The 57,530-nt window shown below is 68.8% G+C and carries 47 protein-coding genes and 1 tRNA gene; 40 read left to right on the plus strand and 8 right to left on the minus strand.

Translation table 11 applies throughout. The annotated features are described in order from the left end of the window. The first annotated feature begins 524 nt into the window (after positions 1-524). From hemW to KBI44_08650, 3 genes are all read left to right on the plus strand, one after another. Positions 525-1,919, plus strand: coding sequence for a radical SAM family heme chaperone HemW (hemW, locus tag KBI44_08640; GenBank protein MBP9144537.1), 1,395 nt, complete (start codon positions 525-527; stop codon positions 1,917-1,919). A 10-nt stretch (positions 1,920-1,929) separates the two neighbouring features. Further along, a complete protein-coding gene (locus tag KBI44_08645; protein MBP9144538.1) occupies positions 1,930-2,904 on the plus strand; it encodes a pyridoxal-phosphate dependent enzyme in 975 nt (324 codons plus the stop codon). Positions 2,905-3,133: 229 nt separating this feature from the next. Further along, positions 3,134-3,703 carry a DUF2059 domain-containing protein gene (locus KBI44_08650; GenBank protein ID MBP9144539.1) on the plus strand — a complete coding sequence of 190 codons (570 nt, stop codon included), beginning with the start codon at positions 3,134-3,136 and terminating at the stop codon, positions 3,701-3,703. A 12-nt stretch (positions 3,704-3,715) separates the two neighbouring features. Here the strand turns inward: KBI44_08650 and KBI44_08655 are convergent, their stop codons facing one another. Continuing rightward, positions 3,716-4,111: a Rid family detoxifying hydrolase gene (locus KBI44_08655; protein ID MBP9144540.1), complete on the minus strand. Its 396-nt coding sequence runs from the start codon at positions 4,109-4,111 to the stop codon at positions 3,716-3,718. Beyond that, a complete protein-coding gene (gene hpt, locus KBI44_08660; GenBank protein ID MBP9144541.1) occupies positions 4,108-4,653 on the minus strand; it encodes a hypoxanthine phosphoribosyltransferase in 546 nt (181 codons plus the stop codon). Before hpt ends, KBI44_08655 begins: the two co-directional genes overlap by 4 nt. Before the next feature lie 33 nt (positions 4,654-4,686). Here hpt and KBI44_08665 point away from each other — a divergent pair, with 33 nt between their 5' ends. Next, a complete protein-coding gene (locus KBI44_08665; protein MBP9144542.1) occupies positions 4,687-6,228 on the plus strand; it encodes a hypothetical protein in 1,542 nt (513 codons plus the stop codon). A gap of 71 nt (positions 6,229-6,299) precedes the next feature. On the opposite strand, the gene KBI44_08670 is transcribed toward KBI44_08665, so the two are convergent. Further along, positions 6,300-7,130 (minus strand): purine-nucleoside phosphorylase, encoded by an 831-nt coding sequence (locus tag KBI44_08670; GenBank protein ID MBP9144543.1) that lies wholly within the window; start codon positions 7,128-7,130, stop codon positions 6,300-6,302. Positions 7,131-7,187: 57 nt separating this feature from the next. On the opposite strand from KBI44_08670, the gene lysS reads away from it, so the two are divergent. The 18 genes from lysS (at position 7,188) to KBI44_08760 (ending at position 24,928) form a co-directional block, all read left to right on the plus strand. Further along, the gene (gene lysS, locus KBI44_08675; GenBank protein MBP9144544.1) at positions 7,188-8,789 is read left to right on the plus strand and encodes a lysine--tRNA ligase; all 1,602 of its coding nucleotides are present in this window, start codon (positions 7,188-7,190) and stop codon (positions 8,787-8,789) included. Then, positions 8,786-9,976 (plus strand): ABC transporter permease, encoded by a 1,191-nt coding sequence (locus KBI44_08680; GenBank protein MBP9144545.1) that lies wholly within the window; start codon positions 8,786-8,788, stop codon positions 9,974-9,976. The genes lysS and KBI44_08680 overlap by 4 nt, the downstream gene beginning before the upstream one ends. A gap of 10 nt (positions 9,977-9,986) precedes the next feature. After that, a complete protein-coding gene (locus tag KBI44_08685; protein MBP9144546.1) occupies positions 9,987-10,670 on the plus strand; it encodes an ABC transporter ATP-binding protein in 684 nt (227 codons plus the stop codon). A gap of 39 nt (positions 10,671-10,709) precedes the next feature. Continuing rightward, positions 10,710-13,136, plus strand: coding sequence for an ATP-dependent Clp protease ATP-binding subunit (locus KBI44_08690; GenBank protein MBP9144547.1), 2,427 nt, complete (start codon positions 10,710-10,712; stop codon positions 13,134-13,136). 76 nt (positions 13,137-13,212) lie between these two features. Continuing rightward, positions 13,213-15,540, plus strand: a complete 2,328-nt coding sequence (gene bamA / locus KBI44_08695) for an outer membrane protein assembly factor BamA (protein MBP9144548.1) — start codon at positions 13,213-13,215, stop codon at positions 15,538-15,540. 18 nt (positions 15,541-15,558) lie between these two features. Next, on the plus strand, positions 15,559-16,122 hold the full coding sequence (locus KBI44_08700) for an OmpH family outer membrane protein (GenBank protein MBP9144549.1): 564 nt from the start codon (positions 15,559-15,561) through the stop codon (positions 16,120-16,122). A 3-nt stretch (positions 16,123-16,125) separates the two neighbouring features. Next, positions 16,126-17,199: a UDP-3-O-(3-hydroxymyristoyl)glucosamine N-acyltransferase gene (lpxD, locus tag KBI44_08705; GenBank protein MBP9144550.1), complete on the plus strand. Its 1,074-nt coding sequence runs from the start codon at positions 16,126-16,128 to the stop codon at positions 17,197-17,199. After that, positions 17,183-17,641, plus strand: coding sequence for a 3-hydroxyacyl-ACP dehydratase FabZ (fabZ, locus tag KBI44_08710; protein MBP9144551.1), 459 nt, complete (start codon positions 17,183-17,185; stop codon positions 17,639-17,641). The genes lpxD and fabZ overlap by 17 nt, the downstream gene beginning before the upstream one ends. After that, positions 17,638-18,456: an acyl-ACP--UDP-N-acetylglucosamine O-acyltransferase gene (lpxA, locus tag KBI44_08715; protein MBP9144552.1), complete on the plus strand. Its 819-nt coding sequence runs from the start codon at positions 17,638-17,640 to the stop codon at positions 18,454-18,456. The genes fabZ and lpxA overlap by 4 nt, the downstream gene beginning before the upstream one ends. After that, positions 18,446-19,453, plus strand: coding sequence for a Gfo/Idh/MocA family oxidoreductase (locus KBI44_08720; protein ID MBP9144553.1), 1,008 nt, complete (start codon positions 18,446-18,448; stop codon positions 19,451-19,453). Before lpxA ends, KBI44_08720 begins: the two co-directional genes overlap by 11 nt. A gap of 88 nt (positions 19,454-19,541) precedes the next feature. Then, a complete protein-coding gene (mtnP, locus tag KBI44_08725; protein MBP9144554.1) occupies positions 19,542-20,435 on the plus strand; it encodes an S-methyl-5'-thioadenosine phosphorylase in 894 nt (297 codons plus the stop codon). Positions 20,436-20,466: 31 nt separating this feature from the next. Continuing rightward, complete coding sequence (surE, locus tag KBI44_08730) at positions 20,467-21,243, plus strand: 5'/3'-nucleotidase SurE (GenBank protein MBP9144555.1); 777 nt, start codon at positions 20,467-20,469, stop codon at positions 21,241-21,243. Further along, positions 21,233-21,901 (plus strand): protein-L-isoaspartate(D-aspartate) O-methyltransferase, encoded by a 669-nt coding sequence (locus tag KBI44_08735; protein MBP9144556.1) that lies wholly within the window; start codon positions 21,233-21,235, stop codon positions 21,899-21,901. The genes surE and KBI44_08735 overlap by 11 nt, the downstream gene beginning before the upstream one ends. Beyond that, on the plus strand, positions 21,898-22,176 hold the full coding sequence (locus tag KBI44_08740) for an acylphosphatase (GenBank protein MBP9144557.1): 279 nt from the start codon (positions 21,898-21,900) through the stop codon (positions 22,174-22,176). Before KBI44_08735 ends, KBI44_08740 begins: the two co-directional genes overlap by 4 nt. Next, a complete protein-coding gene (locus KBI44_08745; GenBank protein MBP9144558.1) occupies positions 22,130-22,699 on the plus strand; it encodes an adenine phosphoribosyltransferase in 570 nt (189 codons plus the stop codon). The genes KBI44_08740 and KBI44_08745 overlap by 47 nt, the downstream gene beginning before the upstream one ends. 26 nt (positions 22,700-22,725) lie before the next feature. Then, positions 22,726-22,802, plus strand: a tRNA-Arg gene (locus KBI44_08750). A 149-nt stretch (positions 22,803-22,951) separates the two neighbouring features. Beyond that, positions 22,952-23,590 carry a tetratricopeptide repeat protein gene (locus KBI44_08755; protein MBP9144559.1) on the plus strand — a complete coding sequence of 213 codons (639 nt, stop codon included), beginning with the start codon at positions 22,952-22,954 and terminating at the stop codon, positions 23,588-23,590. A 15-nt stretch (positions 23,591-23,605) separates the two neighbouring features. After that, positions 23,606-24,928 carry a thymidine phosphorylase gene (locus KBI44_08760; GenBank protein MBP9144560.1) on the plus strand — a complete coding sequence of 441 codons (1,323 nt, stop codon included), beginning with the start codon at positions 23,606-23,608 and terminating at the stop codon, positions 24,926-24,928. Between the two features lie 84 nt (positions 24,929-25,012). Here KBI44_08760 and KBI44_08765 read toward each other — a convergent pair whose 3' ends face one another. Next, positions 25,013-26,137 carry a hypothetical protein gene (locus KBI44_08765; GenBank protein ID MBP9144561.1) on the minus strand — a complete coding sequence of 375 codons (1,125 nt, stop codon included), beginning with the start codon at positions 26,135-26,137 and terminating at the stop codon, positions 25,013-25,015. Positions 26,138-26,220: 83 nt separating this feature from the next. Between KBI44_08765 and KBI44_08770 the strand changes: the two genes are divergently transcribed. From KBI44_08770 to KBI44_08805, 8 genes are all read left to right on the plus strand, one after another. Beyond that, a complete protein-coding gene (locus KBI44_08770; protein MBP9144562.1) occupies positions 26,221-27,513 on the plus strand; it encodes a competence/damage-inducible protein A in 1,293 nt (430 codons plus the stop codon). Next, the gene (gene plsY, locus KBI44_08775) at positions 27,510-28,130 is read left to right on the plus strand and encodes a glycerol-3-phosphate 1-O-acyltransferase PlsY (protein MBP9144563.1); all 621 of its coding nucleotides are present in this window, start codon (positions 27,510-27,512) and stop codon (positions 28,128-28,130) included. Before KBI44_08770 ends, plsY begins: the two co-directional genes overlap by 4 nt. A gap of 6 nt (positions 28,131-28,136) precedes the next feature. Then, complete coding sequence (locus KBI44_08780) at positions 28,137-29,150, plus strand: NAD(P)-dependent glycerol-3-phosphate dehydrogenase (protein MBP9144564.1); 1,014 nt, start codon at positions 28,137-28,139, stop codon at positions 29,148-29,150. A gap of 83 nt (positions 29,151-29,233) precedes the next feature. Beyond that, positions 29,234-30,775 (plus strand): glutamine-hydrolyzing GMP synthase, encoded by a 1,542-nt coding sequence (guaA, locus tag KBI44_08785; protein MBP9144565.1) that lies wholly within the window; start codon positions 29,234-29,236, stop codon positions 30,773-30,775. 129 nt (positions 30,776-30,904) lie between these two features. Further along, positions 30,905-31,342, plus strand: a complete 438-nt coding sequence (locus tag KBI44_08790; GenBank protein MBP9144566.1) for a YciI family protein — start codon at positions 30,905-30,907, stop codon at positions 31,340-31,342. A gap of 118 nt (positions 31,343-31,460) precedes the next feature. Continuing rightward, positions 31,461-32,759, plus strand: coding sequence for an RNA polymerase sigma factor (locus tag KBI44_08795; GenBank protein ID MBP9144567.1), 1,299 nt, complete (start codon positions 31,461-31,463; stop codon positions 32,757-32,759). 338 nt (positions 32,760-33,097) lie between these two features. After that, positions 33,098-34,084, plus strand: coding sequence for a helix-turn-helix domain-containing protein (locus KBI44_08800; protein MBP9144568.1), 987 nt, complete (start codon positions 33,098-33,100; stop codon positions 34,082-34,084). 4 nt (positions 34,085-34,088) lie between these two features. Beyond that, entirely contained in the window at positions 34,089-35,360 is a 1,272-nt protein-coding gene (locus tag KBI44_08805; protein MBP9144569.1) for a HipA domain-containing protein, read from the plus strand. On the opposite strand, the gene KBI44_08810 is transcribed toward KBI44_08805, so the two are convergent. Both KBI44_08810 and KBI44_08815 read right to left on the minus strand, forming a co-directional pair. Beyond that, complete coding sequence (locus KBI44_08810; GenBank protein MBP9144570.1) at positions 35,357-36,142, minus strand: carbon-nitrogen hydrolase family protein; 786 nt, start codon at positions 36,140-36,142, stop codon at positions 35,357-35,359. The genes KBI44_08805 and KBI44_08810 overlap by 4 nt on opposite strands. A gap of 10 nt (positions 36,143-36,152) precedes the next feature. Then, positions 36,153-38,273 carry a M13 family metallopeptidase gene (locus KBI44_08815; protein MBP9144571.1) on the minus strand — a complete coding sequence of 707 codons (2,121 nt, stop codon included), beginning with the start codon at positions 38,271-38,273 and terminating at the stop codon, positions 36,153-36,155. A gap of 48 nt (positions 38,274-38,321) precedes the next feature. Here KBI44_08815 and KBI44_08820 point away from each other — a divergent pair, with 48 nt between their 5' ends. The 3 genes from KBI44_08820 to KBI44_08830 all read left to right on the plus strand — a co-directional run bounded on the left by KBI44_08820 (position 38,322) and on the right by KBI44_08830 (position 42,581). After that, complete coding sequence (locus KBI44_08820; GenBank protein MBP9144572.1) at positions 38,322-39,425, plus strand: helix-turn-helix domain-containing protein; 1,104 nt, start codon at positions 38,322-38,324, stop codon at positions 39,423-39,425. 79 nt (positions 39,426-39,504) lie between these two features. Continuing rightward, entirely contained in the window at positions 39,505-41,016 is a 1,512-nt protein-coding gene (hutH, locus tag KBI44_08825) for a histidine ammonia-lyase (protein MBP9144573.1), read from the plus strand. Positions 41,017-41,030: 14 nt separating this feature from the next. After that, positions 41,031-42,581, plus strand: coding sequence for a hypothetical protein (locus KBI44_08830; GenBank protein ID MBP9144574.1), 1,551 nt, complete (start codon positions 41,031-41,033; stop codon positions 42,579-42,581). On the opposite strand, the gene KBI44_08835 is transcribed toward KBI44_08830, so the two are convergent. After that, on the minus strand, positions 42,568-43,689 hold the full coding sequence (locus KBI44_08835; GenBank protein MBP9144575.1) for an agmatine deiminase family protein: 1,122 nt from the start codon (positions 43,687-43,689) through the stop codon (positions 42,568-42,570). The two genes, KBI44_08830 and KBI44_08835, sit on opposite strands and share 14 nt — an antisense overlap. A gap of 82 nt (positions 43,690-43,771) precedes the next feature. Here KBI44_08835 and arfB point away from each other — a divergent pair, with 82 nt between their 5' ends. The 7 genes from arfB to KBI44_08870 all read left to right on the plus strand — a co-directional run bounded on the left by arfB (position 43,772) and on the right by KBI44_08870 (position 56,184). Next, a complete protein-coding gene (gene arfB / locus KBI44_08840; GenBank protein ID MBP9144576.1) occupies positions 43,772-44,263 on the plus strand; it encodes an aminoacyl-tRNA hydrolase in 492 nt (163 codons plus the stop codon). A gap of 40 nt (positions 44,264-44,303) precedes the next feature. Continuing rightward, complete coding sequence (hutU, locus tag KBI44_08845) at positions 44,304-46,007, plus strand: urocanate hydratase (protein MBP9144577.1); 1,704 nt, start codon at positions 44,304-44,306, stop codon at positions 46,005-46,007. A gap of 39 nt (positions 46,008-46,046) precedes the next feature. After that, positions 46,047-50,348 (plus strand): hypothetical protein, encoded by a 4,302-nt coding sequence (locus tag KBI44_08850; protein MBP9144578.1) that lies wholly within the window; start codon positions 46,047-46,049, stop codon positions 50,346-50,348. After that, positions 50,345-51,829: a hypothetical protein gene (locus KBI44_08855; GenBank protein MBP9144579.1), complete on the plus strand. Its 1,485-nt coding sequence runs from the start codon at positions 50,345-50,347 to the stop codon at positions 51,827-51,829. The genes KBI44_08850 and KBI44_08855 overlap by 4 nt, the downstream gene beginning before the upstream one ends. Further along, the gene (locus tag KBI44_08860; protein ID MBP9144580.1) at positions 51,826-52,569 is read left to right on the plus strand and encodes a hypothetical protein; all 744 of its coding nucleotides are present in this window, start codon (positions 51,826-51,828) and stop codon (positions 52,567-52,569) included. The genes KBI44_08855 and KBI44_08860 overlap by 4 nt, the downstream gene beginning before the upstream one ends. A gap of 361 nt (positions 52,570-52,930) precedes the next feature. Beyond that, the gene (locus KBI44_08865) at positions 52,931-55,321 is read left to right on the plus strand and encodes a zinc-dependent metalloprotease (protein ID MBP9144581.1); all 2,391 of its coding nucleotides are present in this window, start codon (positions 52,931-52,933) and stop codon (positions 55,319-55,321) included. Between the two features lie 143 nt (positions 55,322-55,464). Beyond that, the gene (locus tag KBI44_08870; GenBank protein MBP9144582.1) at positions 55,465-56,184 is read left to right on the plus strand and encodes a glutaminyl-peptide cyclotransferase; all 720 of its coding nucleotides are present in this window, start codon (positions 55,465-55,467) and stop codon (positions 56,182-56,184) included. Positions 56,185-56,188: 4 nt separating this feature from the next. Here KBI44_08870 and KBI44_08875 read toward each other — a convergent pair whose 3' ends face one another. Then, positions 56,189-57,511: a M20/M25/M40 family metallo-hydrolase gene (locus tag KBI44_08875; GenBank protein MBP9144583.1), complete on the minus strand. Its 1,323-nt coding sequence runs from the start codon at positions 57,509-57,511 to the stop codon at positions 56,189-56,191. Positions 57,512-57,530: the final 19 nt, after the last annotated feature.

Here is a 57,530-nt window from a genome sequence, read left to right on the forward strand (position 1 = left end):
CGCAAGGACCGGACAAGGGAAAGAAGCAATCTGGTGCTGGACCTGATCGCGGCCCGGGTGCCGGTTCTGGATCAGTTCTCCGTTCTGGACGCAGATAGCGAGGCGCCCGGTGCGACCGTGGTCGCCGACCTGCTCAGCGCTCTCCTGGAGGGGAATCCAGCGCTCATCGACGAGTTGCCCGAGCAGGCCTGGATCGTCGTGCCGCTCCTGCCCGCGCTTTCGAGCACGCCCGAGAGCTGGGCCGCACTGCTCCAGCGTGCGGCGGCACGCCGACCTTCGGCGGTCCTGGGAGTCGCCCCCGAGCTCACGCCGCTCGACCGCCGGAGACTCGTGGAACGCCTCGGCGAAGAGCAGTTCGAAGCGATTCACCATACGCAGGTGGAGGAGGGCGCCGGACGGCGGCTGGAGCGCGCCTTCGCCGGCGCGGTCGCGCGTGCGGGCCTGCCGGCGTTCGTGCAGCGCCCCCCGGCGGAGCTTCCACCCCGGCTGGCGCGCAACCGGGTGCTGGCGACGGTGCTCGCAGAATGCGGCGAGCTCTGGCTGCGCGTCGGCAGGAGCGAAGCCGAAGGGTCGGCTCTCCTTGCCGCCGCGCGGCATTTCGAGAGCGCGGCGGTGGCCGGACTCGATCTCGCTGCACTCTCCCGCGAGGGCAATCTCGCGCACCTCGGCTTCCTCTCGCCGCTGGCGCTCCAGGTCATCGCCAGCGTCGCCGGGCAGTCGGGGCTCCTCGCCTCGCCGCCGCTCCTCGCCGAGTTGCGGGGGGAGTACACTGCCGGCGAGGTCCCGGGCTGAGCGCGGGAAGCGGCCCTGCCGCCGATACCGCCGGCCTGGGGATCTACCTTCACGTTCCCTTCTGCCGCACGAAGTGCCGCTACTGCGACTTCTACCGCGTCGGCGAGAATCGCCTCAAGATCGACCTCTTCCTCGCCGCCCTGCACCGGGAGATCGACGGTTGGACGGCGCTGCACGGACGGAGGGTCGAGACGATCTTCCTCGGTGGCGGCACACCGTCGCTGCTCTCGGGGCCGGAGATCGGGGCCGTCCTGCGGCATCTCGACGGCGTCTTCGCGGTCGAAGCCGGCGCCGAGGTGACGGCCGAAGCGAACCCCTCCGACCTCGACCCGCCGGCGCTCGCGGCGCTGCGCGCCGCCGGAGTCAATCGCCTGTCGATCGGGGTGCAGTCATTCTCGGATCGCGAGCTCGCTCTCGTCGGACGCCGGCACGACGCGGCGCGCGCCGAACAGGTGGTGCGGGAGGCGCGCCAGGCCGGCTTCGAGAACCTGTCGATCGACCTGATGCTGGCGATTCCTGGGCAAACCGAGGCCGGCTTCCGGCGCTCTCTCGACAAGGCGATCGCGCTCGAGACCGATCACCTGAGCCTCTATCTGCTCGAGGTGCACGAGAGCTCGGAGATGGACTTCCTGCGCCGCGAGCGGCCGCGCCTCTTTCCCGGCGAAGAGGCCGAGCGCCGGCGTTATCTGGCGATGCACGACCGCCTGGTCGCCGCCGGCTACGAGCACTACGAGATCTCCAATTTCGCTCGCCCCGGCAGGCAAGGGCGTCACAACCTGCGCTATTGGCACCTCGAGCCGTGGCTCGGCCTGGGGCCCGCGGCCCACTCCTTCGTCGACGGCCGGCGCTTCCAGCATCCGGCCGACCTCGGAGCCTGGCTCGCTGATCCGCTCGGCACCGCCCCCCTGGAGCACGATCTCGCGCAAGAGCGCGCGATGCTCGGTCTGCGCCTCGACGAGGGCATCGGCATCGATACGTTGCGTGCTGCGTCGGGTGCGACCGACGCCGAGCTCGCTGCGCGTCTGCGGCGCCTGGACCGTTTCGTCGTCGAGGCCGGCGGCAAAGTCCGGCTGACCACCGAAGGCCGCGTAGTCTCGAATCCTGTCCTTACCGAGCTTTTTTTCTAGGGAGACTGAGATGCCGCCGGAGCTCGAAGCCGTGCGCCCCATCGAGATGGCCGAGATCCTGGCGGCGCGCGAACGCATCGCCGGGACCGTCGTGCGCACGCCGCTGGTCCGGTTGGAGATGGGGCCGGGCTATCCCGACATCCGCCTGAAGCTCGAGAATCTGCAACCGATCAACGCCTACAAGCTGCGCGGCGCCACCAACGCCGTGGCGCTGCTTTCGCCGGCTGAGCGCGACCGCGGCGTCTGGACGATCAGCGCCGGCAATGCCGGCCAGGGAGTCGCCTATTCCGCGCGGAAGGCCGGCGTACCTTGCACGGTGGTGGTGATCGAAACGGCGCCGGCTTCCAAGATAGAACGCATGCGCGCGCTCGGCGCGACGCTCATCCCGGTCCCCTACGAGGCCGCCTGGCAGGCTCTCGAGGATCGCGCCTTTCCCGGCATCGAGGCGACGTTCGTGCATCCGTTCGATGATCACGATTTCATCGCCGGTCACGCCACGATCGGCCTCGAGATCCTCGAGGACGCCCCCGACACCGCGGCGGTCATCGCCAGCGTCGGCGGCGGCGGACTCCTTACAGGGGTCGGGAGCGCGATCAAGGAGCTCTCGCCCCGAGTCGCGATCTGGGCCGCCGAGCCCGAGACCGCCGCCCCGCTGGCGCTCTCTCTGGAGAAGGGCTCGCCGCAGCGCTTCGAGAACTGGAAGGCGTCGTTCGTGGACGGCGCCGGCGGCCAGAGTGTCTTTCCGCGCATGTGGGAGCGGATGCGGCCGGTGGTCGACGGCTCGATCGTCGTGACGCTCGAGGAGACGCGCCGCGCCATGCGTCTCCTGGCCGAGAAGTCCCGGGTCATCGCCGAAGGAGCGGGCGCGCTCGCCGTCGCGGCCGCTCTGACCGGCAAGGCCGGTCCGGGCCCGATCGTCGCCATCGTCTCCGGCGGCAATATCGACCTCGCGAAGTTCTGCGAGCTCATCTCGCCCTCGGCGTAGCCGTTGCGTCGTAGAGCTCCCAGAAAATGAAAAAGCTCCAGTAAAGGTAAGGTGCCCGATGGAACTTCCAGAGCGAGTGCGCGGCTTTGGGCTGACCCTGGGACGAGAGGGCGGCAATCGCCTCTCATGGCTTCCCGTTCTGACTTCGCTGGCCGGTCTGGCCATGCCTTTCGCGCTGGTGGCCGAAAGCGCGCTGAGTCCTGCGACAGCGTCGCCGGAGTCGCGGACGATGACCCCTTTCCTGGAAGCTTCTTCTTCCGGCTCGCCGATCGCGGGAGCCGAAGGGACTCCACCCGCGCCTGCGCCCTCGCAGGCACCGGGGCAGCTCTTGGCGCGGCCATCGGCGGCGGAGCTCAAGGTGCGGGAGCTCTTGCGGCTCACCGGCTCGGTCAACGTCGGCTTTCAGATGGTGGACAAGATCCTCGAGACCTTCAAGCGGGCGATGCCGCAGGTGCCGGCGGAGGTCTGGAACGGGTTTCGCGAGGAGTGCGATCCACGCGAGCTCGAGGCTGCGATCGTGCCGCTCTATCTGGCGAGCTTCACCGCCGAAGAGCTCGACCTGATGCTCGCCTTCTACCGCTCGCCGGTCGGCGAGAAGCTGCTGCGCAAACAGCCCGAGATCTTTCGCGCCAGCAGCGAAGCGGGCCGGCAGTGGGCGGCGGAGGTCACCTATCGCCTGCGCGACCGGCTGACCGAGAAGGGCTATCCACCGCCTGGAGCTCCTGCAGCAGGAGCTCCAGCGCCTGGAACTCCGGCGGGGCCCGTGACTCCACCTGCGCCGGGCGCACCGCCCCGGTAGGGGCCCGCAGGGTCAGCCGGGGAGGCGGGCGATGAGGTCGATCTCGACCCGTCCCTGCATCGGCAGAGCGGCCGCCTGTACCGTCGAGCGCGCCGGCCGGTGATCACCGAAGACCCGGGCGTAGATCTTGTTCAGCGCCGGGAAGTCGGCCATGTCGGCGAGATAGACGGTCGCCTTGACCACCCCGGAGAAGCCTGTCCCGGCACTCTCCAGCACATGGCGGAGGTTCGAGAAGACCTGCTCCGCCTGAGCCTCGAACCCGCCCGAGGCGAGGGCGCCGGTCGCCGGATCGATGCCGGTCTGGCCCGAGGTGTAGAGGAAGCCTGCGACGGAGACCGCCTGGCTGTAGGGGCCGATCGCGGCCGGGGCGGCGTCGGTGTGGTAGCGCTGGATCTTCGAATCGCTCATTTCTCGGCCATCTCCACCACCCCGATATAGGGCAGATTGCGGTAGCGCTCATTGAAGTCGAGGCCGTAGCCGACCACGAACTCTTTTCCGATGCGGAATCCGGAGTAGTCGATCGGCACCTCGACCTCCCGCGACTCGTGTTTGTCGAGCAGGGCGCAGAGCTTGACGCTGCGCGCGCCGCGGAACCGGAAGAGGTCGAGGATCGTGCGCAGCGTCCAGCCGGTGTCGATGATGTCTTCGACCAGGATGACGTCCTTGCCCCGGATCGACAGGTCGATGTCGCGCTTGATGCGGACCTCGCCGGCGGTCGTTCCGGTGCCGTAGCTCGTGGTCTGAAAGAAGTCGATCCGCAGCGGTGTCTGCAGGCGCTTCACGAGGTCGGTGAAGAAGAAGACCGACCCCTTGAGGACGCCGATCGCCACCAGGTCCTGGCTACCCTCGAAGTCGGCGTCGATCTGGCGCGCCAACTCGTGCACCCGGGTGGCGATGGTCTGCTCGTCGAGAAGCACCCGGATCTTGTGGCTATGCTTCTGGCTCTCCATGCTTTAGAATCCTCGTTCAATCGCCGGACTACTGTGACGACCCACGACATCGCTGTACTGCATCGACGCTATGTCGACCTGGCTAGCCGCTTCAAGTCGGCTTGGACGTTTCACCAATTCCTCCAGGGTATCCAGAAGTTCTTCGCCGAGGTCGAGATCGGGCGTTACCCGTCCGACTTCCAGGAGATCCACGGGATCCTCAAGTCGATCGCCGACAATCTGAACAGCGGCGAGAGCGACAAGCTCTCCCGCCAGCTCGACCAGGTCGAGCGCCAGCTCGGCCAGATGACCGGCATTCTCTCCGCCACCGATTCCCGGGTCTCCGCTTCGCTGCTGCGCCAGTTCTTCGATCGCGTCAAGAATTTCGACGAACAGATCCTAGCCCAGATGGTGCGCTTCTATCTCGCCACTTCTTCCGAAGGCAGCCTGGGCGGGGAACGTCAGGACAAGCTGGATTTTCTGGTGTCCAAACTCTCGGAAGAGGTCGATCGCGTGACCGGGCTCTCCATCCTGCGCGACCGCACCCGGCTGCGCGAGCTGTTCGAGGGCTTCTGGGCGGCACTCCCGGAGGTGGAGATCGATCCGGCGATGCTCGCTTCGCGCCGCGCGCAAGTGGAAGAGTTCCGCCGTGAGCTGGCCGGGCTCGCCAGCTTCGAAGCACTCACCGGCAGCGGCTTCATCCAGCGCTACCGCGAGCTCAAGCACGAGATGGGTCGCTACCTCTTCCAGCCGGAGCTGATGATCGCCGTCGTCGAGACGAATCTGGCGGTCAAGAACAAGGTGCGCCAGTACTACCGCTCCGAAGAGCAGCGGGTCCTCGACGAGTCGAACCGGATTCTCGAGCTCGAGAACGAGGTCGGGAGCGACGCGCCGCTGGCGGCGGAGATCTCGGACCTCCGCCAGTCGATGGAGCAGCTCGAGCGCAGTCAGCAACGCGACAACGTCAAACTGGGGGATCTCGACCTCCTGCGCCGCCAGGTCGGCGAGCTGGCGCCCCGTCTCGCGGCGCGCCGGGATCTGCGCACGAAAGGCGATTCCGGAGCTTCCGGGCAGTTCGCGCGGGAGATCCTCTCCGCGAGCCGGGAAGCGGGAACGGCGCCTGCCGGTGGCCCGGTTCCGAGCCATCTGCAGGAGATCGTCGACGCTCTCGAATCGACCGACGAGAAGGCCGACCCGAAGGCCGTGGCGCTGTCGCGCGACATTTACCATCTCCGCCTCGAGCCCCGGGAGGTCACCGCCTATCGCCAGGTCTACCTGACGCCGGGCGGCGACTCCGAAGTCGAACGCTTCCTGCTCGAGGCGGCGGCGCTGCGCCTGCGCATCAACCAGGAGGCCGCCGAGATCGCCGAGCTCCTCGACGAGACGGCGGTCACCAAAGACGCCCCGGTCTTCGAGCGCGCGCGTCTGACGACGCGGGTCGCCGACACCCTGGTGCAGCGCTTCAGCAGTGTCATCGACGCCGCCGTCCAGGATGGGAATTTCACCGAGGCGCAGCAGCTCCAGCTCCTGCGCATGCGGCTGATCCGCGACTACTCGGGTCTCTGGCTACTGGTCAACCGGCCGTCCTCGACCTGAGACCGCCCCCCGCGGCCGGACGAGGCGGAGGGGCGCGGGTCGGCTTTGGGCCGGCACTCGAGACTCCGGGCTCAGTCGAGCGCGGGATCGCCGAGCAGCGCCGCGAGCAGGCTCTTGACCCGTGAAGCGGCCGCTCGACCGGCTTCGAGCACCTCCTCGTGGTGGAGCGGCGCGTCGGTGACTCCCGCGCCGGGGTTGGCCACCAGCGACAGGACGAGGCACTTCATCCCGAGGTGCCGGGCGGCGACGATCTCGTGGACGGTCGACATCCCGACGAGATCGGCGCCCAGGATGCGCAGCATTCGAACCTCCGCCGGGGTCTCGTAGCTCGGTCCGTTGAGGCCGGCGTAGACCCCCTCCTGGAGCTCGAAGCCGAGGTCCCTTGCCCGCCTCCCGGCGAGCTCGCGCAGCCCTGGGTCGAAGGCGTCGAGCATGTCGGGAAAGCGCGCCCCCCAGGCCGCGGGTGGGTCCCCCGACAGCGGGTTGCCGCCGGTGAGATTCAGCTGGTCGGAAACCGCTGCGAGTGTCCCTGCGGGCCATTCCGGGCGGACGCCCCCGGCGGCGTTGGTCATGACGAGCGTCTTCGTGCCGAGGAGCGCCGCGAAGCGGATCGGGAAGACGACGTCGGCCGGCGTATAGCCCTGGTAGCCGTGGATGCGCCCGCGGAAGTAGAGGACACGGCGGCCGCCCGGCAACTCGAGAAGCTCCACCTCGTGCCGGTGCCCGGGGACCGAAAGTACCGGGAACGGCAGCCAATCGGCGAGCGGTTCGGGGCCGGCGATCGGCACTCCAAGGTCGACGGAAAGCCCGGAGCCGGCGACCAGGGCGACGTCGGGCACCGGGCGTCCGAGCTCCCGCCAGCGGGCGACGGCCTGCACGAGTTCCTCCTGCCAGTGGCGCATGGCGGAGAATCCTAGCAGCAGGATTCGGCTGTGGCTTTCGGGTATTCTTCGCCTCCGATGTCGGAGCTCGACGAACAGATCGCCAATCGCAGAAGGAAGCGCGCCGAACTGGCAGCGCGGGGAGTCGACGCCTTCCCGGCGCGGTGCGACTTCGACCTCGAACCCGCCGCCGTGCAGGCGCAGTTCGGTGCCACCAGCGCCGAAGATCTCGCGTCGGGCAAGCAACGGTTGCGTGTCCCGGGCCGCGTCCGGGCCATCCGCGAGCAGGGCAAGCTCGTTTTCGTCGACCTTCACGACGGCACCGCGAAGCTCCAGCTCTTCATCCGCAGGAACCTGCTCGACGCGGCCTCGGTCGAGCTGCTGGATGCCCTCGACCTCGGGGACTATCTGCTCGCCGAGGGCGAGCTGCTGCGGACCCGGGTGGGGGAGCTGTCCATCGCCCCCGAACGCCTGACCCTGCTCGCGAAGGCCCTGCGCCCGCTGCCGGAGAAGTGGCACGGTCTGGCCGACACCGAGATCCGCTACCGCCAGCGCTACCTCGACCTGGTGGCGAATCCCGAGTCGCGGCGCGTGTTCGAGATCCGGGCCGGCATCGTCAGCGGTTTGAGGGCCTACTTCGACCGCCACGGCTTCCTCGAGGTCGAGACGCCGATGATGCAGGCAGTACCGGGGGGTGCCTCGGCGCGCCCCTTCGTGACCCATCACAACGCGCTCGACATCGACCTCTACCTGCGCATCGCGCCCGAGCTCTACCTCAAGCGCCTCCTGGTCGGCGGTATGCACCGGGTTTACGAGATCAATCGCAACTTCCGCAACGAGGGGCTGTCGACCCAGCACAATCCCGAGTTCACGATGCTCGAGTTCTACTGGGCCTACAGCAATTACGAGCACCTCATGGACGTCACCGAGGAGCTGCTGGTCGAGCTTGCTGAGCGAATTCTGGGAACGAAGAAGCTTCTCTACAAAGGAAAAGAGCTGGATTTGACGCCGCCTTGGCCCAGGCTGAGCATGGGGGCCGCTCTGCAGCGCTTCGCGGGTGTGTCCGCAGAGCAGACTTCGACTGCCGCCGGTTTGATCGCGGCATTTCGCGAGCGCGGGATCGAAGTGCCGAAGACGGCGCTCGGTGCCGGCGGGGCCAACTATGGCCTTCTCCTGAGTGCGCTGTTCGAGGAGCTCTGCGAGGAGCACCTCGAGCAGCCGGTCTTCATCATCGACCATCCGGTCGAGATCTCGCCGTTGTCGAAGCAGAAGCCGTCGGACCCGCGTTTCACCGAGCGCTTCGAGCTCTACCTCGGTGGCATGGAGATCGCGAACGCCTTCTCGGAGTTGAACGATCCGGACGTTCAGGCGGAGCGCTTCCGCCAGCAGCTCACGGCGCGCGAGGCCGGCGATGGCGAGGCCCACCGCTTCGACGCCGATTATGTGCGGGCGCTCGAGCACGCCATGCCACCGGCCGGCGGCGAAGGCATCGGCATCGACCGCCTGACCATGATCTTCGCCGACCGCGCCTCGATCCGCGACGTCATTCTTTTTCCGCTGCTGCGCCCGGAGCGCGCCGACACCGCGACCGAAGCGACCACCGACGAGGCCTCGGGCAAGGCTGCAGGCGGAGTCGCGGCACCAGCCGCCGCGGCCGGAGACGCGGTCGAAACGAAGTGAGCGCCGGCAATCTGCCGTTCTCTCTCGCGCTCGCCCTGCGCTATCTCCGCAGCACCCGCAAGGACGCCTTCGTCAGCTTTCTGTCGCTCGTGGCGGCGGCAGGCATCGGCCTCGGCGTCGCCGCGCTCGTGCTGGCGCTCGCGGCGCTCACCGGCATGCAGGAGGCGCTGACGAGCGAGATCCTGGCGCGCACGCCGGCGCTCGAGGTCCAGCTCCCGGCTCGCCTGGGACCGGCGGCGGTGGCCCTCCTGGCTGAGAGCCTCCGGAGCGACTCCGAGGTGACGGCGGTGCAGCAGGCGCTCTCCGGCAAGGGCTGGATCGTCGTTTCCGGCCGGGCCATGCCGGTCGAGGTGACCGGCTTCGAGGGCGAGGTACCGGCGCAGTTTCCAGGCGCCTCCGGCGAACCGCCGGGTCTCTACCTCGGCGACCGGGAGGCGGCGCGGCTGGGTATCGCCCCGGCGACCATCGTCACGATCGCCTCGCCGCGCCCGACCCTGACGCCTTTCGGGCCGCAACCGCGAGCCGTGAATCTGCGCCTCGCGGGACTCTTCCACTCCGGGAAGTCCGAGCAGCGGGCGCGGGCGGCGCTGCCGATCGAACGCGCCGTGCAGCTGTTCGGGGCGGACCGGCCGCGGCGCCTGCTCGTGACGCTCACCAGTCTCGATGCGGCGGCAGGAGTCGCCACGCGGCTCTCGTCCCGGGTTCCCGAGGGCTCACGCATTTCGACCTGGCAGGAGCTCAACCGCCCGCTCTTCTTCGCTCTGCGCCTGGAGAAGAGCGTGATGTTCGTCGCCGTCTCGTTGATCGTGGTCGTCGCCGCGCTCGCCCTGATCGCGGATCTCTCCCTGATCGCCGCCAACAAGCGGCGCGAGATCGGCCTGCTCATCGCCATGGGAGGGAGCGCCGGCACACTGCGCGCCGCGTTCTGCTGGCTGGGGGCGATGCTCGGCGGCATCGGCACCCTCGCCGGCGCGGCGGTCGGCTCGGCGGCGGCGGTGATCCTCGACCGGGCGCGGCTCATTCGCATGCCGGGAGACGTCTACTTCCTCGACTATCTGCCGTTCGCGGTGCCGGTCCGGGACCTCGCGGTCATCGTCGCCGTGACCCTGCTCTGGGCCCTCGCCTGCTCCTGGTACGGCGCTTCGCGCGTCGCGCAGCTCGATCCGATGGCGGCGTTGCGGTCATGAAAGGCGGATCATGACGATCGCGATATCGATGCGTGGTGTCGACAAGAGCTATCGCGACGCGGCCCGGACGGTGGAGGTGCTGCGCGCCATCGACCTCGCGGTGGAGGGCGGGGACCGGCTGGCCATCGTCGGGCCGTCGGGCTCCGGCAAGTCGACGCTCCTCCACCTCCTGGGCGGGCTCGACCGGCCGGACGCCGGAGAGATCGTGGTCGGAGAGCGATCCCTCGCCAACCTCGGCGCAGCCGAGCTCGCGGCCTTCCGCAACCGCACGATCGGCTTCGTCTTCCAGTTCCAGCAACTGCTGGCGGATTTCACGGCGCTCGAGAACGTCATGATTCCGGGACGGATCGCCGGCATCCCCGCGGCCGAGCTCGCCGTGCGCGCCCGCCGCCTCCTCGCGCAGGTGGGGATGGTGGAACGCGAGGAGCATTTTCCGTCGCAGCTCTCGGGTGGTGAGCAGCAGCGGGTGGCGCTGTGTCGCGCCCTGCTTCTCGACCCGCCGCTGCTGCTCGCCGACGAGCCCACGGGGAGCCTCGACCCGGAATCCGGCGCGGCGGTGGTCGAGCTCCTGGAGACTCTCCAGAGCGGCCGGGGGATGACCGCGATCGTGGTCACCCACAATCCGGTGCTGGCTCGGCGATGTGATAGAATTTTGCGGCTGGAAGGGGGAGCGCTGCACTCCGAAAGTGTTTGATTTGCAAGCACTTCGGGGATTTTCCTCAAGGAGTCGAGAGTGTTCGAGAAGTTCAACGAGAAGGCGCGTCGGGCGCTGTTTTTCGCCCGCTACGAGGCTTCCAAGCTCGGCAGCCGGGTCATCGAGTCCGAGCATGTGCTGCTCGGAATTCTGCGCGAGGGCGAAGAGACGGTCACCGAGCTCTTCCGCCGGTTCCATGCCCGTCCGGAAGACGTCCGGCGCGAGATCGAAGGAGAGCGCGTTTTCGTCGAGCGCATCTCGTCCACGGCGGAGCTGCCGCTTTCCGAGGAGTCCAAGAAGATCCTCGCCTACGCCGCCCACGAAGCCGAGTCGATGCTGCACGCGGCGGTGGGTTCGGAGCATCTTCTGGTCGGCATCCTGCGCGTCGAGGGCTCCGTCGCGGCGCGCATCCTGACGCAGCAGAGTTTCGACGTCTACACCCTGCGGGAAGAGGTTCTGGCGATCGCCAAGGAGCGCGAGGCGTCGCTCCAGAAGAAAGAGCTGCCGTTCCTCTCGGAGTACAGCCGCGATCTCACCGCGCTCGCCACCCAGGGCAGCTTCGACCCGCTGATCGGCCGCGAACGCGAAGTCGAGCGCATCGTGCAGATCCTGTCGCGGCGCACCAAGAACAATCCGATTCTGCTGGGCGAGCCCGGAGTCGGGAAGACCGCGATCGTCGAAGGGCTGGCGCTGCGCATCGTCGAAGGGCGCGTGCCGATCTTCCTGGCGCAGAAGCGCGTGCTGGCGCTCGACCTGTCGCTGATCGTCGCCGGCACCAAGTATCGCGGGCAGTTCGAGGAGCGCCTCAAGGGCATCCTCAAGGAGCTCAAGGAGTCGAAGGACATCATCGTCTTCGTCGACGAGATCCACTCCCTGATCGGCGCCGGCTCGGCCGAAGGCTCGCTCGACGCCGCCAACATCCTCAAGCCGGCGCTGTCGCGCGGCGAGGTGAGCTGCATCGGCGCCACGACGATCAAGGAGTACCGGAAGTTCATCGAGAAGGACCGCTCGCTCCTGCGGCGGTTCCAGTCGGTGCAGGTCTCGCCGCCGAACCAGGAGGAGACGCTGCAGATCCTCGATGGCGTGAAGGATCGCTACGAGTCGTTCCACAAGGTGCGGTACTCGAGCGACGCGCTGCGCCGGGCGATCTACCAGACCTCGCGCTACATCACCGACCGCTTCCAGCCCGACAAGGCGATCGACGTCATCGACGAAGCCGGGGCGAAGGTCAAGCTGCGCAAGGTCAAGGACACCCAGAACCTCCGGCGTCTGGAGCAGGAGATCCGGCAGGTGGTCCGCGACATGAAGAGCGCGATCTCGGAGAAGAACTTCGAATCGGCGGTGTTCCTGCGCGAGCGTGAGATCGAGCTGCGCGAGGACCTCGAGCGGATGGGGGCGGCCTCCGACGAGGACGCCGAGCTCGAAGTGACCACCCGGGATATCGAGGAGGTCATCGCCGCCTGGACCGGGATCCCCGTCTCGAGCCTTCAGGAGGACGAGGCGGAGCGGCTCCTGCACATGGAGGAGACGCTGCGCAAGCACGTCGTGGGGCAGGAGATGGCGATCTCGGGCATCTCCCGCGCCATCCGCCGCTCGCGCCTCGGCGTTGCCAACCCGCAGCGGCCCATGGGGTCGTTCATCTTTCTCGGACCTTCGGGAGTGGGCAAGACCGAGGTCGCGCGCCGGCTCGCCGAGTTCCTCTTCGGCTCGCAGCACGCCCTGGTGCGTTTCGACATGAGCGAGTACATGGAGAAGCATGCCGTCTCCAAGCTCATCGGATCCCCCCCGGGCTATATCGGCCACGAGGAGGGCGGGCAGCTCACGGAACGAGTCCGCCGGCAGCCGTACTCCCTCGTCCTGTTCGACGAGATCGAGAAGGCCCACCCGGATGTCGCCAACCTCCTGCTGCAGATCCTCGACGATGGCACCCTGACCGACGCCTACGGCAACCAGGTGGACTTCAAGAACACTCTCCTGCTCATGACCTCGAACATCGGGTCGAAGCTGGTTCTGCGGGGCGGCCGGATGGGCTTCGGCAGCCAGGACGCGGAAGAGGCCTTTCGCCGGGTGGAGGACGAGATCCTCTCCGAGCTCCGCCGGTCTTTCAGCCCGGAGTTCATCAACCGGGTGGACGAGGTGATCGTCTTCCACCCGCTGGGGGAGAGCGAGCTCCGGGCCATCGTCGACCTGCTCCTCGACGACGTCAACGTGACGCTGGCGCAGCGCAATCTCCGTGTCGAAGTGTCGCCGGCGGGGAAGGAATGGCTGCTGCGCAGGGCCGGAATTGACGCCTCGACGGGGGCGCGACCCCTAAGGCGGACGATTCAGCGTCATGTGCAGGATACAATCTCCGAGTTGCTGATCCGTTCGAGCAAGCAGGACTTCGAAGTGATCGAGGCCGATGTGGAGGGTTCCGGGCTCACGGTGCGGGCGCGACCGCGAGAGCTGGAACCCAGCAGGACCTGAAAAAACTCCCGGTTCCTGGCTGGCCGCGACCGCGGCCGCCGAGCATGGTACCCGTCTTGCAGCGCGCGGAGATTCTATGAGGCATGTTCAGCGTTGGCTGCTGGTCGTAATCTTCCTGCTCGCTGCAGGTGCGCGCGCAGAGACCATCCGCGAAGTCGAGTTCCGGGGGCTGCACCTGCTCGCGGAGGAGACCGTCAAGTACTACCTCGGCCTGACCGACGGGCAGGAGCTCGACGAGGGCGCCCTGAATCGCGCCATCGAGGAGCTGTGGCGGCGCAACCTGATCGACGACCTGAAGATCGAGAAGGTCGAGGCGGCGGGCGGCGTCAAGCTGATCGTCACCGTGACCGAGCGCCCGATCCTCCGGTCGCTGGACTTCAAGGGCCTGAAGCGCCTCTCCCGGACCGACATCACCGAACGCATCACGAAGGAGTCGATCTCGGTCCGCGAGGGCTCGCCGATCTCGCTCGGCGAGATCAAGCGGCTTCAGACGACGATCGAGGAGATGTACCGGGAGAAGGGCTTCCGCTTCGCCCAGGCCGACTTTCTCCTCGAGGAGGTCGCCCCGACCGAGCGCCGGGTGGTGTTCACGATCGACGAAGCCGAGAAGGTCCGGATCGGCGACATCAAGTTCGCCGACAACACGGTCTACGGTGACTGGCGTCTGAAGTGGGCGATGAGCAAGACGAAGGAGTCGAATCTCCTTTGGCGGATGCTCAAGAAGGACATCTACAACCCGGCCACCATCGCCGAGGACCTCGTGAAGGTCAAAGATCTCTACCGCGGCGCCGGCTACAAGAACGCCCGGCTCGACGAGCCGATCCTCAGCGTGCGGGAGAAGGGGAGCGGCAAGCGCAGCCTCGGAATCGGGATCCCGGTCGTCGAGGGCGCGCGCTTCAAGCTCGGCGAGGTCAAGATCGAAGGCAACCAGGTTTTCAACCAGCAGTTTCTGGCGGCGCAGTTCTCGCGCCCGCGCGGCGGCTGGCTGCGGTCGTCGATGATCGACAAGGGTCTCGAATCGGTCGAGGATGCCTACAAGAACTACGGACACATCTTCGCCAACTTCGACACCCAGCTGGTCGAGCGCGGAGACGACGTCGCCGACATCGAGATCAAGATCACCGAAGGCGACCAGTATCGCGTCGGGCGGATGGAGTTCGAAGGCAATACCCGCACGCGCGACAAGGTCCTGCGTCGGGAGTTCCGGATCCAGGAGGGCACCCTGCTGAACATGGGCGCCATCAAGGGGAGCCTGTTCAAGGTCAACCAGCTCGGCTATTTCAAGCTCAACGAGGACGATCCGATCGTCTTCGAGAACTTCGACACCGAGAAGAAGACGGTGGACGTGAAGGTGAAGGGCGTCGAGAGCGATCGCACCGAGCTCCAGGTAGGCGCAGGCTGGAGTGAAACCTACGGCTTCTTCGGACAGCTCTCCGTGCGGACCCAGAACTTCCTCGGCCGAGGCGAGACGGTGGGCCTCTCCTTCCAGTCCGGCCGCTACCAGGACGAGTACGGCCTCTCGTACTACATTCCATGGTGGCTCGACCGCCCCCAGAGCATCGGCCTGCAGTTGTTCAAGAGCGACCTCAACTACTCGCAGTACGCCAGTCAGCAGTCGGAGCGCCGCAGTGAAGGCGCGGTCCTCACCTACGGGCGCAACTTCGGTCTGTTCGGCAGTGGCAGCGTCAGCTACACGATCTCGCAATCCCAGGACAGGCTGTTCTACACCGGGCCGCTGGATGCCATCGTCGAGCTGAGCTACGACATCGCGAATTCGTCGATTCAGCCGGTCTACACCTTCGACAGCCGCGACAGCCGGCTCGAGACGACGCGCGGTTGGAACCTCGTCGGCTCGCTCGAATACGCCGGCGGCTTCCTCGGCGGCGACAACTACTTCTGGCGTCCCGAAGTCCACCTCTCCCGCTTCCAGCCGCTCACGTTCTCGCCGGTCAAGACCCTGCTGGCGCTCAACCTGGAGGCCGGACAGGTCATCCCGTTCGACGGCCGCGAGGTCGTCCCGCTCGAGCGCTATTTCATCGGCGGCGAGAACAGTGTCCGCGGGTTCCAGTTCCGGTCGATCTACGTGCGTGACGAGAACACGAACCTGCCGGTGCTCCAGGATGGGTACTTCAAGGGCGGCGACAAGTTCCTGCAGATGAACCTCGAGCTCCAGGTTCTGGTCGGCGGGCCGTTCCGGGTCATCGCCTTCGTCGACGGCGGCAACGTCTACGACGACGACCAGAGCCTCGACCCCTCCAATATCCGTACCTCGGCAGGTGGCGAGCTGCGCATCTTCGTGCCGATCTTCGGCGCTCCCCTGCGATTCATTTATGCTTCGAACCTGGACCCTCTGCCCGATGACCGGTTCGAGAGCTTCCAATTCAGCATCGGCGCAACTTTCTGATTCATAAGGAGTGAGTTCATGTCTGCGAGTCTCTGGAGGGAAGCGAAGGCAGTGTCCGGGCGGATCGCGGTGGCGTTGTCCGTCCTCGCCCTGGTGCCGGCGTCGGCGGCGCTCGCCCAGGCCGGCAAGGTGGCGGTCATCGACGTGCAGCGCCTGGTGACCGATTCGGTCGCCGGCAAGGAGGCGCTCGCGCGCCTGAAGAAGCTGCAGGACGACAAGATCGCCGAGGGCAAAGCGAAGAACGAAGAGGTCGACAATCTCCGCAAGCGTCTCAATGAGGGACGCCTCTCGCTCGCCGACGACAAGATCTCGGAGCTCGAGAAGCAGCTCGAGGAGAAGGTCACGGGCCTCCGCCGGTTCCAGGAGGATGCCGAGCGCGACTTCAACAAGAGCCGCGAGACCACCTTCGGCGAGATCGAGCGCCGCGTGTTCCCGGTCATCGAACAGATCGGCAAGGAGGGCGGCTACGCTTTCATCTTCAACAAGTTCCAGAGTGGCCTGCTGTACGCCGACGAGGCTGCGGACATCACCAACCAGGTCATCCAGCGCTTCGACGGTGCAGCGACGCCGAAGGGGAACTAGAGCTTGAATTTTTCGCTCGGAGAACTGGCCGAGCGGGTGGGCGGAGAGGTGCAGGGCTCGCCGGCCCGGCAGCTGGACGGAGTGCGGACGCTCTCCGAGGCGGGCCCGACGCACCTTTCCTTTCTGACCAGTCCGAGCTACCTCGAACAGGCGGTCGCGAGCGCGGCCGGGGCGGTGCTGGTGGGGCGCAAGACCCTGCTCCCGGGCCGCGACCTCCTGCGATGCGCGGAGCCGCAGCTCGCCCTGGCGGCGATCCTGCGGCTCTTTCACCCCGTCGCCGCCGTCACTCCCGGTGTCCATTCGACCGCTGTCGTGGGGGCGGAGTGCCAGGTCGCGGCCTCCGCTGCCATCGCGCCCTATGTCGTGCTGGGCCGCGGGGTGACGGTGGGTGAGGGCTCCGTGCTCCATCCCCACGTGGTGGTGGGGGAGGGGTGCCGGATCGGTGCCCGAGTCGTTCTGCATCCCCACGTCGTGCTCTATCCCGGCGTCCACCTGGCGGACGGCGTCGAGATTCACGCCGGGACGGTTCTGGGTAGCGACGGCTTCGGCTATGCGAGCGTGCGCGGGGTGCATCACAAGATTCCGCAGGTCGGACGGGTCGAGATCGGCGCCGACGTCGAGATCGGCGCCCTGACCGCGATCGACCGTGCCTTGCTCGGCGCGACCTCGATCGGCGCTGGAACCAAGATCGACAACCTCGTTCAGGTCGGACACAATGTGGTGGTGGGGGACCGATCGATCCTCTGCGGCCAGGTGGGAATCGCCGGCAGTGCCCGGATCGGCTCCGGGGTGGTCATGGGCGGCCGGGCCGGATCGGCCGGCCATCTCACGATCGGCGACGGCGCCCAGCTGGCGGCGGCGGCGGTCGTGCTGCAGTCGGTGGACGCCGGTACCGCGGTCGCCGGCGCGCCGGCGATTCCGATCGCCGTCTGGCGGCGCCAGCAGGCGATCTTCCGCCGGCTGCCGGAGATCTGGAAAAGGTTGCGGGCACTCGAACAGAAGACGGGGACCAAGGATGGCGGAGACGACAGGGACACCGGGAATGCCGGCAGCGCCGCAGATGCCCGAGAAGCCTAACTGGGACGTACGCTGGATCATGTCGGTCCTGCCGCATCGTTATCCGATGCTGCTGATCGATCGCGTGCTCGAGATGGAGCCGCGTCAGCGCATCGTCGCGATCAAGAACTTCACCATCAACGAGGAGTTCTTCGCGGGTCATTTCCCGCAGCATCCAGTGGTGCCGGGCGTGCTCCTGGTCGAGGCCATGGCGCAGGCGGGGGGCATCCTGCTCATGCACGACGATCCGGAGCGCGAGAAGAAGCTCCTGCTGTTCATGTCGATCGAGCGCGCCCGTTTCCGGCGCCCGGTCGTCCCCGGTGACCGGGTGCACTTCGAGGCCACGGTGCTGCGGCTCAAGGCGAACCACTGCAAGCTCCAGGCTCGCGCGCTGGTCGACGGCGTCGTACATGCCGAGGCGGAACTGCTCTCGACCACGGTCGACCGGGATTCGATCCGATGAGCGGCCTGCATCCGCTGGCGGTCATCGACGGCAGCGCCCGGATCGGCGACGGGGTCACCGTCGGTCCGTTCGCGGTGATCGGTCCCGACGTCACGATCGGCGATCGCACCGAGATCGGCGCGCACGTCCAGATCCACGGTCCGACGGTCATCGGCGTGGAGAATCGCGTCTATCCCAGCGTCTGCCTGGGTATGGATCCGCAGGACCTCAAGTTCTCCGGCGAGACGGTGCGGCTGCAGGTGGGCGATCGCAACACCATCCGCGAATTCACCACTTTTCACCGTGGCACCGGCAAGGGCGGCGGCCTCACGACCGTCGGTAACGACAATCTGTTCATGGTCTACAGCCACGTCGCCCACGACTGCCATGTCGGCAGCCGGACGATCTTCGCCAATTGCGCGACTCTCGCCGGGCACGTCGAAGTCGGCGACGACTCGGTCGTCGGCGCCTTCTCGGCGGTGCAGCAGTTCGGCCGCGTGGGGCATCACGCCTACGTCGGCGGCTATACGCGGCTGCTGGTCGACGCGCTGCCCTACGTCAAGACGGTGGGGCTGCGCCCGGCGGTCTTCGGCGTCAACCGCATCGGTCTGCGTCGTAAGGGGCTCGACGACGAGCGCATCCGCACGATCGAGAAGGCGATGCGCATCTTTCTGCGCTCCGGACTCAACACGACGCAGGCCCTCGAGCGCCTGGAGGCGGAGTTCCCTGGCGCGCCGGACGTCGAGTACCTGATCCGGTTCGTGCGCAGCGCCAAACGGGGCGTGGTCAAGGCACTGCCGACCCACCGGGGCGCGGGAGATGCCGGTGGCGACTGAGCCGCAGGCCGCCCCGGCGCAGGGGAATCTCCGGCATCTCCGGCATCTCCGGATGGGCGTCTTCGGGATCGGCTCTCTCGGCCGGCATCACACCCGGATCCTCTCGGCCTTCGAGGGGGTAACCCTCGAAGGGATCTTCGATACCCGGCCTGATGTGGCAGCGGCGGTCGCCGCCGAGCACGGCGCCAGGGTCGCCTCGAGCTTCGACGATCTGGCCGGCAGGATCGACGCCGCCGTGCTCGCGGCTCCGACGACGCTGCACGGCGAGCTCGGGCTGGCGCTCCTCGAGCGCGGTGTTCACCTCCTGGTCGAGAAGCCGATCGCTTCGAGCCTCGCGGAGGCCGACGCCCTGATCGCCGCGGCGGAGGCCCGGGACCTCGTCCTCGCCGTGGGCCACGTGGAGTTCCACAATCCGGCCGTGCAGGCGCTGCTCGATGCCGGCTCCGGCCCTCGTTTCATCGAGATCGAGCGCCTCGGCACCTTCTCGCCACGCAGCCTCGACGTCGACGTCATCCTCGACTTGATGATCCACGACCTGCAGATACTTCAGGCCATGGACTCTTCGCCGGTCGTCGAAGTCCGTGCCACCGGCATTCCCGTGCTCTCCGAGCGCATCGACATCGCCAATGCCCGACTCGCCTTCGCGTCCGGCCTGGTGGCGAACGTCACCGCTTCGCGGGTCTCCGGCGAGCGCGTCCGCAAGCTCCGCGCCTTCTTCCCCGACCGCTACCTTTCGCTCGACTACCAGGCCCAGGAGATCAAGGGCTATCGCCTCGACCTCTCCGCGGGCGGGCGCGCCATCCTGCCGGCGAATCCGCCGGTCGAGAAGGCGGAGCCGCTGCTTTGCGAGCTGGCGGCGTTCGTCGCCTCCTGCAAGGGGCACCGCGTCCGCCAGGTGGACGGCCGCGCCGGCCGGCGCGCGCTCGCCACCGCCCTCGAAGTCGTGGCCGCCGCCGTGCCGGCGGCCGCTACCGCCGTCGGGGCCGGGGCGGCGTGAGGGCTGTGCTAGTCTCGCGGCTCCGTAATTCCGGCTGACGGCCGACCGTATTCCCAAGCTCCAGACAGGCAGATTTCGGAGGAAGCAGATGAGTGATGTTCGGATCGGTGTGATCGGCGGCAGCGGCCTCTACGAGATGGCGGGCCTCGAGGTGGAGGAGGAGCGCAGGATCGAGACCCCCTGGGGGGCGCCCTCGGACGCCTTCATCCTGGGCAATCTCGATGGCCGCAAGGTCGTCTTCCTGGCCCGGCACGGCCGCGGTCATCGCCTGCTCCCGACAGAGCTCAACTTCCGCGCCAACGTCTACGGCTTCAAGACCCTCGGAGTCGAGTTCCTGATCTCGGTCTCGGCGGTCGGCTCGCTCAAGGAGGAATACGTTCCGGGACACATCGTCGTTCCGGACCAGTTCTACGATCGCACCCGGCACCGCCCCGATACCTTTTTCGGCAACGGCATCGTCGCCCACGTCTCGATTGCCGATCCCGTCTCGAAAACGCTCGCGGCGGTTCTCGCCGACTCCGCCGAGGCCGAGGGTGCGACGATTCATCGCGGCGGCTGCTACGTCAACATGGAAGGCCCCACGTTCTCGACCCGCGCCGAGTCGCACGCCTATCGCCAGATGGGCTTCGACATCATCGGCATGACCAACCTCCAGGAGGCGAAGCTCTCGCGCGAAGCCGAGATCGCCTACGCCTCGCTGTCGATGGTCACGGACTACGACTGCTGGCGCGAGGAGGAAGAGCACGTGACCGGCGAGGGCGTGATGGAGGTCCTGCGCAAGAACGTCGCTTTGGCCCAGCGCGTCGTGCGGCGGGCGATCGGCGCGCTCGGTCCGGAAGTGGCGAACGATTGCGCCGATGCCCTCGCGATGTCGCTCATCACCGACCCCGGCCTGGTGCCGGCCGACACGCTGCAGGCGCTCGAGCCGCTGCTCGGCAAGTACCTCGACCGCACGGGCGGAAAGCTCGCCTGGCGGCGCTGAGCTCCGTCCCGCGGGCAGGAACGAGCGTGCGATGACCCGCATCCTGATCACCAACGACGACGGCGTCTACTCCGAGGGCCTGCGCCTGCTGGCGCGAGCTCTGGCGCCGCTCGGCGAGGTGACGGTGGTGGCGCCGGACCGCGAGCAGAGCGCGACCGGACACAGCCTGACGCTCACCCGGCCGCTGCGCCTGCAGAAGCTCGAGGAGAACTGGTATTCGGTCGACGGCACGCCCACCGACTGCGTCAACCTCGCGGTGCTCTGGCTGCTCAAGGAGCGGAGACCGGACATTCTCGTCTCGGGCATCAACTTCGGCCTCAATCTGGGCGACGACGTCACTTACTCGGGAACGGTGAGCGCGACCTTCGAGGGGACGCTCCTGGGCATTCCGTCGGTGGCGTTCAGCCAGGAGGTGGCCGAAGGCTACTCGTTCGAACGCGCCGCCGCATTCGCGGGACGCTTCATCGCCGAGCTGCTCTCGGCGACGCTCCGGCCGGACCTGCTGCTGAACGTGAACCTCCCGGCGGGCGAGCTGCAGGGTCTCTCATTCACCCGCCTCGGACGGCGCGTTTACAAGCAGGTCGTGGTGGAGAAGGAGGATCCGCGGGGACGCAAATACTACTGGATCGCTGGAACTCCGGAGTGGCAGTCGGACAGCGGCACCGACCACGAAGCGGTGGCCAGCGGACGGGTTTCGGTGACGCCGCTGCATCTCGACCTTACGGACTACCGCGGCCTCGAAGGCCACGCCGACCTGCGCGGCCGTCTCGGCCGCATCGTGAGCGCCGACGCCGGCAATGTTCGCTGATACCTTCTCCCGGGAGCAGATGGTGCGCGAGCTCATCGAGGCTCGGGGTGTGCGCGATCCGAAGGTTCTCGCCGCGATGCGCGAAGTCCCCCGCCACCTGTTCGTGCGCACCCATCTGCGCAGCCAGGCCTACGGCGATCATGCCCTGCCGATCGGCGACGCGCAGACGATCTCGCAGCCCTACATCGTGGCACGGATGAGCGAGCTGCTCGAGGTGGAGCCGACCCACAAGGTGCTCGAGATCGGCACCGGGACGGGCTACCAGACGGCGATCCTCGCCCGCCTGGCGCGCTGGGTCTACAGTCTGGAGCGGATCCCCGAGCTCGCCCACCAGGCGATTCGCCGGATGCGCCAGCTCGAAATCCTGAACGTGAAGATCCAGGCGTTCGACGGCACCGTCGGCTGGAGCGAAGTCGCGCCCTTCGACCGCATTCTGGTGACCGCGGGCGCGCCGACCGTGCCCAAACCGCTGCTCGATCAGCTGGCTCCGAAAGGCAAGCTCCTGGTCCCCGAGGGCGCTCGCAGCGGCCAGCAGCTGGTGCTCTACGAACGCCTCGCCCGCGGCATGCGGCGCCGCGAGCTCGAGCCGGTGGCCTTCGTGCCCCTGGTCGGCCGCTTCGGTTGGCGGGACCCCGGCGCGGGCCCCGATTCCAGATGAAGACGATGAGCTATCGCGTTACCGGGCGGGTGCAGGGTGTCGGTTTCCGCGCCTATGTGGTCCGCCTGGCGCGCGAGTGCGGCGTCGTCGGCTGGGTGCGCAATGACCCCGACGGCACGCTCGCGGCCGAGGCGACGGGGACGGATGCGGCCCTGCTGTCGTTCGCGGCCGGCTTGCGGATGGGCCCGCCCGGCGCGTGGGTGGAAACGCTGGACGCTTTCGTGCTGAATGAAGTCGCCAGGTCCCCGAGAACTGATTTCGCAGTGGAGGATTGAACCGGTGGAAGATCTCAAGCGCTACATCCGCGAAGTCCCGGATTTCCCCAAGCCGGGGATCAACTTCTTCGACATCACCACGTTGCTCAAGGACCCGCTCGCCCTGCGGATGACGACCGATCGGTTCACCTGGATCTTCGCCCGCCGGCCGCCGGTCGACAAGGTCATCGGCATCGAGGCGCGCGGCTACATGTTCGCGCCGTCGCTCGCCTACAATCTCAATGCCGGTTTCGTGCCGGTGAGGAAGCCCGGGAAGCTGCCGGCGAAGACCGTTTCGCAGACCTACGACCTCGAGTACGGCACGGACCGCCTCGAGATGCACGCCGACGCCATCTCGCCGGGCGAGCGCGTTCTGATCGTCGACGACGTGATTGCCACCGGCGGCACCGCGCGGGCGGCGGCGAAGCTGGTCGAGAGCCAGGGCGGCAAGGTCGTCGGCTTCGGCTTCGTCATCGAGCTCACCTTCCTTCCCGGCCGCGCCGGCCTGAAAGAATACGAAGTCGAGTCGCTGATCCAGTACTAGCGGCACGCATATATAATGCGCGCTGCGCGGCTGTAGCTCAGATGGATAGAGCAGGAGCATCCTAAGCTCAAGGTCGGGGGTTCGACTCCTCCCAGCCGCACCAGGTTTCGCCTGCGGCGGACCTTGCAGCACTTCACTCGGACAGAGAAAGGCCTGCGGCTCATGGACTCGGTGACTCGGGAAGACCTGAAGCGGAACGAACTGGGCGAAGCGATCGGGGCGGGCATTCATTACGCCGAGGATCACAAACGGATGATCCTGATGGCCGTCGGCGGCGTCGCGGCGGCGATCGTCATCGCGGCTTCGGTCGTGCTCTGGATCTCTTCCCGCAAGAGCGGGTCGAACGAACTGCTGGCCGAGGCCCTGCGGGTGGACGGCGCCGCCGTCGTCGCGACCGGCGCGAACCCGGCGGACCCCGCGCGCCCGACGTTCGCCTCCGAGTCGGCTCGCCGCGCGCGGGCGAAGGAGCTCTTCACCGAGCTCGACAGCCGCTACGGCGGCAGCAAGACCGGTCGCGTCGCCAAGCTCTACCTGGCCCAGATCGCGGTCGCGGAGAACGACAAGGAGAAGGCGAAGCAGCTCTGGCAGGCATTCCTCGACGCCGAGCCGGCCGGGGCGCTTCAGGCGACGGCACGGGTCAATCTCTACAAGCTCGAGCGCGAGCAGGGACGCGGCGCGCAACTGGCCGAAGAGCTCAAGAAGATGCTCGAGCAGGCCGACAAGCCGCTGCCGACCGATGTCATCCTTTTCGAGCTGGGACTCACCTACGAGGCCCTCGGTCAGGGCGACGACGCCCGGGCTGCCTACCGCCGGATCGTCGACGAGTACCCGCAGTCCCCCTACATCGCCGACGCCCAGCGGGAGGCCGGAACGGCTCCCGCCGGGACTTAAAGGTCCGGGCCGCCGCTGAGCGCCTACGACGTCCTGTCGCGGCTGCGCGCCGGGGAATCGCTGCGAAGCGGCGACCTCGGCGAGGTCGCGCGGGCCGCGGCGGACGGCAGCTGGAGCGACGCGCAGCTCGCAGCGTTCCTGATGGGAGTGGCCATCCGTGGCCTCGATCTCGACCGCACCCGCGAGCTGACTGCCGGCATGCTCGACTCGGGCGAGCGCTGGCGACTCGCGGAGGAACGGCCGAATCTGCTCGACAAGCACTCGACCGGCGGTGTCGGCGACAAGGCGAGCCTGCTGCTCGCGCCGCTCCTCGCCGCGGCGGGTGCGCCCGTGATCATGCTCACCGGCCGCGGGCTCGGCCACACCGGGGGCACAGCGGACAAGCTCGAAGCGATCCCCGGCTTCCGCCAGGAGCTCTCCCGCGGGCGGGCGCTCGAGCTCCTCGATCGCTGCGGAATCGCCCTGGGCATCGCGACCGCCGGCATCGCCCCCGCAGATCGCAAGCTCTACGCCCTGCGGGACCGCACGGCCACCGTCGACTCGCTCCCCTTGATCGTCGCCTCCATCCTGTCCAAGAAGCTCGCCACCGGAGCTGCGGCGATCGTCTTCGATGTCAAGGTGGGCGACGCAGCATTCCTGCCGCGCGTCGAACAGGCGCGGGAGCTGGCGCGCCTCCTGGCCGGGATCTCCTCGGAGCTCGGCATGCAGGCCGAAGCGCTGCTCACCGACATGAACCAGCCGCTCGGAGACTGGGCGGGTCACGCCTGCGAGGTGCGCGAGGTGCTCGACTGCCTCGAAGGCCGGGGGCCGGCCGAGACCGTCGACCTCACCCTCGCGCTGGCGCTCGCCCTCGGCCGGCAGATTCGGGCCGACTGGAGCGAAGCGAGCCTGCGCGGTCTGATCGCCTCGGGTGCGGCGCGGGAACGTTTCGTGCGCTGGGCGGTAGCGCAGGGTGCGGCGGAGAGCTGGTTCGAGCACGCCAGGCTCCCGCTCGCGCCGGAAGAGGTCGTGATCCGGGCCCCGCGCAGCGGCTGCGTCGCCACGGTACGGACGCGGCAGCTCGGACTTCTGCTCGCCGAGGCCGGGGGGGCCCGGCGCTCGATCGGCGCGGAGATCGACCTCGGGATCGCGCTGCACTATCGCACCCGGCTGGGGCGGCAGGTGGAGGCTGGCGAAGAGCTGGCGCGCGTCTACCTGCGCCAGCCCGACCCGGTTCTGGCAGAACGCTTCGCCCGCTGCTTCGAGATCGGCGAAACCGTCCCGGCGCCACGGCTGATCGTCGAACGCGTCGACTCCGCCGGGAGTGCAGGCGAGCCGTTGCCGCCGCCCTCGCAGTAGCCCGGCCGCATCCTGCTGGCTTCTGCCCGAGCGGAGGCGCCTCTCGCGGCTCCCCGAGGGGCCGCCCGTTCCGATCCGATCCGGTCAGTGGAGCTCGACGTCGCTCGCGCCCGCCGCCCAAAGCAGCCGGACCCCGCCCGACGGCAGGGTCTCGAGGGCAGGGCGGGCGCGAGGGACGTTCGTGACACTGCCGCGACGCAGGACACGCCCCGAAGCATCGAGCTCGAGGACGCTCCAGGCGGGCGGCTGGGCGCCCGAGAAGGTGAGCCAGCTCGTCGCTCCAGCGACCGCCCGGGCGGCTGCCGGCGTCAGGAAGGGCTCCGTCGAACCGGCCGGTCCGGCCCAGCTGGGCGGGCTCCAATCCCGGCCGTCGAAGCGCGAAATCACCACCCGGTAGTCGTGGCCGTCGTAACGGCTCCAGGTCGCCAGGGCGCCGCCCGGGACAGCGATGACCGAGGGCGTGATGTCCGGCACCGTATTGTCGTCGGCGAGTGGCCGTGCCGCGCTCCACCGGCCCTCCACGAAATGCGCCGCGACGATCTCGTCGTCGCTCCCGTCGAAGCGGCTCCAGACGAGCAGCTTGGAGCCGTCGCCGAGCGTGGCAGCGGCCAGCGCGAGCTGGCTGCCGGGGGCCTCCCGGGCGACGACCATCGGCTCGCCCCAGCGCAGGGTCTCCCAGGCGGCATACTGCACGACGTAGCTCTGCCGGTCGGGCCCCTCGAGCCAGACGAGCCCCTCGAGGTCGCCGTTCGGCGAGGCGAGCGGCACGGCGTTCTCGCGCAGATGATTCGGGGAGGGAGCCGGCACCGGCAGAGGGTGCAGCCCCTGGCTGTCGATCTGCGCCAGGAAGAGGTCGCTCTGCTTCGAAGCGCCTCGGATACCCGGGCGCATGGGCCCTCGGGCGCTGACGAATGCGCCCTGGCGCAGGGCGAAGAGCTCCTCGATCTCGACGCCGGCAGGCAACTCGATCGCGCGTTCGCTGGTCCCGACAGCGACCCGGTACGTGCGGCCTCCGCCCTCGCTGCCCCCCGCAGTCGCAGGCCCGGCCACCGCCCGGAGCGCGACGCCGCCGGCGCCCCAGAATCCGATTTCGTGGTTGTCGCCACCGGCGACCGCAGCGACCAGGGCCAGCGCAGCGACCGGAGCCAGCGCGGCCGTTGCGACGACGGCAGAGAGGAGGGGGCTGCGGGGGCAGGTTCGGGTGGGCATGGCGAATCGGGATCGTAGGTGCCGCATCGGAAAGAGTCAAATCGTGCTGGAACCGGGCGCCCCCGGTGCGACCGGTTGCTATCATGACGGGAATGCGCGCGACAGTACTCGCTGTGGGCTCCGAGCTGCTCTCGACCGAGCGGCTAGACACCAACTCGCTCCGCCTGGCCGCGTTGCTCGAGCGCCAGGGCGTCGAGCTGATGAAGAAGTCCGTGGTCGGCGACCTCGAGTCCGAGATCGTGCGCGAGCTCTGCGCCCTGTGGGAAACGAGCGACCTCGTGCTGGTGAGCGGTGGCCTGGGTCCGACCGCAGACGACCTGACCCGCGAAGCGGCCGCCGCCGCGCTCGGCGTCGCCCTCGCGCCGGATGCCGGCGTGCTCGCCCAGATCGAAGCGCGTTTCGCGGCAATGGGGCGCCGGCTGTCGCCGAACAATCACAAACAGGCGGAGGTCCTCGTCGGAGCGGCCGTGCTCGAGAATCCGAACGGAACCGCTCCCGGGCAGCTCTTCGAGCGCGATGGCAAGGCGCTCTTCCTCTTTCCGGGTGTGCCCTACGAGCTCGACCGGATGGCCGCGGAGTTTCTGGTGCCCTGGCTCGAGCGGCACTCTCCGGGCGTCGCACGCGAGACCTGGACGATCAAGGTCGCCATGCGGCCGGAGTCCGAGGTCGATCAGGCCCTCGGTCCGGCCTACGAGGCGTTCGGTCGCGAGTGGATCACCGTCCTCGCCGGCGCGGGAGAGGTGCGCGTGCTGCTCTCGGCCGCCGGCGCCGAGGGCCCGCGCCACGAACGGCTGGCGGAAATGCGCCAGCGCACCCTCGCCCTGCTCGGCGACTCCGTCTTCGGCGAAGGGGCCGAAACCACCCTCGAGTCGGTCGTCGCGCGACTCCTCGCCGAGAGCGGACTGACCCTCGCCACGGCAGAGTCGTGCACCGGCGGTCTGGTGGCCGAGCGCCTGACTCGGGTCGCGGGCGTGAGCGCGGTGTTCGCCGGTGGCGTCGTGGTCTATTCGAACGCGTCGAAGAGCGCCCTGCTCGGTGTCGCGCCCGAGCTTCTGCAGCGCGCCGGCGCCGTTTCGGAAGCGGTCGCCCGGGCGATGGCCACGGGTGTCTCTGCGCGCCTGGGGAGCGACCTCGGTGTCGCCATCACCGGCATCGCCGGCCCCGGGGGGGGCTCGGCCGAGAAGCCCGTGGGCACCGTTCATCTCGCGGTGGCGGGCCCGGGGGAGCTCCCGGTCGAGCACCGGCTGGCGCGATTTCCCGGCAACCGCGAGCGCATCCGCCTTTTCGCCTCCCAGATGGCGCTCGAGATGCTGCGCCGCCGACTGATCTCGAACCTCGCCGGAGCCTCGGCAGGGGGGGCCAGGGTGAGCGTTTGACCCTGCACTGGATCGGCCTGGTCGCCGCTTCCTACCTGCTGGGATCGCTCTCCTTCAGCCTGGCTGTCGTGTGGCTCCTGCAGCGCACCGATGTGCGCAAGATGGGGAGCGGGAACGCCGGTGCCACGAACGTGCTGCGCACCGCCGGACGCTGGCCGGCGCTCCTCGTCCTGCTGCTCGACATCGCGAAGGGGATCGTGCCGGTGCGGGTGGCACGCGCCCTGGGGGCGCCGGCCGAGGTGGTCGCTGCGGCCGCGTTGGCGGTGGTCGTCGGCCACGTCTTTCCGCTTTTTTTCGGCTTCCGTGGCGGCAAGGGGGTGGCCACAGGTTTCGGCGCCCTGGTGGCGCTGTTGCCGCTCGCCGCCGGAACAGCGATGGCCATCTTCGCGCTCACCGTGGTCGCGACGCGCTATGTCTCTCTCGGGTCGGTGGTCGCCGCCGCGGCGCTGCCGTTGCTGGCCGCGCTCTATGCGCGCCTGGGCTGGTCGCCCGGACTGTCGGGCAGCGCTCTGGTGCTCACCTGCGCCTGCACGGGCCTCGTCGTCCTGCGGCATTCGGAGAACCTGAAGAGGCTCCTCGCCGGCAGCGAACACCGTCTCGGGGAAGGTCGAGGGTAGAGGGAGATGACGCAGATCGGAGTCCTCGGGGCGGGTTCCTTCGGCACCGCCGTCGCCGTGCATGCCGCGCGTGCCGGACATCGCACGACGCTCTGGGTTCGGCGCGAGGAGGCTGCGACCGAGATGCAGGCCGCGCGCGAGAATCTGCGCTACCTTCCGGGCGTGATCTTCCCCGACGGCCTGACGATCACCCACGACCTCGGGGCCCTCGCCGGGGCCGATCCGCTGGTGCTGGCGGCACCCTCGCACGGCTACCGTTCGGTGCTGCGCGACTTCCTCGAGGTCCGCGGCTCGCGGCAGCCGCTGACGGTCGTCTCGGCGACCAAGGGGATCGAAGCCGAATCGCTCGCCCGCATGAGCCGGGTCTCGGCGGAGGAGTGCGGGCGTGCCGGGACTCCGCTGCGCTTCGCCGCATTCTCCGGGCCGACTTTCGCCGCCGAGCTGGCGCGAGCCGCACCCTCGGCGGCCGTGGTCGCCAGCGAAGACATGGCGCTCGCGGCGGAGCTGCGCGAGACGCTCGCCAGCCCGACGCTTCGCCTGTACTCCTCCTCCGACGTCGTCGGAGTCGAGCTCGCGGGCGCCGCGAAGAACGTGATCGCCATCGGCGCCGGCGTCGTCTCCGGACTCGGGCTCGGGCACAACACGCTCGCCGCCCTGATCACGCGCGGGCTGCACGAGATCACCCGCCTCGGTCTCGCCTATTCCGGCGACCAGAAGACCTTTTCGGGGCTGGCCGGACTGGGGGACCTCGTGCTCACCTGCACGGGTGGCCTGTCGCGCAACCGGCGCACGGGGATGGAGCTCGCCCAGGGCAAGACCCTGCAGCAGATCCTGGAGGAGACGACCGAAGTGGCGGAGGGCGTCAAGAACTCGCGCGTCATTCTGCAACTGGCGCGGGCCGTCGGGGTCGAGATGCCGATCAGCGAGCAGATGGTCGCCGTGATGTACGAGGGCAAACCGGCCAAGCTGGCCGTCCACGAGCTCATGACCCGCGACCTCAAACACGAGGCCGCGCACTAGGGCCTTTCCGAAAAGGAGGAGCGATCGCCCCAGTCCTTGAGCCCCACGATTCCGGGCTGCACGGCGATCCGATAGACTTGCCCATGGCAACCCACCAGACCGTTCTCATCCTCGATTTCGGGAGTCAATTCACCCAGCTGATCGCGCGCCGGCTGCGCGAGCATCGGGTCTACTGCGAAGTGCACCCGTACTCTCTGCCAGCCGAAGAGATCCGCCGCCGCGCGCCGATCGGCATCGTCCTCTCGGGCGGGCCGCAGAGTGTCTACGACACCGGGGCGCCGCACGCCGAGACGACGCTTCTCGAGCTCGGCATTCCGGTGCTCGGCATCTGTTACGGCATGCAGCTGGTCGCGCACCTGCTCGACGGCAAGGTCGAACGCGCGGAGCGCCGCGAGTACGGGCGGGCGGAGGTCGAAATGCAGGAGCGCGGCCTGCTCTTCGCCGGACTCGACGCGGCCGAAACGGTCTGGATGAGCCATGGCGATCATGTGACCCGGCTGCCTTCCGGCTTCGTGCAGACCGCGCGGACTTCGAACGCGGCGGTCGTCGGCATGGAGGATCGGGCGCGGGGGATCTACTGTATCCAGTTTCACCCCGAGGTTTCGCACACCGTCCACGGCTCGACCGTGCTGCACAACTTCCTCTACAAGGCCTGCGGCGCCACCGGCGACTGGACGATGGCCTCGTATCTCGACGAGGCCGCGACGACGATCCGGGAGCGCACGCGGGGCGAGAAGGTGCTCTGCGGGATTTCCGGCGGAGTCGACTCGGCGGTGACGGCGGCTCTCCTCAAGCGCGCCATCGGCGACGACCTGGTCTCGGTCTTCGTCGACACCGGCCTGCTGCGCAAGGGGGAGCGCTCCCAGGTCGAGGCGAGCCTGACCGACGGCCTGGGGATTCCGATCGTGACCGCCGACGCCGGTGCGGACTTTCTCGGCGCGCTCGCCGGGGTGACCGACCCGGAGGCCAAGCGCAAGGCGATCGGCCGCGTTTTCATCGACGTCTTCCAGCGTGAGGCGCGCAAGTTCTCCGGCGTGAAGTTCCTCGCCCAGGGAACGCTCTACCCGGACGTCATCGAGTCGACCTCGGTGCGGGGACCCTCGGCGGTGATCAAGTCGCACCACAACGTCGGCGGGCTCCCGGAGCGGCTCGGTTTCGAGCTCGTCGAGCCCCTGCGCTGGTTGTTCAAGGACGAGGTCCGCCAGCTCGGACGCGAGCTCGGACTGCCGGAGGAGTTCATCGGTCGCCATCCGTTCCCCGGCCCGGGCCTCGCGGTGCGGATCCTCGGCGAGGTCACCGCCGACAAGGTCGCCCTGCTGCAGGAGGCCGACGCGATCTTTCTCGCGGAGCTCCGCGAAAGCGGCTGGTACGAGAAGGTCTCACAGGCGTTCGCGGTCCTCCTGCCGGTGAAGACCGTCGGTGTCATGGGCGACTTCCGCACCTACGAGAACGTCCTCGCCCTGCGCTCCGTCGAGACCCACGACTTCATGACCGCCGACTGGAGCCACCTGCCGCACGAGCTCCTCGGAAGAGTCGCAAACCGCATCGTCAACGAAGTCCGCGGCATCAATCGCGTCGTCTACGACGTCACCTCGAAGCCGCCAGGCACGATCGAGTGGGAGTGACTCGAGGCCTCGAGGCGGGATTCGGCGAGGGCGTCGAGGGGAACCCGCAGGGCCATGTCGATTTCCACCCGGCTCGTTCGTCGTCCATATGAGACGCCAATGGAGCCGGCTCAAACCAGGAGACTTGCGATGCGTGTGATGGTGATTGCGAAAGCCAACGAGGAGATGGGAAAGAGCATGGCCGCCCCGACGCCGGAGATGCTCGAGGCGTTCGCGGCGATGGACAGGTTCACCGAGGAGCTGGTCCAGGCCGGGGTCTTCATCGCCGCAGCCGGGCTCCAGAACAGCGCCCAGGCCAAACGGATCGTCTGCGAAGGTCCCAAGCGCACGGTGGTCGACGGGCCGTTCGCCGAAACCCGCGAGCTCATCGCCGGCTTCTCGATCTGGGAGGTCAAGGACATGGACGAGGCCCTGGCCTGGGCGAAGCGCGCTCCCAATTGCATGCCGGGCAAGAGTGAGATGGAGATCCGGCCGTTCTACGAGGCGGAGGATCTCGCCGGGTTCGTGACGCCCGAGGAGCTCGCGAAATCTCGCGAAGGGACGCGCGGCAAGCTCGGCGTCGCCTGATCCCGCGAGCAGGTTCGACGGTGTGCGCCGGGAATTCGACGCTCCCGCCGCCGCCTTCCTCCACGAATGGGGAAGCCCGCCATCTTGTCTCTTCGGCGGCCCTGGCCGAGAATGCAGTGTGACCTCGGGCGAGACCCACCGCACGATCGAAGCGACCTTTCGCATCGAGCGGGCCAGGCTCATTGCGGGTCTGGCTCGCCTGGTGCGTAACGTCGACCTGGCCGAGGATCTGGCGCAGGACGCTCTGGTCGTCGCTCTCTCCGAATGGCCGAAATCCGGCGTTCCGGCCAACCCGGGCGCCTGGCTGATGGCCGCCGCGAAACGGCGCGGAATCGACGCCTTCCGGCGCGACAGGATGCTCGACCGCAAGCATGCCGAGATCGCGCAGACCCTGGATGCGGCGCGTCCCCAGGAGGCCGAGGCCATGGTAGCGGCCATGGACGACGATCTCGGCGACGAGCTGCTGGGCCTCATCTTCACGGCCTGCCACCCGATCCTGTCGCCCGACGCGCGTGCGGCGCTCACCCTGCGGGTGGTCGGCGGCCTCTCGACCGACGAGATCGCCCGCGCTTTTCTGTCGAGCGAGGCGACGATTGCCCAGCGCATCGTCCGCGCCAAGAAGACCATCGCCAAGGCCGGGCTCGGTTTCGAGGTGCCGCGGGGCGCCGACCGGGCGGCGCGGCTGCCCTCGGTGCTGGAGGTCATCTATCTCATTTTCAACGAGGGCTATGCCGCGACGGCGGGCGACGACCTTGTCCGGCCGGACCTCTGCCTGGAGGCGCTACGACTCGGCCGCATGCTGGCGGGGCTGATGCCCCGCGAGGCTCCAGAGACGGCAGAGGTGCTGGGCCTCCTGGCCCTGATGGAGATCCAGGCGTCGCGCCTGCGTGCGCGCGCCGGGCCGGACGGCGCTTTCATCCCGCTCACCGAGCAGGATCGCGGACGATGGGACCAGCTCCTGATCCGCCGAGGCCTCGAGGCGCTGGCCCGCGCTGAAGCGCTGGGCGGTGCCGGAATGCGGGTCGAGGGCGCCGGCCCCTATGTGCTCCAGGCCGCGCTCGCCGCCTGCCACGCCCGCGCGCGCCGGGCCGCCGATACCGACTGGCCGCGCATCGCCGCGCTGTATGACCGGCTGCGCGTCGTGATGCCTTCGCCGGTGGTCGATCTCAATCGCGCAATCGCCTACAGCATGGCCTTCGGGCCCGAAGCGGGCCTCAAGCTGGTCGAAGAGATCGCCGATGCCGGAGCTCTCCGCGACTATGCGCCCATGCCGGCTGCGAGGGGTGACTTTCTGTTCCGGGCCGGCCGCCTGGCCGAGGCGCGTTCGGAATTCGAGGTGGCGGCGGCGCTGACCCGTAACGTGCGGGAAAGGACCTTTCTCCTCGCGCGGGCGGTCGCCTGCGACCGCGAGCCCTGACTCTCGTTCCTGGGGCGCTGCTCTGAGAGGCAGGAGCCGCCGGTCCGTTCCCTGCCAAGAGTTCTTAACGGACTGCCACACGCTACTCGGTTGGCTCGAAAGAACCGTATTCAAGTCAACGGTTGGATGCCTTGTGAGGCATGAAGTGGAAGGCAAGGACGAGCGCAAGTGGGTGGCGAGGGGGTACCCTAGCTAGGGCATCGATGTAAATATTATGGCGGGCATGGAGGTAGAACTGCGAAATATTTGCAGTGCGTTTCGTAGCCCGAGAACCCTTGAGACAGAAAACAGATAATAAACTTGCAGTTGGATCTCCGCAATGCTATAATATTGACATTATGGCCAGGAGAACGGCGCCAGTCCTACCGTCAACGCTTGAACGCCTCCGCCAGCTGGGGAGTCGATTGATGCTCGCGCGAAAGAGACGGCGATTGACGGCGAAGCTGGTCGCAGCCCGCGCCGGAATGTCTCCAATGACTCTCCGTAGCCTAGAAATGGGTGGCGCCGGCGTAACCATGGGAGCCTATCTTGCAGTCATGCAGGCGCTTGGTGTGGAGAAAGACCTAGATCTTCTCGTACAAGCTGATCCTCTGGGTCGAGAACTTCAAGACTCAGTATCGAAGACTGGTCGCCGTCTCTCGAGAAGATCTCTTGCACACTCGAGCGAGACTCTTGAAGGGGTTCAAGGGCGAGCGTCCGACCGAGTCTCACCTAGTCCTCTCGTTGAAGACTTGACAGTGCAGGAGCCGCTCCGCTCTGTGGCTCCGCGAGTAGCGGGGCTGCATGAGACGGCGATTGAGAAACCTCCGAAGGAAGGCCATGCCCCGAACATAACGGCCACGAGCAGGTCGACGATCAATTCGCCAGCTAGCCGGCTGCGCCAAACCACCGGAAGCTCCGCTGTCGAGCAGATCCGCCAGGCACTGGAGAACTCTCCGATCGAGCAGCTCAAGAGAGCGATCGAGAATTCGCCAGTTGAGCAAATGCGAAGGGCAATCGAGGACTCTCCGCTCAATCAGCTCCAGGAGGCGCTGAGAAACAGCTCCGTCGAACAACTTCGGAGGGCCATCGAAGCAATTCCTTCCGAGCAAATCTCGAGAGAGGTTAGCACTCTCGTGGAAACGCTTCGGGAGGCCTCGTTGCCAGCTCAACACCTTAGAGAAGCACTTGATGAGATGAACTCCAAGACGCAGGCGCTCAGCCATTTCGCACTCGACACGGTGAACGCACAAAGGGCTATTTCAGAGACGGAATTTACCAGCTCCAAGGACCTCGCGGCGCTGATCAGCGCTGACTTGAAAATCTCTGACGGCGAGGACCGATAGAGAGATGGCAGCGAGTATCGCGGTCTATGAGAGTTGGGATGGCAACTCGTCGCCGACTCGGCTTGGCATCCTTCATGCTAGGCGCGGATCGGGGAGAGAGGTGTTCGAATTCGCTTTTGATTTGCAAGCTCTTGCCACCGAGAACCTGACAAGAGTGCAGCTTGATCCACGGCTTGGCTTCTTTGAAGGGCCTCAGTTTCCCCCTCAAGGTCGAGAGAACTTCGGGCTATTCTGCGATTCGAGCCCTGATCGATGGGGTCGCCTGCTAATGCGGCGCAGACTCGAACGCGAGAAGCGTGCAGGACGTGTGCGTGATTCGGTGCAGCTGCACGAGTCAGATTACCTCCTAGGCGTTCACGATGCCTTTCGGGTAGGAGCGCTGCGATTTCGCTTAGATGAAGAGGGCGATTTTCTTGACAATCGCCACGGGACGGCAGCGCCACCTCTCGTGCAGCTCCGGCGGCTTGAAGAGGCTAGCCGGGCAATCGAGAGCGACGAAGAGAACACCACCGAGGAGAACGATGAGTGGCTGCGCTTGCTTATCGCCCCCGGGGGCTCCTTGGGAGGGGCTAGGCCAAAAGCGAGCGTTGTCGATGAGAAAAATCAGCTTTGGATAGCAAAGTTTCCAAGCGTTCGTGATGAGCACGATGTAGGCGCTTGGGAGTTAGTGGTCCACTCGCTGGCTGCGAGTTGTGGTTTGCGAGTCGCTGAGGGAAAGGCGAGGCGTTTCGCCAGCTCCCATCACACATTTCTCGTTAAGCGTTTCGATCGAAGGGCGTCGGGAGAGCGAATTCATTTTGCTTCGGCCATGACGTTAACTGATCATACGGACGGAGACGATGCCTCGACGGGCGCAAGCTACTTAGAGATTGCTCGCTGCATCATTGAGTCAGGTGCTCAACCCGATCAGGATCTTCGTGAACTCTGGTCACGCTTGGTGTTCAATATCCTCGTGTCCAATACGGACGATCATCTTCGGAATCATGGATTCCTGCTCGAGCCAGGCATCGGTTGGCGACTTTCCGAGGCATTCGACATGAATCCGGATCCCCGTTCGCATGGACTCAAGATCAACATAAGTGAGTCTGACAACGCATTGGATCTCGAGCTTGCGCGATCCGTAGCGAAGTACTTTCGACTGTCTGCGGCGGAGGCAAGTGAAATCGTCGAGCAGTCGCGGCGGGTTGTACGCCTATGGAAACCTACTGCTGCGAGACTGGGAATTGGATCTAGAGAGATCGATCGAATGGCGCCAGCCTTTCGCTTGGCGGACTAACAGGTCCCGCTCCCGCTCTCGGCGAACACCGTCCGCGGGTAGGTCGTGCGCGCGCTGGTCGGGGAGGCGAGGTCGAGGTCGATCGTGGCGAAAGGCTCTTCGGCGAGGGTGAGGGCGAGGAGGCGGCCGTCGGGGTCGAGGATCCAGCCGCCGCCGCCGCAGGTTCCCGTCGGATCGACCCGATTGGACGACAGGCTGTAAGCGCCGGAGCGGATGGCGGCGACGCGACCGACCGCCAGCCATTTGTCGATCGTCGCGGTGGCGGTGGCGCGCGGGGAGAGGATCGCCTGTGCGCCCTGAACGGCGTAGCCGGCGTAGGTCTCGAGCGCCCAGAGCTCGGTGCAGATGTTGACCCCAAAGGTCAGGTCGCGGGCGCGGAAGACGGGGAACAGCGGATCGCCGCGGGAGAACCAGCGCGCCTCCCAGGCGCCCGGCTCGTCGGGCAGGAAGTGTTTGCGGCGGAGGGGTGCCGGTTCTTCGCTGCCCTCTGTCCAGAGAAAGGCCTCGATGGAGGGACGGCCTGCGTGGCGGACGGGGCGGGCGCCGACGACAGCAGGAACCCCGAGCTCGGGCAGGCGCTTCAGCCAGAGGTCGCTCAGCTCCTCAACCTGTTGCAGGCGGTCGGCGTCGGGGTACTCGCTCTCCCACACCGGTTCGACGAAAGCGAGCTCCGGCAGGAGCACGAGCTCGGATGACGCGCCCACTGTGTGGCGGCAAAGCTCGGCCCATGCCGCTTCCAGATCCCAGGGCTCGTGCGGCAGCTCGGCTACGGTGACGCGCATACCCGGCCTCTCACCAGACCTGCACTCGCTTCCCGGGTGGGAGGTAGAGACGGTGGCCGGGCTGCACGTCGAAAGCCGCGTACCAGGCGTCAAGGTTGCGCACCGTGGCGATGCGATAGCCCTCGGGCGCATGAGTATCGTTGCTGGCGACTTGCTTGCGGATCGCCTCGGGAGCGATCCTGCTGCGCCAGCTGCGGGCGAAGCCGATGAAGAACTCGCGGTCGAGACGACGCACCAGTGTCGAATCGCTGGCGCGGGCGCCGAGGGATTGGCGATAGGCGTCGAAGGCGGCGGCGAGACCTCCCAGGTCGGCGAGATTCTCGGAGAGCGTCTTCCTGCCGTCGATGGCAAGGTCAGAGAACGGGCGATAGGCCGAGAACTGTTCGACCAGCGGCGCGGTCGCCGCGTCGTAACCGGTGCGGTCGGCAGCGGTCCACCAGGTGCGCCGGGCGCCGGACGCGTCGTAGTCGGCACCCAGCGTGTCGACGAAATGGCTGACCTCGTGGCCGACGATGGCGCCGATGGCACCGTAGTTGGAGGCGTCGGAGGCGTTCGGATCGAACTTGGGAGTCTGCAGCAGCGCGGCCGGGAAGTTGTAGGCGTTCTGCTGGAAGAGCAGGACCGCGCCGACGGTCTGTGGCGCGATCCACCATCTCGTTCGGTCGATCGGCTGGCCGAGGCGCGCCAGCGCCCGGGAGTAGGCGCGCTCGGCGAGGCGCTCGAAATTGCCCAGGGCGTCCTCGGGATCGACCACGAGGTCGCGGCTATCCGGGCGGCGATCGGGGTAGCCGACGCCGAACACGAGGCGGTCGAGTTTCGCCAGTGCGATCGTCCGACTCGCAGGCGACATCCAGGTCGCTGCCTCGAGGCGATGCCGGAAGGTGGCGACGACGTTGGCGACAATGCGCTCGACGCGAGCTTTCCACTCGGGCGAGAAGTAGCGATCGGTGTAGAGGCGGCCTACCTCCTCGCTCAGCGCACTGAGCGTCGCCGCCTGCGCGCGTTCGGAGGCCGGGACTTGCGCCGGCGCCGGACGCATCGCACGGGCCGCCTCGGCGAAGGCGCGCGGCAGGCGATCGGCATGACGGTCGAGCTCGCGGAACCGAAGATAGTCCTGCCATGCCGCGAGTGGCCGCGATGCGACGAGCGCCGCTGCGCCGGTGACGGCGCCGGGCTGCCAGACGACGAAGCGCTCCTGGCTCGCGAGGCCGCTGGCGGCGAAGAATGCCGGCCATTCGATACCCGGCGCGCGGCGAGAGAAGTCGTCGCGGGTCCACAGATTGTCGGAGTTGCTCTCCCTGGCTGATTCGCCGGCGGGCGAATGGCTGCTTGCGATTGCCGTCTCGAGGGCCAGCACCGATTCGGCTCTCGCCCGGGCGGCAGGCTCGCGGTCGAATCCGGCGAGCGCCAGAAGGCGGGCGATGTAGTCGAGGTAGCGCCCGCGCAGCGCCTGCGCCGGAGGCTCATTGGCGAGGTAGGCGTCACGGTCCTCCAGGCCGAGCCCGCCTTGGAGGAGGAACGCGACGTAGTCGGATTCGCCGTGGTTGCCCATCTCGACCGCCAGGCCGAGGAGGTGGGAGGAGTCGTAGATCCCCCAGTTGAGCGGGTCGACATCGGCGCGCATCCAGGCGCCCAACAGGCGGACGAGCGCGGCCCGGTCTTCGACCGCCGCGATCTGCGTCAATCGGGGCGCAAGGGTCGCGAGGCCGCGCCTCTCGATGGCGGCCTCGTTCAGGCAGGCCGACCGGAAGTCGGCCACCTGACGCGCGATCGAGCTCGCCGGGGACGTTCCGGTGACATCGAGAAGCGCAGCGACCTGCCGGCGGGTCCGCTCGGCGATCTCGGTGCGGGCGCTGACGCGCTCGGCGCCGGCAGGAATCGCTGTCGCCGCGAGCCAGGCGCCGTTGGCCCAGGCGAAGAAGTCGTCGCCGGGGTGGAGACTGGGGTCGACACCCGCCTCTGGAGCGTCCGCCCGAAGGGGGGCGGCGACCGAGGCGCCGATGACAACGAGACTGCCGACGAGAGCGGTGACGCGGAGAAGGGGAGCGAACTTGACCATCTCGAGATGGTAGGGGCAGAGACCTTCGCCGGTCGCGTCCGGTCGCGACAGGATTGGAGCAGTTTCGGACATTCGTGCGTCGCCGTCATCCGGCGGGTCCGTCGCAGGCGATAATGGGGCATGCCACGGCCGACCGAACCGACTCGGCAGTTGACCGCGCCGCCGCCGCTGCTCGACCTGCTGTTCGTCATCTCGCCGCACTCCCTGCTGCTCGACATCGCCGGGCCCGCCGAGGCCTTTCGCCTGGCGAACCTGCACCGCGAGCTGCGTGGCCTGCCGCCGCGATTTCGGCTGCGCTTCGCGGGACCGCTCACGACCGCGCCGACTTCCGTGGGACTCGGGCTCGCCGACCTCGAGCCGCTGCCCGAGCGCCTGGAGGCGCCGACCTGGGTCGTGCTCGTCGGGCAGCCGAGCGCCGAGCTTGGCCGGGTCACGCCGGCGATCGCCGCCACCGCGAAGTGGCTGCAGGGAGTTTTCGGCGGCGCGCTCGCTGCCGCGGGGACGCCGCATCGCCTGATCACGATCTGCTCCGGCGCGCTGCTCGCCGCGCGGGCCGGGCTCCTGGGGACGCGCCGCTGTACCACGCACCACGAGCTTCTGCCGGCGCTGCGCGCCCTTGCGCCGCGGGCACAGGTGGTGGACAACCGTGTGTTCCTGCTCGACGGACCGCTCGCCTCGAGCGCCGGGATCACCGCCGGCATCGATCTCGCCCTGCATCTCGTCGCGGAAGAGTGTGGCGAGGCGCTGGCGGCGAGCGTTGCCGAAGACATGGTCGTCTACCTCCGGCGCTCGCCCCGCGATCCGGAGCTTTCGCCCTTCCTGATCCACCGCCGCCACTTGCACGCCGCCGTCCATCGGGTGCAGGACGCCATCCTCGCCGCACCGGAGCGCGATTGGGACATGGCGGCGCTCGCCGCCGTCGGCTTCGTCACCGAGCGCCATCTCTTGCGACTCTTCCTCGATCACGCCGACGTCTCGCCGCTCGGCTACCTGCAGTCGATCCGGCTGGAGCGCGCGCGCCAGTCGCTCGAACGCGGCGCGAGTGTCACCCGTGCCGCGGAATCCGCCGGCTTCCGGTCGGACCTTCAACTGCGCCGCGCCTGGAGCCGACAGTGGGGCGGCTCGCCGCGCGATTCGGCGCGAGCGGCGAACCCCGCCACTGGGCCCGCACGCGCCGCGCGTCCCGGGCGACGCCGTTCCGGCGGGCCCCATCCGGCCGAGTGAGGTCCCACGAAACGCCCACAGCTAGTAGGCTAGAAGCTCGAAGCGGGCGCAGGAGGCCGGCGGGAGTTCGGAGGAGAGGTTGATCGAGCTGACCGGTGGGTCGCTGACGTTGGAGGAGTTCGCCGCGGTCGCTGCCGGCGGGGAGCATGTCGTCCTGACGGCTGCGGCGCGGGAGCGCGTCGCGGCGGCGCGGGCGGTGATCGAGCGTTCGGTGGCTTCGGGAGAGGCCGTCTACGGGGTCAACACCGGCTTCGGAAACCTCGCCAACGTCCGCATCGCCGACGCCGACCTCGAGACGCTGCAGGAGCGCCTGGTCCTGTCGCACGCCGCCGGTGTGGGGGAGCCCCTCCCGGACGCCGCCGTGCGCGGCATGCTGCTGCTGCGGGCGAATACGCTGGCCAAGGGGCACTCGGGGGTGCGCCCGCTGCTCATCGACAAGCTGCTGGCGCTCCTCAACCACGACCTCCTGCCCGAGGTGCCGAGCCGTGGCTCGGTGGGGGCGAGCGGTGATCTCGCACCTCTCGCCCATCTCGCGCTGCCGCTCCTCGGCCGCGGCCGGGTGCGCCGCGCCGGCCGTTTCGTTCCCGCCGCCGAGGCGCTGTTGGACGCAGGTCTCGCGCCGGTCCGCCTTGCGCCGCGCGAAGGGCTCGGGCTGGTGAACGGCACCCAGGCGATGACCTCGCTCCTGGCGCTCGCGGTGCTCGAAGCGCGGCGGCTGGTGCGCGTGGCCGATCTGGTGGGCGCGCTTGCGACCGACGCGCTGCGCGGCACCGACGCCGCCTTCGACGCCCGGATCCACGCCGTGCGGCCGCATCCCGGGCAGCTCGCCAGCGCGCGCAATCTTTGGGGACTCCTGCAGGGATCCGGCATCCGCGACTCGCACCGCACGAACGACGTGCGCGTCCAGGACCCCTATTCGCTGCGCTGCATGCCGCAGGTTCACGGCGCGGTTCGCGACACCCTGGCCGACGTCGAGCGCCGGCTGGACATCGAGATGAACTCAGCGACCGACAATCCGCTGGTCTTCGCGGCGGCAGGCGATGCGGTTTCGGGGGGCAATTTCCACGGCGAACCGATGGCGCTCGCCGCGGACTTCCTCGCCATCGCCCTCGCGGAGCTGGGCTCGATCTCGGAGCGGCGCATCGAGAAGCTCACCAACGACGCCTTTTCGGGGCTGCCGCCCTTTCTGGTTGCGAACGCCGGCCTCAACTCCGGCTTCATGATGGCGCAGGTGACCGCGGCCGCGCTGGTCTCGGAGAACAAGGTCCTCGCCCACCCGGCGAGCGTCGATTCGATCCCGACCTCGGCGGACAAGGAGGACCACGTCTCGATGGGAATGTGGGCGGCGATCAAGTGCCGGCAGATCGCCGCCAACGTGCGCCAGATCCTCGCCATCGAGTTGCTGGGCGCGGCGCAGGGGCTCGACCTGCTGCGGCCGCTGCGGTCGAGCGCGCGGCTCGAGGCCGTGCATGCCTGGGTGCGGGGCGCCGTCGCGGCCTGGGACGAAGATCGCGAAATGGCGCCCGATCTGGCGACTGCGGACCGCCTGCTCGCCAGTGACCGGATTCCTGGCCTCGAAGGGCTCGAGTAGAGTCGGAGACCGCCGTGGTACATCCACCCTGGGATTTCGTCTTCGTCGCCGCACTCGCGGCGGTGGCGACGCTCGCGGGTGTCGAGCGGGCCGGACTGCGGCGCAGCCGGACCCTGGCGTGGCTGCTCCTCCTGGCCGGGCTGGGCGTCGGATGGATCTACGTCGAAGCCGCCGGGAGGCGTGCGGCGGACGATCTCGAGCGCCTCATCTCCGCGATGGCTCCGACCTATGCGCGAGAGCTCGAGCGCATGGGCCACGCGAATCTCGACCTCGCGACGCCGCCGGACGATCCGAGCTACCTGGCGATGATCGAGGCCGAGAAGCGCTGGCTCGCGAGCAATCGGAACGTCAGCGATATCTATACCTTTCGCAGATCGGGCGACGGCACCACGGTCCTGATGGTCGACTCCGAGACCGACTACGACCACGACGGAATCTTTTCCGGTCCGCGAGAGAGCCGCACCGCGCTGGGCGAGGCCTATCCGAATCAGATACCGGCCCTGGAGCGGGCGCTCGCGGGCGAGGTCGCCTTCGAGCGCCGGCCGTTCACCGACCGCTGGGGCACCTGGATCTCGAGCTTCACCCCGATGCGCGACGAGGCCGGACGCGTCGAGGCCGTGCTCGGCGTCGACTACGACGCCTTCCTCTGGATCCGGACGATCGCGCGCCGAAGGCTGGATGCGCTGGCCGTGCTCGGGGCCGTACTGGCGGTCATTCTGATCGGGCTGATCTCGGTGGCCCGGCTCCGGCGCGCCGCCTCCGAGGCCGAGCTGCGCAGCGCCGAGCTCGCGGCGGTGAGCGACGCGGCGCTCGCCGCGAGTCGGACGAAGTCGCAGTTCCTGGCCAGCGTGAGCCACGAGCTGCGCACCCCCTTGCACGTTTTCCTGGGCATGAACGAGCTTCTGCTGAGCTCCGCGCTCGACGAGCGCCAGCGGCGCCACGCCGAGACCGCGCAGCGCTCAGCGGAGGGGCTGCTCGGCATGGTCGACGATCTGCTCGAATTCGCCCAGCTCGAGGCCGGCAAGGCGCCGATGGAGAGCTCGACCTTTCCGCTCGCCGCGCTTCTGGTCGCCGCCGTCGAGCGGCATCGCATCGCCGCCGAGCAGAAGCACCTCCGGCTCGAGCTCGAGTCGGCGCTCGACGAAGAGCTGCAGGTTACCGGTGACGACCGCCGCCTGCGGCAGATCCTCCGCCATCTGCTGGGCAATGCGGTCAAGTTCACCGACGCGGGCCAAGTGCGGGTTCGGGCCGGACTGAAGCGGACTGCCTACGGGCGCGTCGAGCTCCTGGTGGAGGTCGAAGACACCGGCATCGGCATCGCGCCCGAGCAGCGCGGCGCGATCTTCCAGCGCTTCAGCCAGCTCGACCCCTCGAACACCCGTCGCCACGGGGGCACAGGAATCGGCCTCGCCCTCTCGCGCAGCCTCGCCGAGCAGATGGGCGGCGCGATCGACTTCGAATCCGAGCCCCATCGCGGCAGCATTTTCCGCCTCCGGCTGCCTTTCCGCACGGCCCCGACCTCTTCGGGCGACAGGCCGCATACGCCGGCCCTCATGGCGCAGTGACGGCGGACCAGACGCTCGCATCGCCGGTCTCGAAGTCGTCCTCGAAGATCCAGGTCGCGTCCGGCACGTGCATCACGATGCAGTGGAAGACGCCGGCGAGGCCGACGATGTCGCTGGCATCGATGCCGAGGATCGTCTTGCCGGGAAAAGCCTGCTGGTAAATGGAGATGGCCTGCGCATTCTCGGTGAGGAATGGCGGATCGAGGTATTGCGGGACCAGTACCATCCGGTTGAAGACCACGGCATTCGTGTAGGTGAAGTGGGTACCGGAGGAGTTCCATCCCGGGGTGCGAAAGACGGTGTAACCGCGACCCTCGAGCTCGGTGACCGCATCCTCGGTGATCTGGTGCGGAGTTGTCGCCGAGGGCGGGTATTCGCCGATGATGACGACCCTGTCGCGCACCGGCAGCATCCACATGTCGATGTGCTGGGTGGAATCGAAGCTGGTGGGGAAGCCGGGGAAGATCGTCACGTCGAGGTTCTGGTACTGCGCGTAGTAGGTCTGGACATCGAGCTCACTCAGGGCGGGGTTCTCGTCGAGGATGAGATCGGTCATGAAGGCGTCGCCGTCCTGGAAGAGGTGGAAGTTGCCGCCGCCGTGAACCAGCGGTATGTCGTACTTCGGTAGCGACCAGGCGGTCGCGAAGACTCCTGGCACGGCGTTGTCGAGAGGCCGCGCGGGCCGGTTGTAGGTGTGGTCGACGATGGCGAGCTCGTTGTTCTCGAGGATGAAGCGCGGCCCGTAGTCGCGGATCCAGACCGAGTTCGAAGCGGCGGTGAGGAACTGCACCTGGGAAAGATCGGCGCCGGCGGAGGTCAGGGTCGTCGTCGCGCTCGTCTGCTGCGAGCCGTTCGCGACGACGATGGTGACGATTGCCGAGGGATCCAGGGTCGTGATCGCCACGGTTATGTCCGCGAGCGCGGACTCGAAGCCGCTGGTCCACCGCAAGAGCAGACCTTCATTGTGGGCATACTCTGCAGGGGTAAGGACCGAGCCTTTCGGCGGCGCGAACGGCGCAGTGGCGATCGGCAGCGGCAGGCCGACCTCCCAGGGGGCGAGGCCCGCAGGCAGGGGAGTCGATGGCGCCGCTGCGGAGGAGTGCTCCAACTCCTGCGCTGCGGCCGCAGCCGAAAGCCACGATAGACCCAAGGCTGCCGCACAAACCAACCCCTTGTTCGAGCTTTTCATGATGCGCGGGAGGCTAACACGACGGTCCGGCATCGAGCTGCGGCCCGGGCGCTGTGGCGCGGGCGCGGATGCCCATGGAAGAATCCCTGGCGTGGAGATTCCCGAGCAGGAGCTGACGTTCGAGTTCATCCGGTCCTCCGGACCGGGCGGGCAGAACGTCAACAAGGTCTCGACCGCGGTGCGGCTCCGGTTCGACGTGCGCAACTCCACCGTGCTTCCCGACGAGGTCAAGGTGCGTCTGATCGCGCTCGCCGGCCGGCGGGTCACCAAGGAGGGCGAGCTCGTCCTCCTCGGCCAACGACATCGTACGCAGGAGAAGAACCGGCAGGACGTTCTCGCCCGGCTCGCCGAGCTCGTGGAGCGGGCGCTCGTCGCGCCCCGCAAGCGGCGCGCGACCAAGCCCACCCGCGCCGCCGGAGTGAGGCGGCTGCGGGCGAAGAAGCTGCAGGCCGACCGCAAGCGTGGACGCAGTGACGCGGCGGCCGAAGACTGAGCCCCTGCGCTCGCCTCACCTCTGCGATTAGAATCCGGGCATGAGCGAAACTCCCGGCGGGTCGCCCCGCCTCGTGGTGGCCCCGCGCGGCACCGAGATCTCCTGCCGGGGCTGGCAGCAGGAGGCCGCGCTGCGCATGTTGATGAACAACCTCGACCCGGAGGTCGCCGAACGGCCGGCGGATCTCGTGGTCTACGGCGGATCGGGGAAGGCGGCGCGCAACTGGGACTGCTTCGACGCCATCGTCGCCGCCCTGCGCCGGCTGGAGGGTGACGAGACCCTGCTGGTGCAGTCCGGCAAGCCGGTCGCGATCTTCAAGAGCCACGCCGACGCGCCGCGCGTCCTCCTCGCCAACTCCAATCTGGTGCCGCGATGGGCGACCATCGACGAGTTCCGCCGGCTGGAGGGGCTCGGACTGACGATGTACGGCCAGATGACCGCCGGCTCCTGGATCTATATCGGGACCCAGGGAATCCTCCAGGGCACCTACGAGACGCTGGCCGAGCTCGCCCGGCGCCACTTCGGCGGCAGCCTCGCCGGCCGCCTGACGGTGACCGCTGGACTGGGGGGCATGGGTGGCGCCCAGCCGCTCGCCGTGACCATGAACGAGGGCGTCTGCCTGGTGGCGGAGGTCGATCGCTCGCGCATCGAGAAGCGTCTGGAGAAGCGCTATCTGGACGAATGGGCCCCGTCCGTCGAGGCCGGTCTGGCGCGGGCCCGCGCCGCGATGGAGAAGCGCGAGGCGGTGTCGATCGGCGTCGAAGCGAACGCCGTCGAGCTGCTCGAGCGCCTTCTCGCCGAGCAGATCCTCCCCGACGTCGTCACCGACCAGACCTCGGCGCACGACAACCTGCACGGCTACGTCCCGCACGGCATCTCCTACGCCGAGGCGCTCGCCCTGCGCGCGACGGCGCCGGGCGTCTATGTCGAGCGCGCCATGGCCTCGATGGCGGCACATGTGCGGGCTATGCTCGAGCTCCAGCGCCGCGGCGCGGTGACCTTCGACTACGGCAACAATCTGCGTGGTCAGGCCCGCGACGCCGGCGTCGCGGACGCCTTCGAGATCGGCGGTTTCGTGCCGATGTTCATCCGGCCGCTCTTCTGCGAGGGCAAGGGGCCGTTCCGCTGGGCGGTGCTCTCCGGCGATCCAGAGGATCTGCGGGTGACCGACGAGGCGATTCTCGAGCTCTTCCCGGAGGACAGGAAGCTCGCGCGCTGGATTCGCATGGCGCAGGAGCGGGTCGAGTTCCAGGGCCTGCCGGCGCGCATCTGCTGGCTGGGTTATGGCGAACGCGACCGGGCGGGCCTGCTCTTCAACGAGCTCGTGGCTTCGGGCAGGGTCCAGGCGCCGATCGTCATCGGACGCGACCACCTCGACTGCGGGTCTGTCGCCTCACCGTTTCGTGAGACCGAGGCGATGCGCGATGGCTCCGATGCGATCGCCGACTGGCCGATCCTCAACGCTCTGATCAACAGCGTCAACGGCGCGACCTGGGTCTCCGTCCACCACGGCGGCGGGGTCGGAATCGGGAATTCGCTGCACGCCGGCATGGTGATCGTGGCGGACGGCACCGCCGCCGCCGCCACCCGCATCGCGCGGGTCCTCGCGAGCGATCCCGGAATGGGCGTCGCGCGTCACGCCGACGCCGGCTATCCGGAGGCCCTCGCCTGCGCCGCCGACCGCGGCGTCGATCTGCCGATGCCCCGGACTGGAGATGGCGGGAGCAAGGGGAGCACGCGGTAGAAAGCGCCGGGTCGAGCGGGCGCCCTTCGACCTTCCACTATGCCCAGTCACTCCGCTGCACGCGCCCGGGCCGCCGCGGTCCGCACCGCCGGCCGGCCCGATCTCGCGGAGCTCGCCCTGCTCCTCGTGCCAGCGGTCGCGCTCGTCACCGGACGGCCGCTGCTCGCACTGGCTGCGCTCTCGGCCTGGGGGATCTGGGCCTGGCGCTGGTCGCCGCCACGTCGCGAGCGCTGGCTCCTGGCCTTCGCCGGCGGCACCGCGGCGCTTCTCCTTTCGGTCGCCGCCGGACAGGAGCTCCTGCTGGCGAGAGCGGCCCGGCCCTCCGACGCCGTGCTCGAAGGCGAGTACCGGGCCTACTGGGACGAGCTGCGGATCGCGGCGGAACGCGCGGTCGAGGCGTTGCCCTCTCCACCCTACGACGCCGCCTCCCAACTCGAGGCCTTCGACCGCCTGGGCGTGAGGGCGAAGGCGTCGCGACTGGCGGGACTGACGCTGCTGCTCCTCGACGCGGACGGGCAACCAGTGGCCTGGGGAGGCGCCGGCCTCCTCCACGATGCCGGTCCGTTCGTCTTCGGCAATCGCTCCGCCGGGATCTCGAGCGGGTCCGGGCGCCGGGATGGGCAGTTCCTCCAGAGCGCGGCATCGGCGACGGCAGTGGTCGTCCGCGAGCTTCCGGGTCGTGACGGCAACCCGTACTTGCTGATCTGCGGCGAGAGCCGCTCCCGCCGCGCTGCGCCGCCGTTGCTCGGCGCCGAGAACGCGAGCCGCCGCCTGGCGCCCTCGCTCGCGGCCGGTTCCCGGTGGGTCTGGGGTCTCGGCGCTGCACCCTCTCCGGCATCGGCGAGCCCGGAAGAGGCGCTTCCGGACGGCCGGGCCGTGCGCTCGCCCGGCTTGCCGCCGCTGCTGCTGGCCGCCGAGCCGGAAGACGTCGACCCTGGTCCGGCGAGCCTCGGGGAAGGCGGCAGCGCCTCCGGAAACGCTCGCGCGGCGATGCTCGAGGGCCTGGGCCTGTTCGGTCTCGCTGCCCTCCGGGGGTTCGCGCTCGCGGTGCTGGCCGGCACGGTGCTGAAGCGGCCGCTGCGGACCTTCGAGGTCGTGGCGCTGGCGCTCTCCGGTGTCGCCCTGCTGGGCGGGGGACTCGCCGTTCCGGCCGGAGCTCTCCTGCTGCTCGTCGGCGGGCTGGCGCTCGCGAGTCTGGGGTGGTTCCTGGTCTGGAGTCGAGGTGGCGGATGGGGAGGGGCGGCGCTCCCGACGCTCGCGGCACCGCTCGTCGCCCTGGGGATCACGGCGCTGGCTCGCTACTGGCCGGGAGAGGCGCTCGATCTCGGCGCCGATTTCGCCCTGGCAGGCGCCTCCGGCGCGGCCCGCCTCGGGCTCGCGGCCGCACTGTTCGGCATTCTCATCCTGGCGGCGCGCCGGCCGGAGGCGAGCGAGGAGGCGGGCCGGCTCCGCCCGGTCCTGGCCTGGGCGCTCATCGTCTTCGCGGCCGCCGGGCACGATTACGGGATCTGGGCCCTCTTGCCGCTCCTGGCCGGCACCGCATTCGCGGCGCGTTCCCTGGGTCGGGGGGCGGGGCACACGCCCGCCGGCCTGACGGCGCTCCTGCTCCTGGCCGTCGCGATCTCGGCGACCGCCTGGGAGACCGGTCACCGGTTGCGCTCCTTCGCCGCCCTCGCGGGGGAGCTCGAGTCGCTGACGCCGCCCGAACCGGACCGCAAGGCCGCGTTCGCCGCCGAGCTCGAGGCTTTCTTCGCCGACCTGAACGTCGCCGAAGTCCTGCCGGAGGGGCTCCCGCGGACGGAGGAGGACGACCTCGCCTACGTGCTTTGGCGAGGATCGCCGCTGGCGCGACTCGATGCGTTCTCGGCGCTGGTCGTCGACCGCCCGGGCACGCGGCCGTCGAGCTTCGCCTATGGCCTGCCGCTGACCGACGGTCTCGACCTCGACCTGGCGCCGGCCCGCTGGAGCGGTCTCGCGCCGCCGGCCTGGCGGGACGAGCGCCTCGAAGGGCGCTATCCGTTGCTTGCGGGCGGCCGTCCCGCCGGGGAGATCCGATTCTGGATGGTGGCGCGCCCGGGCTTCGGGGCGGGCCGGGCGGCCCCCGGCGACCTGGCCGCGGCTCTCTTGCGCGGCGGTCCGGCGCGGTCCCGGTTCGGCGCTTCTGCGCATCCGGGAAACGACCCGGCGGCGGTGCTCTATTCGCCCGGCGGCGAGATCCTGGCCTCGCCCTGGCGCGAGGCGACCCCCGCGCTCGAACGGGTGCGTGCCGCGAGCGTCGCCGCGAATCCGCTCGCTGCCGGCGGCTCCCGCGGTGCCAAGGCCAGGGGCGCAGGGTCGATCGTCACCCCCGAGGGTCGCGCGCGCGTCCTGCTGCGCGAGAGTGGCGGTGCGGCGGTGGCCCTCTTCGCTCGCGAGCTCGCGCCGCTCGCGGCGCTCGAGCGCGTCGGCGTGCACGCCGCCGGTGCACTCTTCGCGGCGGCCGCGCTCTTCGTCGCCGGTTTCCTTCTCGCCCTGCCGCGAGCCACGGCACGCGACCTTCTCGCCCGCCTGACGCGCTCGTATGCGAACCGGCTCATCCTGCTCTTCTCGGTTCTCCTCGTCGTGCCGCTCGTGCTGCTCTACGCCCTTCTGTCGGGCACGCTCGAGAGTCGCGTCGCCCGTGAGCAGCGATCGGCCGCCGAGGCCGCGCTCTCTTCGGCGCAGCGCGTGCTCGGGGAGTACGTGCTCACCCTGGAGCCGGGCTTCGGCCTCGAGACCGCGATCGACGACGAGATCCTCGTGTGGCTGTCGCGGGTCATCGGACACGACGTCAGCCTCTATTGGGGGAGCGAAGTCTACGCGTCGAGCAAGCGCGAGCTGTTCGCCGCGGGGTTGCTGCCGCGCCGGATTCCGGGTGAGGTCTGGCCGCGCATGGCGCTCAGCGGCGAGAACGAGGCCTCGCGCACCGCACGTACCGGCAGCGCCGAGTACGTCGAGCTCTACGCTCCGCTCGCCGTGCCCGGCTTCGACTCCCGGCAGACTCGACTGTTCCTGTCCATGCCTCTGCTGGCTCAGCAGGAGGAGGCCACGGCGGAGACCGCCCTCATCCGGCGCCGGACACTGCTCGCGACGCTCGCGGTCTTCCTGCTGCTCGCGGCGCTCGGTACGCGCCTCGCGCGCGCCTTCACGCGGCCGATCATGGAGCTCGTCGGCGGTACCCATCGTATCGCCGGTGGCGCCGCCTCGCTCGGCGTGAAGTCCTCCGTGCTCGAGCTCGCGGCGCTCGCCGAGGCGATCGACCGCATGGCGCGCCGGATCGCCGAAGGGCGCGAGCAGCTGCTGCGGGAGAAGCGGCTGGTCGAAGGCATCATCGAGAATGTCACCTCCGGCGTGGTCTATCTCGACCATACGGGACGCGTGCTGCTCGCCAACCGCGTCGCGCGGCAGCTCCTCGAGGTGGCGCCGGGCGATCGCATCGCGGACCGGCTCGGCAGCCGGCCCGAGCTCGCCGAAGCGCGGCGTTTCGTCAGCGCGCGGCGCGGGGAGCTGGCGCAGTCGACCATCCGGCTCGGCGGCCCGAAAGGCGCCGAGGGCCACGAGCGTGACTGGTCGCTGGTCTGGGTGCCGCTCGCCGGCGAGAGCGAGCCGGCGGCGCTCTTCGTGGTCGAGGACATTTCGGAGGTGCTGCGGGCGCAGCGTCTCGAAGCCTGGGCGGCGATGGCGCAGATCATCGCCCACGAGATCAAGAATCCTCTGACTCCGATCCGGCTCTCGACCGAGCATCTGCGGGAAGTCTGGAAGCGGGATCGCGAGCACTTCGAGGTCGTCTTCGACCGTTGCACGGAGAACATCCTGCGGCAGGTCGAGGAGTTGCGGGAGATCGCCAGCGAGTTCTCCACCTTCAGTCACATTCCGGAGTCGGTGCGCGTGCCCGGTGACCTCGCGGCGACCGTGCTGGAGGTCGTCGAATCCTACCGGGCGGCGCCGCCGGCCGGTGTCGAGGTCGAGCTCGCGGGGGAGCGAGAGAGTCTTCCGGCGCGTTTCGATTCCCGGCTCCTGGGTCGAGCCTTGCGCAACCTCCTGGAGAACGCCGTCCGCGTCTCGGCGGGCGGCGGCAAGGTCACGATCCTCGCCGCCCGGGTGGGCGACACGGCGGAGATCCGGGTCGCCGACCGCGGCCCCGGCGTACCGCCGGAGATGCTGGCGCGTATCTTCGAGCCCTACTTTTCGACCCAGGTGGGAGGTACCGGCCTGGGACTGTCGATCGCCCAGCGGGTGGCCGAGGAGCACGGCGGCTCGATCCGGGCGCGCAACCTCACTGCGGGCGGGCTCGAAGTCACGATTACAATTCCCCTGCTATGACTCCTTCGCGATTCGTCTCGCCACCGTTGCCCGTCCTGCTGTTGCTGGTCGCCGGTCTTTCCACCGGCTGCTTCGGCGGATCGCGGCCGGAGAAGGCGCGGGGCGCCGCGCTCTGGCTGGCCCGCGACTCCGGCGCGCTCGACGCCATCGCGCAGAACCGATTGGCCGCCGCCGGGCTGGGCGAGTTCTATCTCGATGCCGCCGAGCTCGAATGGAACGGCAGTCTGAAGCTGCGGCGTTTCGAGCGCCCGGCGATTCCGCGCCGCACCCCGACGACCCTGGTCGTCTCGGGCCCGTGGCTTCCCGGCGACCGGCCACCGGACGCGCTGGCGACGGCGTTGCTCGCCGAGTTGAGCGCGCTGCGAATCGAATCCGAGCAGGACGGTCTGCTGGTCGTCGGCTTCCACTTCGAGGTCGATCCCGGCGACTCCGCCGAGAGGCTCGGGAAGACGCTCGGGCGTCTGCGTTCGATCCTCCCGGACAATCTGTTCCTCTCCGCCGGTCTCGACCGGCACTCCCTGGCGGGCCCGGCCGCCCAGACCCTTGCGGACGCGGTCGACTACGTGACCTGCATGATCTACGGCCAGCGTCCCGGTGAAGCCGAAGATCCCGCAGCCTGGGATCTCGAGGCAGTCGAAGAGAACTTCCGTCGTCTCGAGGCGCTGAAACGCCCCTACTTCACCGGGGCCGTGACGCTGGGGACGGCGACCTGGCGGGGCCGGGGCGGCGAGGCCAAGGGCTCTTCGACCGAGCTTTCTCTAGGCGAGCTGATCCGCGCCCGCAATCTCGAGCTCGCGCCGGGATTCAGCCTGCTGGGAATCGATCGCCAGGTCTGGGAGTTCGTGGCCCGCGGGCCGGTGCGGGTGGGGCCGTGGAGCCTGGCTGCCGGCGACCGGATCCGGGTGGTGCGCACGGCGACCCCGTTCATCGAGGAGTTCCGCCGCCGGGTCGTCGCCTGGGAATCACCCCACCGGCTGGGGGATGTCTTCTATCGGCTGCGTCGCGAGAGCGAGGGTCTTTCGCTCTCGGTGGACAATTTCGTCGCCGTACTGGCGCCGGATGCGGCCGCTCCGGAGCTCGAGCTCGCGATCGAACGCGTCGCGACCGGCGACCGGCGTTGGGTCGTCCGGGTGGGTCTCACGAACCGGAGCTCGGAGAGCAGCGACCTCGCTTTCTTCGACAGCAACTTCGTGCAGCTGCAGGTTTCGGGAGCGACGATCGGCGATGCCAATCCCGGGGACTTCGAGCGCCTCGAGCTGCTGGTGGATGGAGAGAAGGGGACGATGCGAGCCTTCCGCGAGGCGAACACCGTGCGCTTCTTCCTGCCGCTGGTGGAAGAGAATCAGACGGCAGCGAGCGGCGAGATCGAGCTGCGATTGACGCAGCGGGAGCCGACGCTCGCGATCTCCGCGACGTTCCTGCTCGCCGACGGGAGGACGCTCACTCTCGATCCGCGGGACTGGCAGTTCGAGGAGCGTTGAGCGCCCGTCGAAGCTCTCTGGGAGCAGTCGCGACGGAGCCCTTCCGGGAGCTGCTCGACGGATTGGACGCCGTGCTGGTCGCGGGGGTGCGCTCGTTGCTGCTCGTCGGAGCCGGCCTTCTCGCAGGCTGGTGGGTCTACGTTCCGCTGCACGAGCTCCTGCACGCTCTTGGCTGTTGGCTCGCGGGGGGAGAGGTCACGCGGCTCGAGATCGCGCCGCTCTACGGCGCGCGGTGGCTCGCCCGGATCTTTCCGTTCGTCACCTCCGGTGGCGAGTACGCCGGGCGCCTCTCCGGCTTCGACACCCACGGCAGCGATTGGGTCTACGCGCTGACCGATCTCGCGCCGTTCGGCCTGACTCTCTTCCCGGGTTTCTGGTGGCTGCGCCGAGCCGCCAGGGCCGGCCGGCCGATCGCCTTCGGGGCGGCGCTGCCGGCGGCTTTCGGACCCGTCCTGTCGCTGACCGGCGACGCCTACGAGCTGGGCTCCCTGGCCGTCGTGCACCTTCCTTTCTGGCACGGCCGGCGGGTTCTGGTCGGCGACGACCTGGCTGCGAAGCTCTCGGAGGTGGTCGGGCGCGGCGAATCCGGCCTGCTCCCGGGACTGATCGCGGCCGCGCTCCTCGGCCTCGTCTGGGCGTTCGCCTGGATGCTCCTCGCGGGGGCCGTCGCGACGCGGCTGGGGGAACCGCCGCTGGCGCGGCCGCCTTCGCGCGCCGTCCCCGGGGCGGGATCAGGCTAGGATGAAGGGGAGCGGTACGGACACTGGAGTGGCAAGGATGATGAGTTGCAAGCGGCCGTTAGCGCCCAAGCGCCCTGCGGGCTCCGGGGGAACGACAAGTTCGAGTGTACGCCGGCCGCGAAGGCGGCCGGACGCAGCGCGCCGGGCCGCCGGTCTGCTTCTGCCCGTCCTGCCGCTTCTGTCCCTGCTGGGAGCAGGGCTCGCACTGCTCTCCGGCTGCTCCTCCGCGAAGCCGAATTCGGCGAACATCGGACCCGACCCGCGCCGAGCCCCGGCCTCATCGCACATCGCCACGAAGACCTCCGGGCTCACACCGCGCCCGGGCCTGCTCGATCTCTACGTCGACGCCGAGCTCGGCAAAGTGATGGTCCGGCTCCCGCCGTCGCAGGGGGAGCGACAGACGATCGGGGAGTACATCTACTACGAAGGCATCGTTTCGGGTCTGGGCTCGAATCCGGTCGGGCTCGATCGCGGGCAGGTCGGGGAGCCCCGCATCCTGCGCCTTCGCGAGCTTGGCGGCAAGGTCCTCTTCGAGCTCGTCAACCTGCGTTTCCGGGCGTTGAGCGACTCGCCCGCGGAGGCGCGGGCCGTCGAGGAGTCGTTCGCGAACTCCGTGATCTGGAGCGCCGAGGTCGCCGCACGCGATGCCGACGGCAGTCTGCTGATCGACCTCGGACCATTTCTCCTGCGCGACGCGCACGGGGTCGCGGAGCGTCTGGCGGAAAGCGGGCAGGGCGGATTCGCACTCGACCGCGACAAGAGCGCCATCGACGTCAACCGGTGCCTCGCTTTTCCCGACAATCTCGAGTTCGAGTCGCTGCTCACCTTCACGGGTGCGAAACCGGGCGACGAGGTGCGCGGCGTCGCCGTCGAGCCGCGCGCCCTCTCCTTCGTGCAGCACCAGTCGTTCGTGCGCCTGCCCGATGCGGGCTATTCGCCGCGCGAGTTCGATCCGCGAATGGGCTCTTTCGCGATCTCGTTCCATGACTACGCCGCACCTCTCGCGCGCCCGATCGAGCGGCGGTGGATCGTCCGTCACCGCCTGCAGGGCGTCGAAGCATCCGCCGACGCCGACCGGCCCTCACCGGTGCGCAAACCGATCGTCTACTACGTGGATCGCGCGGCGCCCGAGCCGATCCGCAGCGCGCTGCTCGAAGGGGCCGGCTGGTGGGCCCGGGCCTTCGCCGCGGCCGGATTCGAGAACGCCTTCCGGGTCGAGCTGCTGCCGGAGGGGGCCGATCCTCTCGACCTGCGCTTCAACGTGATCCAGTGGGTGCATCGCGCGACACGCGGCTGGTCGTATGGCGGGGGGGTGGTCGATCCGCGCACCGGAGAACAGCTCAAGGGGCATGTCACCCTGGGCTCGTTGCGGGTGCGCCAGGACAGGCTGCTCTTCGAGGGGCTCGCGGGCGCCGCGAAGAGCGGCAGCGGCCTGCCCGACGATCCCGTGGTGCTCGCCCTGGCGCGCATCCGACAGCTCGCTGCGCACGAGGTCGGACACGCGCTCGGCTTTTCCCACAACTTCGCCGCCAGCAGCTACGGACGAGCCTCGGTGATGGACTATCCCGCGCCGCTGGTGCGCATCGACGGCCAGGGCGAGCTCGACTTCTCGGAGGCCTACGGAGTCGGCGTCGGTGAGTGGGATCTGCACGCGGTGAACTGGGCCTATCGCGAATTCCCGCCGGGGACTGCGGAGCCGGCCGCCCTCGAAGCGATCGTGCAGTCCGGACTGCGACGAAACCTCTACTTCCTGACCGACGGCGATGCCCGCCCCGCGGCGGCGGCCAATCCCAGGGCGAGCCTGTGGGACAACGGCGAGGATCCGGTCGCGGCGCTCGAGCAGACGATGCGGGTGCGGCGCATCGCGCTGGCGCGGTTCGGCGAGGCGAATCTGCGCGTCGGCGAACCGCTGTCGGCGCTCGAAGAGGTGCTGGTCCCGGTCTATTTTCATCATCGGTTCCAGCTGCAGGCGGCGGCCAAGGTCGTAGGCGGTCTCGACTATCGCTACGCCCTGAACGGCGACTCCACCCCCAGTGCCCTGGCCCGGGCGGTCTCGCCGGAGCGTCAGCGGCGGGCGATCGCCGTCCTGCTCGAGACCCTCGATCCTGCGGTCCTGGATCTGCCGGACGAGACGCTGCGAAGGCTCCTGCCGCGGCCGCACGGCTACGAGGCGAACCGCGAGATGTTCGCCTCGAGGACGGCGCCGGCGTTCGATTCCCTGGGGGCCGCCGCGACCGCCGCCGACATGACGATCCGCCTCCTGCTGCAGCCGGCACGGGCGGCACGGATGGTCGACTTCCATCGTCGGAACGCGGCGCATCCCGACTTCGACGAGCTGCTGACCGCCCTGGTGGACAAGGTCTTTCTCGACAGTGCCCTGTTCGAGCCCCGCCAGGCGGAGATTGCGCGCGCCGCGCAGCGAGTGCTGACCGACCGCCTGATCGAGCTCTCGGGCAACGGCGCGGCGCCAGCCTGGGTGCGGTCGCGCACCGACGGCGCGCTGGCCGACCTGCTGCAGAGAATGGACCTGCTCGTGGCCCTCGATCCGGCCGAGAAGGCGCATTTCTCGGCCGTGACCGCCGAGATCGGCAGACATCTGGCGCGCCCGGCCGCTCCCACCGTCGTGACGCGGCAAGCGGCGCCCGAGCCGCCCGGGGAGCCGATCGGCAGCCTGCAGGAGGATCTCGACTTCGGCGGCGGAGGCCTCGTCTTCGACCAGGCGGGCGATTGCGACTTCCCGCTGCCGCGCTGACCCTGCCCGGGATGGCTTCGATGGCTTCGATGGCTTCGATCGCCGCGCTGGCTGCCGTCCTGGCCTGCGGCTCTCCGGGCGCCTCCGCGCCCGGCGCCGGCGCCGTGGCCGAAGAGCGCAACGCATCGGGCGCCGCGCCCGACATGGCGACACCCGAAACACGGCTGGAGCTCGAGGTGATCGCCACGTACCCGCACGACCCGCGAGCCTTCACCCAGGGTCTCCTCTGGCATCGTGGCCGGCTCTACGAAAGCACCGGCCTGCACGGGCGCTCGTCGCTGCGCGAGGTCGAACCGTCGACCGGGCGCGTCCTGCGCCGCCTCGAGCTCGACCCGCAACGGTTCGCTGAAGGCCTGGCGCTGGTGGGCGATCGGCTGTTCCAGCTCACCTATCAGAGCGAATCCGGATGGGTCTGGGACCTCGAGACCTTCACCCTGGCTCGCGAGTTCAAGTATCAGGGAGAGGGTTGGGGTCTGACCTTCGACGGCACTTCGCTCATCCAGAGCGACGGCAGCGAACGCCTCACCTTCCGTTCTCCGGTCGATTTCTCACCGCAGCGCGAGCTCCTCGTCCTGCGCGCCGGCAGGCCCCAGTTCTACCTGAACGAGCTCGAGTGGGTGAACGGGGAGATCTGGGCCAACGTCTGGCAGAGCGACGAGATCCTGCGCATCGACCCACAGACCGGCCGGGTCACCGGCGTGCTCGACGCCTCGCAACTGCTCTCTCCGACGGAGCGCCGCGGAACCGACGTGCTGAACGGCATCGCCTGGGACGCGGAGCGCGGTCTCTTTCTGCTCACCGGAAAACTCTGGCCACGGCTGTTCGCGGTGAAGATCCGCCCGGCCGGAGTCGCGGCGCACTGAGCGATCAGCCTGCGGCCGTCAGCTCACCTTCGGTCTGCAGCAGGTCGGCCAGGAGACGGATGCGGCGCGACAGCGACGCGAGCTCGACGTGCTCCTCGCGCGTGTGCATGCCCCCGCCGGCCGGACCGAGTCCGTCGAGGACGGGAATTCGCCCGGGTTGTTCGAGGAAGTTCGGAAACGAGATGCCTCCCCGGTCCTCCTCGCGGAGGAGCTCCCATCCGGCTTCGGCAGCCAGGCGCACGGCGAGGTCGGCCTGTGCTCTCGGCAGCCCCGCGGAATCGACCGGCGCAATCGCGGCGTCGCGGGTGAAGACGAGCTCGACCTGGTGCCGGGCTGCGACCGTGCCCGCCAACGCGGCGAGATCGCGCGCCAGAAGCGCCTCTTCTGCAGAACGGAGAAAACGCGCCTCCCCTTCGACCAGGGCGCGATCCGGAACGACATTCAGCTGGTGAGCGGTGCCGAGCAGCGCGCTGCCACCGCTACCTCCTCCCGCTTCGGGCGGCACGCTGTTGCGAAGCGCTTCGACGAAGCCGCTTTCGCCGCCGACGAAGCGCGCGACGTTGACCGTCGGCCCGCCGTTCGGTCGGGAGAGCGCGGTCGCGAGTTGAATCCACTCCGCGGCCGCGACGACCGCCGAGCGGCCCTGCCAGTAGGCGAGGCCGGAGTGTGCTGTCCGGCCCTGCGCCCCGAGCTGCCAGTGAAACATCCCTCTCCTGCCGGTGACCAGGGTCTCTCCGGCGGCCGTAAGCTCGCCCGGTTCGAGCACCCAGAGTGCCCGCGCGGTGGCGCCCGCCGTCGCGACGGCGCGCCGCGAGATCGCGCCTCCGACCTCCTCATCGGGAACCAGCACCAGATGCAGGGCCGGGAGGCCTCCGCCACGTCGCGCGACGAGGTCGAGCGCACCCAGGAAGGCGACGATGCCGCCCTTCATGTCGATGGCCCCGGTCGCCACCAAGCGACCACCCTCGAGCCGGGGCGTCGAAGCCGGGAGCACGGTGTCGAAATGCCCGATCAGGAGGATGGGGAGAAGCTCCGACGCGGCCGTCGTCGAGCTGCGTGGCGGGCGCACCGGGGCCGTTGCCGGGCGGAAGGCATCGACGACCGGCAAGGGCCTGCCTTGCTCGTCGGGCTCGAGCCGGATCGTGACCTCGAGGCCGCGGACACGGAGCTCGACGGCGAGGATCGCCGCCATCCGATGGAGCGCCGGCGGGTCGTCGCTGGGGGAGCTCGTGGCCGTGAGTCGGACGAGCAGCGCTACAGCCTCCTGGAAGAGCTCCTCCGGCAGACCAGCGGGGACCCGCTCCCGGGACTCCTGCGACGTGGACATGGGTCGAGTGTATCGCTGC

The organism is Thermoanaerobaculia bacterium (genome assembly GCA_018057705.1).
Classification (GTDB): domain Bacteria; phylum Acidobacteriota; class Thermoanaerobaculia; order Multivoradales; family JAGPDF01; genus JAGPDF01.

What these genes read in the sequence shown, in the direction of transcription:
- arfB (MBP9144576.1), top strand. Translation starts at nt 43,772, where the DNA reads ATGCGCGGGAGGCTAACACGACGGTCCGGCATCGAGCTGCGGCCCGGG.
- KBI44_08850 (MBP9144578.1), top strand. Translation starts at nt 46,047, where the DNA reads ATGCCCAGTCACTCCGCTGCACGCGCCCGGGCCGCCGCGGTCCGCACC.
- KBI44_08645 (MBP9144538.1), top strand. Translation starts at nt 1,930, where the DNA reads ATGCCGCCGGAGCTCGAAGCCGTGCGCCCCATCGAGATGGCCGAGATC.
- hutU (MBP9144577.1), top strand. Translation starts at nt 44,304, where the DNA reads ATGAGCGAAACTCCCGGCGGGTCGCCCCGCCTCGTGGTGGCCCCGCGC.
- KBI44_08670 (MBP9144543.1), bottom strand. Translation starts at nt 7,130, where the DNA reads ATGCGCCACTGGCAGGAGGAACTCGTGCAGGCCGTCGCCCGCTGGCGG.
- KBI44_08770 (MBP9144562.1), top strand. Translation starts at nt 26,221, where the DNA reads ATGACGGGAATGCGCGCGACAGTACTCGCTGTGGGCTCCGAGCTGCTC.
- KBI44_08810 (MBP9144570.1), bottom strand. Translation starts at nt 36,142, where the DNA reads ATGCGCGTCACCGTAGCCGAGCTGCCGCACGAGCCCTGGGATCTGGAA.
- KBI44_08735 (MBP9144556.1), top strand. Translation starts at nt 21,233, where the DNA reads ATGTTCGCTGATACCTTCTCCCGGGAGCAGATGGTGCGCGAGCTCATC.
- KBI44_08790 (MBP9144566.1), top strand. Translation starts at nt 30,905, where the DNA reads ATGCGTGTGATGGTGATTGCGAAAGCCAACGAGGAGATGGGAAAGAGC.
- KBI44_08870 (MBP9144582.1), top strand. Translation starts at nt 55,465, where the DNA reads ATGGCGACACCCGAAACACGGCTGGAGCTCGAGGTGATCGCCACGTAC.
- bamA (MBP9144548.1), top strand. Translation starts at nt 13,213, where the DNA reads ATGAGGCATGTTCAGCGTTGGCTGCTGGTCGTAATCTTCCTGCTCGCT.
- KBI44_08875 (MBP9144583.1), bottom strand. Translation starts at nt 57,511, where the DNA reads ATGTCCACGTCGCAGGAGTCCCGGGAGCGGGTCCCCGCTGGTCTGCCG.
- KBI44_08780 (MBP9144564.1), top strand. Translation starts at nt 28,137, where the DNA reads ATGACGCAGATCGGAGTCCTCGGGGCGGGTTCCTTCGGCACCGCCGTC.
- mtnP (MBP9144554.1), top strand. Translation starts at nt 19,542, where the DNA reads ATGAGTGATGTTCGGATCGGTGTGATCGGCGGCAGCGGCCTCTACGAG.
- hemW (MBP9144537.1), top strand. Translation starts at nt 525, where the DNA reads ATGCGGCGAGCTCTGGCTGCGCGTCGGCAGGAGCGAAGCCGAAGGGTC.
- KBI44_08805 (MBP9144569.1), top strand. Translation starts at nt 34,089, where the DNA reads ATGGCAGCGAGTATCGCGGTCTATGAGAGTTGGGATGGCAACTCGTCG.
- fabZ (MBP9144551.1), top strand. Translation starts at nt 17,183, where the DNA reads ATGCCCGAGAAGCCTAACTGGGACGTACGCTGGATCATGTCGGTCCTG.
- KBI44_08655 (MBP9144540.1), bottom strand. Translation starts at nt 4,111, where the DNA reads ATGAGCGATTCGAAGATCCAGCGCTACCACACCGACGCCGCCCCGGCC.
- KBI44_08685 (MBP9144546.1), top strand. Translation starts at nt 9,987, where the DNA reads ATGACGATCGCGATATCGATGCGTGGTGTCGACAAGAGCTATCGCGAC.
- KBI44_08855 (MBP9144579.1), top strand. Translation starts at nt 50,345, where the DNA reads ATGACTCCTTCGCGATTCGTCTCGCCACCGTTGCCCGTCCTGCTGTTG.
- KBI44_08815 (MBP9144571.1), bottom strand. Translation starts at nt 38,273, where the DNA reads ATGTCCGAAACTGCTCCAATCCTGTCGCGACCGGACGCGACCGGCGAA.
- lpxA (MBP9144552.1), top strand. Translation starts at nt 17,638, where the DNA reads ATGAGCGGCCTGCATCCGCTGGCGGTCATCGACGGCAGCGCCCGGATC.
- KBI44_08765 (MBP9144561.1), bottom strand. Translation starts at nt 26,137, where the DNA reads ATGCCCACCCGAACCTGCCCCCGCAGCCCCCTCCTCTCTGCCGTCGTC.
- KBI44_08650 (MBP9144539.1), top strand. Translation starts at nt 3,134, where the DNA reads ATGACCCCTTTCCTGGAAGCTTCTTCTTCCGGCTCGCCGATCGCGGGA.
- KBI44_08745 (MBP9144558.1), top strand. Translation starts at nt 22,130, where the DNA reads ATGAAGTCGCCAGGTCCCCGAGAACTGATTTCGCAGTGGAGGATTGAA.
- surE (MBP9144555.1), top strand. Translation starts at nt 20,467, where the DNA reads ATGACCCGCATCCTGATCACCAACGACGACGGCGTCTACTCCGAGGGC.
- hpt (MBP9144541.1), bottom strand. Translation starts at nt 4,653, where the DNA reads ATGGAGAGCCAGAAGCATAGCCACAAGATCCGGGTGCTTCTCGACGAG.
- guaA (MBP9144565.1), top strand. Translation starts at nt 29,234, where the DNA reads ATGGCAACCCACCAGACCGTTCTCATCCTCGATTTCGGGAGTCAATTC.
- KBI44_08700 (MBP9144549.1), top strand. Translation starts at nt 15,559, where the DNA reads ATGTCTGCGAGTCTCTGGAGGGAAGCGAAGGCAGTGTCCGGGCGGATC.
- KBI44_08740 (MBP9144557.1), top strand. Translation starts at nt 21,898, where the DNA reads ATGAAGACGATGAGCTATCGCGTTACCGGGCGGGTGCAGGGTGTCGGT.
- lysS (MBP9144544.1), top strand. Translation starts at nt 7,188, where the DNA reads ATGTCGGAGCTCGACGAACAGATCGCCAATCGCAGAAGGAAGCGCGCC.
- KBI44_08800 (MBP9144568.1), top strand. Translation starts at nt 33,098, where the DNA reads ATGGCCAGGAGAACGGCGCCAGTCCTACCGTCAACGCTTGAACGCCTC.
- KBI44_08755 (MBP9144559.1), top strand. Translation starts at nt 22,952, where the DNA reads ATGATCCTGATGGCCGTCGGCGGCGTCGCGGCGGCGATCGTCATCGCG.
- KBI44_08820 (MBP9144572.1), top strand. Translation starts at nt 38,322, where the DNA reads ATGCCACGGCCGACCGAACCGACTCGGCAGTTGACCGCGCCGCCGCCG.